Here is a 49,383-nt window from a genome sequence, read left to right on the forward strand (position 1 = left end):
GCAGCAGCCAGCCAAAAATGTTTCAATCAACAAAAACTTCAACCACTGACAAAGACCCAAAAACTGGATCAATCAATCAATCATCAAAGGAATCCCAAACCAACCCCCAAAAGAGGGCCAGCCACGGGAAAAAACACAGACACAGCCACAAACAACCATGCCTGCAAAAATTGGCATTGACTTTTAAAGTACGCTGTTGAGTTCTCAAGTTTCGGTTGCTCACGCGCTTCCGACCTAGTGGTCATCCGCTCGAGGCGACTCGTCCAACCTTACTCTGTCGCGATCGGCCGGTCAAATCCGTGAGGATCAGTTCCGGGCTTCCCGAAGAGCTGCAATTACCACCTGACTAGGGGCTTTGCTGGTCGACACCGCCGTAGCGGCCTGACCTACTCTACCGGGCGACTGCCTCCCCGTCAAATTCGGGGGACATCATCCGATCGCTGTTGAGTTGTTGGGACCGCCGAAGCGGCCTGGTTCACATTACCCGTCCCGGAGCCTCCGATCAACTCGGGCCGCGGCTCTCAGCCATCGGGGCCTTGAGCGGGTTCTTCTGAACGCACACTCGCCCCAACAAGAGGAGAAAAGGGATGTGGCTTCGGGTCCGTCCTTGCGTCCGGTGCACCGGCGAAGCGAGGTGAACACTACCCACACCGGCCCGCGGGGCGCAAATCGTCGCCGGGTCGCCGTCGTAGGCTGTGCCCATGAAAGCGTCCCCGGTGCTCCTGGCCCTACTGGCCGTCGTGTCGTGCGCCCCGGCACCGGGCCAACCCGCGGCGCCACCCGAGGACTCCGCCCCAACCGGGGACGTCCAGTCGCCCACCCGTGCGGAGCAGTCGCCGACCGCGGACTCGCCGTCGCCGTCCCCCTCGCCGTCGCCGACCCCCTCACCGTCGCCGTCCCCCTCACCGTCGCGTGTCGCCACCATCAACGTGAGCGGGGATCTCCTGTGGCACAACAGCCTGTGGGACAGCGCCGCGCTGGACGCCAAGGCCACCGGCGCGGCGAAGTTCGACTTCGCCCCCCAGTTGGCAGCGCTGGAACCGTACGTGTCCGAGGCGGATCTCGGCATCTGCCACTCGGAGGTGCCGTTCGCACCCCCCGACGGGCCGTACAAGAACTACCCGATGTTCGCGGCACCACAGGAGATCGCCCCCGCGCTGGCCGCCACGGGGTGGGACCTGTGCACCACAGCGTCGAACCACACGATGGACGCCGGCTGGGACGGCCTGGTGCGGACCATCGAGGTCCACCGGGCGGCGGGGATCCTGACGGCGGGCACCTACGCCACCGAGGAGGCGGCCCGGACACCGGTGATCCACACCACTGACGAGGGGGTCCGGATCGCCGTCATCAGCCAGACGTACGGTCTCAACGGGCTCCCGAAGTCGAAGGGGCGGGACTGGAGCGTCGAGCTGCTCGACGCGGACCTCGCGATCGCCCAGGCCCGCGCGGCCAAGGCCGCCGGGGCGGACATCGTCGCGGTGCACATGCACGCCGGCGATGAGTACTCCTCGGATGTCAACGCCCAGCAGCGCTCCTTCGCCGAGGCCGTCACCGCGTCCCCCGACGTCGACCTGGTCTTCGGACAACACGCCCACGTCGTGCAGCCCGTCGACAAGGTCAACGGCACCTGGGTGATCTACGGCCTCGGGAACCTCATCGCCGCCAGCGGCCCGGCGAAGCCGCGCACCTACGACGGCGTCATGGTCGAAATCACGTTCACCGAGCAGTCCGACGGCGGGTTCAAAGCCACCGCCGCCGAGTTCGCCCCCACCTTCATCAGCAGCATGGCGGGGGGCCGCCCGGCACGCGTCCACCTCATCAGCGACGCGCTGGCCGCCGGGACGCCGCTGGAGGCGGAGATGAGGGCGTCGGCCGAGCGCACGCGCCGCACGGTCCTCTCGCTCGGCGTCGAAGGGCTGACTGAGCGCGCTTAGCCCGCGACGATCCCGCCGACGGTGCGGCGACCTCGCCGCAGCACCGCGAACCGCCCGTGGATCAGCCGATCGGGCGTGAGCACGAGGTCCGGGTCCGTGACCTTCTCGTTGTTCAGGTAGGCGCCACCCTCCGTGATCGCCCGCCGCGCGGCCCCCTTGGAGTCCACGACACCCGACAAGGCCATCGCATCGACGACCGTGAGCTGGTCCGTGACGGTCGGGGCCCCCACCTCCCGCAGCACACCGTCGAGGACCTCGGGGGCGAGCTCGTCGAGACGACCCCTGCCGAACAGCGCCGCCGCGGCCGCGACCGCGGCCTCGCGCTCCGCCGCGCCGTGCACGAGGTCCGTCACGTCGTCGGCCAGCGCGCGTTGCGCCAGGCGCAGATGCGGCGTCTCGGCGGTGGCCCGCTCGAGGTCCTCGATCTCCTCCCTGGACCTGAACGAGAAGACCTTGAGGTAGTCGATGACCTTCGCGTCCTCGGCGTTGAGGAAGAACTGGTGGAAGGCGTACGGGGACGTGAGCGAACCGTCGAGCCACACCGTCCCCGCCTCCGTCTTGCCGAACTTGGTGCCGTCGGCCTTCGTCAGCAGCGGAGTCGCCATCGCGTGCACGCGGCCCTGATCACTGCGCCGGATCAGCTCGACGCCGGCCGTCAGGTTCCCCCACTGATCCGACCCACCGGTCTGGAGCGTCACGCCGTGCCGGCGGAACAGCTCACGGAAGTCCATCGACTGGAGGAGGACGTAGGAGAACTCGGTGTAGGAGATGCCGCTCTCGAGGCGCCTGGCCACGACGTCACGGGCCAGCATCCGGTTCACCGGGAAGTGCTTGCCGACGTCGCGGAGGAAGTCGAGGACCGACATCTCGGCGGTCCAGTCGTAGTTGTTGACCATCGTCGCCGCGTTGGGCCCGTCGAACGACACGAACCGCTCGACCTGGCCGCGGATCCGCTCGACCCAGCCCGCCACGGTCTCGACGGAGTTCATGATCCGCTCGCCCGACTCCTTCGGGTCGCCGATGAGCCCGGTGGCGCCTCCGACCAGCATGTAGGGCTGGTGGCCGGCGTCCTGCAGACGCTTGGCGAGCAGCAGCTGGACCAGGTTGCCGGTGTGCACGCTCTGCGCGGTCGGGTCGAACCCCACATAGAACTTCACCGGGCCCGCGTCCAGGTGCGCGGCCAGCGCGTCCGGATCGGTCGAGTGGGCGATCAGCCCACGCCAACGGAGGTCGTCCAGGAGTGCGTTCACGCGGGTCAGCATAGCCGCCGAGTCGCGACGCCCCCGCTCGCGTCAGCCGCGGGCGAAGGCACCCAGCTGCCGCTGGGCCGCGCGCAGTTCGGCGGCCTGCTCCCGCACGCGGACCGGGGCGGTCCCCCCTCGCCCATCGCGGGCCGCCACGGACCCCTCGACGGTGAGGACCTCCAGCACGCCGGCGTCCAGGTGGGGCGAGATGCGCGGGAGGTCGTCGGCCGTCAGATCCTGCAACGTGATGCCCCGCTCCTCGCAGTAGCGCACCGTCTCCCCCGCCACCTCGTGGGCGACGGCGAAGGGCACCCGGGTTCGGACCAGGTGGTCGGCCACGTCGGTCGCCAGCGAGAACCCACGCGGTGCCACCTGCGCCATGCGCTCCGGGTGGAAGGTCAGAGTGCCGACCATCCCCGCCACTGCGGGCAGCAGGACGTGCAACTGGTCGATGCCGTCGAAGATCGGCTCCTTGTCCTCCTGCAGGTCACGGTTGTAGGCGAGCGGGAGCCCCTTGAGGGTGGCCAGCAGGCCCGCCAGGTTGCCGATGAGCCGCCCTGCCTTGCCGCGGGCCAGCTCGGCCACGTCGGGGTTCTTCTTCTGCGGCATGATCGAGCTGCCGGTCGACCAGGCGTCATCGAGCGTCGCGAACCCGAACTCCGCCGTGCACCAGAGGATGACATCCTCGGCGAGGCGCGACAGGTCGACGCCGATCTGGGCCAGCACGTAGGCCGCCTCGGCGATGAGATCCCGGGCGGCGGTGCCGTCGATCGAGTTGGGCACCGACATGTCGAACCCGAGCTCCCGCGCCACGAGCTGCGGATCGAGGCCCAGAGAGGTCCCGGCGAGGGCGGCGGAACCGTAGGGGCTGAGCGCCAGGCGCCGGTCGAGGTCGCGGAGGCGCTCGATGTCGCGCACCAACGGCCAGGCGTGGGCCAACAGGTGGTGGCTGAGCAGGATGGGCTGAGCGGACTGCAGATGGGTGCGCCCCGGCATCACGACACCCACATGTCGCTCGGCCTGACCGGCGAGCGCGTCGATCACGCCGTCGACGTCCTGGGCGATCAGCCGGATCTCCTCACGCAGGTAGCTGCGGATGAGGGTCGCGATCTGGTCGTTGCGGGACCGGCCCGCCCGGAGCCGTCCGCCGAGTTCGGGGCCGACGACCTCCTTGAGCCCGCGCTCCAGCGCTCCGTGGACGTCCTCGTCCGAGTCGGCGGCGACGAACTCCCCCGCGCTGACGCGACGCGCGAGCTCCGCGAGGCCCTCGTCCATGGCTGCGGCCTGCTCGTCGTCCAGCAGGCCCGCCGCCCGCAGCGCCTTGGCGTGCGCCCGCGAGCCGGCGATGTCGTGCAACGCCAGGCGCCAGTCGAACTGCGTGGACTTGCTGAGCGCGAACATCGCCTCGCTCGGGCCGCCGGCGAACCGGCCGCCCCACAGTCGTCCCTGGTCAGTGCTCATCGCGCCGTCCTCCACCTGGTCGTCCACTCTTGGTCATCTCCGAGATCCGCGCCACCACCGCCTCGGCCGAGGCCTCGTCGACGGCGATCACCAGGATCGTGTCGTCGCCCGCGATCGTACCCATCACGCCGGCGAGCGCGGCGGCGTCCAGGCTCGCCGCGAGGTACTGCGCCGCGCCCGGCGGGACCCGGATGACGATCTGGTTGCCCGCCGAGCGCAGCGACTGCAGCATCTCCGCGCAGAGCCGCGCCAGTTTGTCCATGACGGCCCCGCGATCCTCGTCCGAACCCGCCGCGTACACCAGGGACCCGTCGCCCGTGCGCTGGCGGATGGCCCCCAGCGCAAGCAGGTCCTTCGACAGCGTTGGCTGCGACACGGTGATGCCCTCCGCGGCGAGCGCCTCGATGAGGTCCGCCTGCGACGCGAACCGCGCCGTCGACAGCAGCTGGCGCAGCGTGGCGAGCCGCCCGGCGCGCGTGACGTCAGACATGAGCCGAGAGCAGGCCCGGCAGCGCCTCGACGAAGGGCGCCAGGTCGGCCGGGACGGCGATCAGCGGTGGCGCCAGCCGCAGCACGGCCGGGCGCGGGGCGTTGACCACGAAGCCGGCGTCCAGCGCCGCGTCGGCGACGGCCGGCGCGACCTCGCGGTCCAGGGTCACCCCGAGCAGCATGCCGCGCCCCCGCACGCCCGTGATCACAGGGTGCCCGAGGTCGCGGACCGCGGCGGCCAGCCAGGCGCCGGTGGCCCGTGCGTTGTCCAAGACCCCGTCCTCCAGTGCGTCGAGCACCGCGTTGCCGGCGGCCGCCGCCACCGGGTTACCGCCGAAGGTCGTGCCGTGCTGGCCCGGCTGCAGCAGGTCGAGCGCGGGTCCGGAGGCCAGGCACGCGCCGATGGGGAATCCGTTCCCCAGGCCCTTGGCCAGCGTGACGAGGTCCGCGACCACGCCGTCGGCCCGGTGCGCCAGGTATTCGCCGCAGCGGCCGAGGCCCGTCTGCACCTCGTCGATCCACAGCAGGGCGCCGGCGGAGCGGGTGATGTCGCGGGCGGCCGCCAGGAAGCCGTCGGGCGCGGGCACGACACCGTTCTCCCCCTGGATCGTCTCGATGACGACCGCGGCGGTCCGGTCGTCGACGGCACCGCGAAGGGCGTCGACGTCTCCGAAGGGCACGAACTCGACGTCGCCGGGCAGCGGTTCGAACGGCTCGCGGTACTTGGGATTGTGCGTGATGGCCAGGGCGCCCATGGTCCGCCCGTGGAACGACCCCTCCATCGCCACGATGCGGGTGCGCCCCGTGAGGCGGGTCAGCTTGAACGCGGCCTCGTTGGCCTCGGTACCCGAGTTGGTGAAGAACACCCGGCTCCGCTCGGCGCCCGTGACCGCGGCCAACCGCTCGGCGAGCCGGATCTGGCCCTCGGACGCGAAGAAGTTCGACACATGGCCGAGCCGGCCGAGCTGGGCCGCGACCGCGGCGGTCACCCCGGCGTGGTTGTGGCCTAGGGCGTTGACCGCCAGACCGGACAAGAGGTCGAGGTAGCGGTTGCCGTCGGCGTCGTAGAGGTGGACGCCCTCGCCGCGCTCGAAGACCCGCTTCGGGGCGCCGAAGGCGTTCATCATGACGGCGGAGTACCGCGCCGTCAGGTCCGTCTGGTTCATCCGTGCATTCCTCTCGCGGGCAGGGCCGGGGAGTCGGTGACCATGGTCCCCACGCCCTCGTCGGTGAATATCTCCAGCAGCAGGCAGTGCGGGACCCGCCCGTCGATGACGGTCGCCGACGTCACGCCGCCCTCCACCGCGCGGACGCACGCCTCCATCTTCGGGATCATGCCGGCGTCCAGGCTCGGCAGCATCGCCCGCACCTCCGCGGTGCTGATCTGGGTGATGACCGACTCCTCGTCGGGATAGTTCGCGTACACGCCGGCCACGTTGGTGAGCATGACCAGCCGCTTGGCGCCCAGCGCGACCGCCAGGGCCGCGGCGGCGGTGTCGCCGTTGACGTTGTGCACCTGGCCGTCGCGGTCAGGTGCCACGGTGGCGACGACCGGGATGCGGCCGGCGTCGATGAGGTCGAGGATCGCCGCAGGGTCGACGGAGCGCACGTCGCCCACCAGGCCCAGATCGATCTCCTCGTCGTCGATGATGAGCCCGCGCCGCTTGGCGGTGAACAGCCCGCCGTCCTCGCCCGACATACCGACGGCGAACGGCCCGTGCTGGTTGATCAGGTTCACCAGCTCCCGACCGACCTGCCCCACCAGCACCATGCGGACGACGTCCATGGCCTCCGGCGTGGTGACGCGGAGCCCGCCGCGGAACTCGGACGCGATGTCGAGGCGGCCCAGCATCGCGGAGATCTGCGGGCCCCCACCGTGCACCACCACCGGCTTCACGCCGACGCGCCGCAGGAACACGATGTCCTCGGCGAAGGCGCGCTTGAGCGCATCGTCGGTCATGGCGTTGCCGCCGTACTTGATCACGACGGTCTGGCCGGCGTACTCGGCGAGCCACGGCAACGCCTCGATGAGGGTGGCGGCCTTGGCGATGAGCTCCGGCTGCTGCTGGGTGCGGGTCCTGGTCATCTCGGTTCCTGAGGTCTGCGGGGCGCGGGTCACGTCGAGTACTCGGCGTTCTCCTTGACGTAGTCATACGTGAGGTCGTTGGTGAGGATGGTCGCGGAAGAGTCGCCGGCATGCAGGTCGACGCGGACGTGGACGTCGCGGTGGCGGAGATCCACCAGTGCTCGGTCGTCGCCGATCTGGCCGCCGCGGCAGACCATGACGCCGTTGAAGGACACGTCGAGGTCGTCCGGGTCGAACGCGGCATCCGTGACGCCGATCGCCGCAAGCACGCGGCCCCAGTTCGGGTCGCCGCCGAAGATGGCGCACTTGAAGAGGTTGGAGCGCGCGATCTCGCGGCCAACGGTCTCCGCGTCGCGCTCGTCGGCCGCCCCGACCACCTCGATGGCGATCTCGTGCGCGGCGCCCTCGGCGTCGGCGATCAGCTGCCGCGCCAGGTCGGCGCAGACCTCGGTGAGGGCCGCTGCGAAATCCTGCTCGTCCGGGGCGACGCCCGAGGCCCCGCTCGCCATGAGCAGGACGGTGTCGTTGGTCGACATGCAGCCGTCCGAGTCCGCCCGGTCGAAGGTGATGCGGGTGGCCTCGCGCAGGCACCGGTCCAGCGCGGCCGCGTCGAGGTCGGCGTCGGTGGTGACGACGACCAGCATGGTGGCGAGCCCGGGCGCGAGCATGCCCGCCCCCTTCGCCATCCCCCCGACGGACCACCCGCCGCGAGTGACGCCGGCCTGCTTCGGGACCGTGTCGGTGGTCATGATCGCCTGGGCCGCGGCCGATCCGCCGTCCGGGGACAGCCGCGCACACGCCTCCGCGACACCGGGCAGCAGCCGGTCCATGGGCAGCCGCAGCCCGATCAGGCCGGTCGAGCACACCGCGACGTTGTCGGTGATGAGCCCCAGCTCGGCCGCGACGCGCGACGCGGTGGCCGCAGAGTCCGCGAACCCCGCCGCGCCCGTGCACGCGTTGGCTCCCCCGGAGTTCAGCACGACGGCCTGCACCTGGCCGTCGGCGACGGCCTGGCGCGACCACTTCACCGGCGCGGCGAACACCCGGTTGGTGGTGAAGACGGCGGCCGCCGCCATGCGGGGGCCCAGGTTCTGGACGACGGCGACGTCGGGCCGCCCGCTCGGCTTCAGGCCGGCGGTGACGCCCGACGCGGCGAAGCCGCGGGCGAGGGTGACTCCTGTGGTTTCGGTCATGGGCGCAAGCTTTCCAGTCGAGGGCTCGGTCGTGGGAGTCACGGCGCGACTCCCACCGCGGACAGGCCGGTGGTTTCCGGTAGTCCCAGTGCCAGGTTCATCGACTGCACCGCGCCGCCCGCGGTGCCCTTGGCGAGGTTGTCGATCGCCGAGATCGCGATGAGGCGACCGGCGGTCTCGTCGACAGTCACCTGGATCGAGACCCGGTTGGAGCCCACGACCGCCGCGGTCTGGGGCCATACCCCGTCAGGGAGGACCTCCACGAACGGCTCGCCGGCATAGGCCTCGCGGTAGGCGGCGGCGGCCGACGCCGCCGTCACGCCCGGGGCGATCGGGGCCGAGCAGGTGGCGAGGATCCCCCGCGACATGGGCGCCAGCAGCGGCGTGAAGGACACGCCGACGGGGGCGTCGGTGACGGTCGAGAGGTTCTGCACGATCTCGGGCGTGTGCCGGTGCCCGCCCCCGACGCCGTAGGGCGACATGTTGCCCATGACCTCGGAGCCGAGGAGGTGGGGCTTGAGCGACTTCCCCGCGCCGGAGGTGCCGCTGGCGGCGACGACGACGAGCTGCGAAGGGTCCACCAGGCCCGCGGCCACCGCCGGCAGCAGCGCCAGCGTGACCGCCGTCGGGTAGCAGCCCGGCACCGCGATCCGGCGCGCGCCGCGCAGGGCGTCGCGCTGACCGGGCAGCTCGGGCAGGCCGTAGGGCCACGTCCCCGCGTGCGGGGAGCCGTAGAAGCGTTCCCAGGCCTCCGGGTCGGTGAGCCGGAAGTCCGCCCCGGCATCGATGATGACGGCGGCGTCGCCCAACTGCTCCGCGATCGCCGCCGAGGAGCCGTGCGGCAGTGCGAGGAATACGACGTCGTGACCGGCCAGGACCTCCGCGGTCGTGGGTTGCACGATGCGGTCCGCCAGCGGGGCCAGGTGCGGCTGATGCGCGCCGAGGCGGTCGCCGACACTCGAGTTCCCGGTCACGGCGCCGATGCGGACCTCGGGATGCTGCAGCAGAATGCGGAGGAGCTCGCCACCGGCGTACCCGGTGCAGCCCGCCACCGCGACAGATATCGTCATGCCGGGAGTATTCCACATCTCCGATACTTATGCCATTCGAGGAATCATGATCGGCCGAGAAGTCGACGCCAGCCATTCGATGGGGTCGCGAGCCTGCCTCGTTGGCTGAGGTGGCGCCCGGCGGCGGAGCCGTCCGGGCGAGTCTCGAAGCCGACGCCATCCCCGTTCGCTGAGGTGGCGCCCGACGGCGGAGCCGTCCGGGCGAGTCTCGAAGCCGACGCCGCAGGCGTCGATCCACCCGACCCCAGCACGAATAGCAGCCCCACTCGGGCCCGGCGCCGGTCCAGGGGGTTGAGGGTGGAGTTCGGCGGCGTGTCGTGCTGGGGGTTGGCTCGTTCGCTGAGGTCGCGCCAGTCTCGTTCGCTGAGGTCGCGCCACACCCCGTTCGCTGAGGTCGCGCCCGCCGGCGGAGCCGTCCGGGCGAGTCTTGAAGCCGACGCCGCAGGCGTCGATCCCCCGAGCGCAGCACGGATGGCAGCCTTACTCGGGCTTCGGGGCGGTTGAGGGCGTTGATGGCGGAGTTCGACGGCGTGTCGTGCCGGTGGGGGCGCGGCGGTTCGCCGGCTGAGGTCGCGCCCACCCGTTCGCTGAGGTCGCGCCTGGTGCGGAGCACCCGGGCGAGTCTCGAAGCCGACGCCGCAGGCGTCGATCCCTGGACCACAGCCCCGATCAGAAATTGTCAGTGGCCCCCGCCATAATAGGTCACATGAGCGACTTACGGGATCTCGGGCAGCGATACTTCGCCGCGCTCTGGGACGCCGTCGGCACGCTCGACGGCGACGCCACCGCCGCGGTCGACCGGCTGAGTGGGCTGGTCGCCGCGGTCACCGAGGCCGAGGCGCAGCTCGCCGGACTCCGCCTCCACCTGCTCCATGAGGCAAAGCTCGCCGCGGCGGAGGCCGTGATCGACCAGGTCCGGCAGTCGGTGCGCACCACCCCCGCCCAAGCCACCGCCAGTCTCCGGCTCGCGCAGGACCTGTATGACAGGTTCCCGCTGATCGGCGCCGCCTTGAACGACGGCGCGATTTCGTTGGCGCAGGCCGACGCCATCGTCTCCGGCCTGCGCAAACTCCCCGGCCGGCTCACCCGGGCGGAGCTCACCCGCTGTGAGCAGGAGATCCTGCACCACGTCGACACCTTGGGCCCGTCCGAGTTGCGGGTGTTGGCGTCTCGTCTGGTGGAGATCATCGACCCGGATCAGGCCGATGCCGATGACGCGAAGCGTCTCGCTCGGGAGGAAACGGCGGCGCATCGGGGTCGGTTCCTGCGCCTGGCGCCGGACTATCACGGCTCGATGCGCATCACCGGACAGTTGCCCGTCTCCGACGCTGCACTGCTGACCGCGCAGTTGGATGCGTTGATGCCGGACGCGTCCACCTACACTGCCGTCGGTGAGGCCGCGTCACGGGACGCGCGTCGCGCGGATGCGCTGGTCCTGCTGACCCAGAAGGCTGCCTCGAGTGGCGCTCTGCCGGCGCATGGTGGGGACAGGCCGCAGGTACACGTCACCCTCGACCTCGACACCCTCACCACCGGCCTCGGTCGGGTTGGCCTGATCGGTCTCGACGACGTCGACGGCCTGTCTGCCGGGGAGGTGCGCCGGTTGGCGTGTGACGCCGGCATCATTCCCGTCGTGCTGGGCGGACCATCCCGGCTGCTGGATGTCGGCCGCACCTACCGCACCTTCACACCCGGCCTGCGTGCAGCGCTGGTGCAGCGCGACGGTGGCTGCGCGTTCCCCGGCTGCACCGCCACCCCGGCTTGCTGCGAAGGACACCACATCGTCCCCTGGTGGCAAGGCGGGGACACCCGGCTAGGAAACGGGGTACTCCTCTGCCCGCACCATCACCGCCTGGTGGAGCCCGATCCTCTGCAGTCGGAGCAGTCGCAGTGGCGGGTGGATCTGGATCCGGTGACCGGGCTGCCGTGGTTCACCCCGCCCCGGCATATCGATCCCGCCAGACGCCCGCGGCAACACTCCCGCTTCCGACTCCAACAGATCCGCGCCGGGGCACCACCCTGCCCAGAAGACGACCCGCCAGACACCGACCCAGCGGAAGTCGACCCGCCCGAGACGGAGTCGTCCGATGCCGACCGGTCGGACCTGGGCGATCTCATTCGCCGCTCCGCCGCCATCTGGGGCGACGGCACCTGACGACCCTTGGGGCTCGACGCCTGCGGCGTCGGCTTCGAGACTCGCCCGGACGGCTGCGCCGTCGGGCGCGACCTCAGCGAACGGGGTTGGGGGATCGACGCCTGCGGCGTCGGCTTCGAGACTCGCCCGGACGGCTGCGCCGTCGGGGCGCGACCTCAGCGAGCGGACAGGCACGACCTCAGCGAGCGGGGGTCGGGGGATCGACGCCTGCGGCGTCGGCTTCGAGACTCGCCCGGACGGCTGCGCCGTCGGGCGCGACCTCAGCGAACGGGTGGCGCGACCTCAGCGTCACTGGGGATTCCCGCGAGGGGGTGGGACGGTGGGGCGGCTGCGCGCAGTGATGCCCAACCCGAGGATCACCAAACTGGCGTCCCGCCTAGACAGAACTTGTGCCAGGGCCGCCCCGCCGGCACGCACCCGGACCCGGCCACGCCAGAGCAGGACCAGTGTGGGGAGACGGGAACCGACGCTCGGGCGGCCTCAACTACCCGCCCCCAGCGACGCACTCAGCCGAACACAACACCGGACAACAAGGGCCGCCCGGGCGACGGGTCACGGCTCCCCGCACCTTCAGTGGATGGGCCTTGGGAGATCGACGCCTACGGCGTCGGCTTCGAGACTCGCCCGGGTGCTGCGCACCGGGCGCGACCTCAGCGAGCGGGAAGGCGTCGGCTTCGAGACTCGCCCGGGTGCTGCGCACCGGGGCGCGACCTCAGCGATCGGGTTGGCGTCGGCTTCGAGACTCGCCCGGACGGCTCCGCCGTCGGGCGCGACCTCAGCGAACGGGAGGGCGTCGGCTTCGGCGTCGGCTTCGAGACTCGCCCGGGTGCTGCGCACCGGGCGCGACCTCAGCGAACGGGGTGGCGTCGGCTTCGAGACTCGCCCGGACGGCTCCGCCGTCGGGCACGACCTCAGCGAACGAGGCAGGCGCGACCTCAGCGAACGATGCCGGCGCGACCGGCGAGCCCGGCGCCACCGCAGCGACTGTGAACGCCATCTCACTCCGCGATGAGCTGTCCACAGACGCGGCTAGCCTGGATTTCCGCACAGACCCGTCTGGAGGCCCAGTGACCAACGCCGCCCGCACACTGCTCTCGACCCTCCTGCTCACGGCCGCGGTGGCCGTCGCGCTGGTCGGCTCGGGGGCTCAGTGGCTGGACCGGCTCGCGCACACGTCCGGCCCGCTGACCGAGATCATGGCCCCGCTCGCGGGCGACGGTCAGGTCCGCGACGCCGTCGCCGCGACGTTGACGGAGGGTGTCGCGGCGGACCTCCCCGACGTCGTCGGCGCCCTGCCCGGTGGCCAGGCCCGGATCGAGCAGCTGATCGCGTCCGCCGTCGAGGACGCCATGGATGACCCCGCCCTGGCCGAGGCCTGGGCGGAGTCCGTCGATCTCTCCCGCATCGACCTGGTCACCGACCTCGCGGCCTTCCGTGCCTCGGGCGGCGACGCCCCGACGCTGTGGCTGCACGTGGGGCCCTTCGTGGACCTCGGGCGGACCCGCCTGATGGAGTCGACGCCCGCGGCGCTGAGCGGCATCGTCGCGGGGCTCGAGTGGCAGACCGACCCACGCATCGCGCTGGGGCGGCCGGATCCCCAGCAGGCCGCGTGGGCCGCCGACGCGCTGGACGTCGTCAGCGGGTGGGTGTGGTTCTACGTCGCCGCGATCGCGCTCGCGCTGCTCGGCCTGGCAGTGGGGCCACGCCGAGGGCGGTGGGTCGCCTTGACCGTCGCGGCCGCGCTCGGCATCGTGGCCCTCTCCCTGGCCCGCCGGGTCGCCGTCGACGTGGCGGCACCCCAGGGAACCTGCCTCGTGACGGCCGTTCAGGGGCAGCTCACCGCCGGGGCCGTCGACTCGCTCCTGCGCTGGTCGGATCCCGTCCAGGTCGTCGGATGGGTCCTCGTCACGGTGGGGCTCGTCGGCATCGCACTAGCGCCCGGCCGGCGTCCGCCGTCCGTTAACTCGTAGCCCCTCGGCGGACGGCCGGGCGAGGCGGTAGGTTGACCGCCGTTCCCGCCACTCGAGGAGAATCATGTCCGACGTCACCTACCAAGGCATCGCGATGGTCGTGTACTTCGTCGCGATGATCGCCATCGGCATCTGGGCCTACTACCGCACCAGCGACCTGAGCGACTACATGCTGGCCGGCCGCAAGCTCGGCCCGGTCGCGGCCGCGCTGTCCGCGGGTGCCTCCGACATGTCCGGCTGGCTCCTCATGGGCCTGCCCGGCGCTCTCTACGCGGCAGGGATGGTCGAGTTCTGGATCGCGATCGGCCTCACCGTCGGCGCCTGGCTGAACTGGAAGTACGTCGCACCGCGCCTGAGGACCTACACGCAGGTGGCCGGGGACGCCATCACGATCCCCAGCTTCTTCGGCAACCGGCTCCGCGACACCACGCAGACGCTGCGCGTGACCGCGGGGATCATCATCCTGGTGTTCTTCACCTTCTACGTCTCGAGCGGCATGGTGGCCGGCGGCAAGTTCTTCAACGCGTCGTTCGGCATGGACTACCGCCTGGGCATGGTGCTCGTGGCCGGCATCGTCGTCGTCTACACGCTCGTGGGCGGCTTCCTCGCGGTCTCCTACACCGACATGGTGCAGGGCATCATGATGGTCTCCGCGCTGATCGCCGTGCCTGTGGTGGGCATGCTGCACGTCGGCGGCCCGGTGGCGCTGTACGAGACCGTCGTCGGCCTGGACCCCCACGCCTTCGCGCTGTGGGGCGCCACCACGACGATCATGGGCGTCGTGTCGTCGGTGGCCTGGGGGCTCGGCTACTTCGGGCAGCCGCACATCATCGTCCGGTTCATGGCGCTGCGGACGCCGGGCGAGGCCGTGGCCGGCCGCCGCATCGGCATCGGGTGGATGATCCTCAGCTGCCTGGGGGCCGCGGGCACGGCGCTGGTCGGCATCGCCGTCTACCAGCGCGACGGCGGCCGGCTCGCCGACCCGGAGACCGTGTTCATCGCCCTCGGCCAACTGCTGTTCCATCCCCTCATCGCGGGGTTCATGCTCGCGGCCATCCTGGCCGCCATCATGTCGACGATCTCGTCGCAGCTGCTCGTCACCGCGTCCGCGCTGGTGGAGGATCTGTACCACGGGCTCGTCCGGCGTCCGCTCAGCGAGCGCAGCGGCGTGCTGCTGGGCAGGGCCGCGGTGCTGCTGGTCTCGGTCGTCGCGGCCGCGATGGCGTGGAACCAGAACGACACCATCCTGGCGCTGGTCGCGTTCGCGTGGGCCGGGTTCGGCGCGGCGTTCGGACCGACGGTGCTGCTCAGCCTCTACTGGCGCCGGCTGACGGCCTGGGGCGCGCTGGCGGGCATGGTCGTGGGCGCGGTCACGGTCGCGGTGTGGGGCACGCTCGAGGGCGGCCTGTTCGACGTCTACGAGATCCTGCCCGGCTTCGTGCTCAACCTCATCGTCGCCGTGGCGGTGTCGCGGGTCACCACCCGCCCCGACGCCGAGATCGACGCCGAGTTCGACGAGCAGGTCCGGCTGCTCACTGCCTGACGGCGAAGGGGCCGCGCGGCGGCCGGGGCGTCAGCCGGGGCATGACCCGGACCGCCCACCCGGCCGCTGCCCAGCACAGCCCGCCCACGAGCGCCCCGGCGACCGTCAAGGGCCACGCGAGCGTGACGAGCGCGACCAGGCCCGGCGCCATGAGGAGCCCGGCCCCGTTGATCGTGGTCCACCGGGCGAGGTGTCGCGTGCGGTCCCGCTCCGGAGACAGGTCGATGCCGAGCGTCATGACGATCCCGGCCCCGAAGCCGTTGCCCAACGCGACGAGGGCCGCCGACGCCACGAGCACCAGCAACGCCGTCGACCGCGCACTCCCCACGGTTGCGGTGAGGACCGCCAGCAGCACGTATCCGGCGCCCGAGAGCAGAAGACACGGCACCAGCACGGCGGTGCGGCCGTAGCGGTCCATGAGGCTGCCGGCGGGCACGAACATCGCGATCTCCACCACGGCGGCGACGGCGAACACCATCGAGATCTGCGCGGCGTTCAGCCCGAGCGAGGCGCCCAGCAACGGCAGGATGAGCGGCCGGGCCACCCGCGACATCGCCAGCGGCACCGTGACCATCCCCGCGAGCAGCATCCCGCGTCCGGCCGTGAGCTCCGGCGCTTGCGGCGACGGCACCGGAGCCAGCCGCCCCGTCGCCTGCCGCACGGTCGGGCGCACCGCGCCCCGGTCCTGCGGGAGCATGGAAGTCGCCACCAGGACGGTCGCGACCGCCATCGCGGCCGCGTCGAGTCCGAGCACCCATCCCTCGTGCCCCAGGGCGATGACCCCTGCGCCCGCCAGGGGACCCAGGACCTGTCCGATGCGCATCATGCCCCCGAAGGTGCTCATCCCCCGGGCACGCAGCCGGGGCGGGAGGACACCGCCGAGATAGGCCTGGCGGCCGATGACCCACACCTCCCGGGCCAGCGAGGACACCACCAGCGACGCCACGAAGGCCGCCCGGTGCCAGTGGCCCGGCCCGTCGTCGTAGGCCGCGCCCACCACCGCGAGCGCCCCCAGCTGGGTGAGCGTCACGAGGACGCCGGTGGCGATCATGGCGCGCCGCTCCCCCACCACCGTCATCATGGCGCCCAACGGGATGGGGCCGAGGACTCCCGCGATGCCCGCCACCATCGTGATGGCCGCGGCGGCCGGGACCGTGAACCCGAGTTCGAGCGCGATGAGCGGGATCACCGGCAGGGATGCCGTCATGCCGATCGCCTGTGCCAGGGTCGGCGCGTAGACGGGCGCGACGAGCGACCCCAGGACGCGGCGGAGGTCGGCGTCGGGGACGCGGTCAGGCGTCACGCGGACCCATCATGTGAGGATCACCGGTGCACTGGCCCAGCCGCCCAGTGGACGGACGGCCCGCTCCCCCCGGCTCTCCGGGTCGAGGACGAGGTCGGTGGTGCGGTCCAGGACCTCCTCGAGCAGGATCCGCAACTCGAGGGTCGCGAGCGGCCGGCCCGGACACACGTGCGGGCCGGCGCCGTAGACGAGGTTGGCGTGCGCGTGCGCCTCGGGCGCGTACCGGTCGGGGTCCGGGAACACCGCGGGGTCGCGGTTGGCGTCGGTCCACTCGACGGTGAGCCGGCTGCCGGCGGTGACGGGGCAGCCGCCCACGACGGTGTCCGCCGTCGCCACGCGCCGGTTGCTGAGGAACGGGTCGTCGCGCCGCAGCAGCTCGTCGATCGCGGCGTCGAGACGGGCCGGGTCACCGCGGCGGGCCCGCACGTCCGCCTCGATCGCCGGGTCAGCGGCGAGCTGATGCAGGATCACCCCCACGCACAGCGCGAGCGACCCCAGATCGCCCCCGGTCCAGTTCCGCAGCACCGAGACGATCTCCTCGCGGCTGAGATGACGCCCGTCGACGGTGTCGCGCAGGAGTTCGTCGGTGACGTCGCGGGGCTGTGTCGCGGGGTCCGCCAGTCGGGGCTCCACGACGCGCCCGATGATCTCGTCGAACCTCTGGGCCACCTCGGTGGTGCGGGCGAGCTCTCCGGACCTCGTCGCCTCGGCGTTGTCGGCCACCCACCGCACCAGGTCCTCCTCCAGTTCCGCCGGCCAGCCGAGCCAGGCCAGCATCGCCTCGACGGCGTAGCGAACTCCGAGACCCGAGACGGCATCGACGGCGCTCCCCCGCGGCAGCTCCGCGACGAGGCGGGCCGCGATCCGCCGGCAGGGGCCCGCGAGCGTCGCCATCCGGTCGGGGGCGAAGTACGGGTCGAGGACGGCACGGAACGCGGCGTGCTCCTCGCCGTCGAGATTGTTGGGCACCTGGAGGAACCGCGACACGTCGCTGGAGAAGGTCTGCGGATCGCGCACGACCCGGAGCACCTCCGCGTGCCCTGTCACCCGGACGGTGCCGTCCTCGTCGATCATGGCTGCCATGCGGCCCACGGTACCGGGCGGCGGGCCGACCCCGGTGGCCGTCCGGCTCAAGCGGCGGCGGTCGTCATCCCGCGCACGACCAGTCCCACGCCCCACGCGAAGTCCCGGTCGGCGGCCGTCGGCTCAGGTGCCGGCGTCAGCCCCAGCGCCGCCATCTGGGCGGCGGTCTGCTCCTGCGTCACGTGCCCCAGCACGAAGTGGAGCAGGGCCGCCATCGTCGCCGACGGCTCGGCGATGCCCCCCGCCGCCAGGCGCTCGCGGCCGTCCGCGCACGGGTCGACCGCACCCAGGCCGAGGGCGCGGGTGGAGGCGACGAGTTCGGCGGCGTCGCGGTGGGCCAGGAGGGCGCGCCGCAGCGTATGCGCCCAGGCTGTGACCCAGTCGTCGAGCGAGGGATGGTCGCCGGGGGCCAGGGCGTCGGCCAGGATCTCGTCGGCGACGGCGGCCAGCAGCGACTGCTTGTTGGGCACGTGGTAGTAGAGGGCGCCCGCCTGCACCCCCAGCGCGTCCGCGACGCGCCGCATGGACACGTCCGCCAGCCCGTAGCGGTCGAGGATGTCCAGGCCTGCCCCGACGATCGCCGCCCGCGTCAGCGCCATGCGTGCCCCACGCACAGCCTGGTCATGGCGTCTCCAGGCGACGCTCGAACCAGCCACATGCCGCGACGGGGCGGTAGCCCAGGCGCCGGTTGATGGTCAGCATCCACCGGTTCTCCGAGGCGTTGCCGGTGATGAGCCGGCGCACGTCAGGCCACGCCTGCGGCACCGCGGCATGGTTCGCAGTCTTGGTGAGCAGTCCCAGCCCGTGGCCCCGGTGGGCCTGGACGACGAGCGTCTCCCACTGGTCCGCGACGGGGCGGCCCTGCTCGTGCACGAGTCTGGTGAAGGCGACCAGGCGTCCGGTGGGGTCGTGGCGGGCCGCGGTGAACAACAGGTCACGCCCGCCGGCCAGGAAGCTCTCGTCGGCGCTGCGTACGCGCTCCGGGTCGACGACCGACGGCTCTGCGTCCGCGTCACCCATGGGCACGTCGGTGCTCATCGCCACCTGCAGCTCGGCCATGTCGGATCGCCACTCGGCCGGGGTGACGCCCCGCCACTGCACGAGCGAGTACTCCTCCGGGACCACCGCACGGGCCTCCGCCACGTCGCGGTCGAGGTCCGCCTGGGCCGGCAGATCCAGGCCCGAGAGGGTTTCGACCTGCACCAGGCGATAGCCCAGGCCCAGGAGGAACGCCGCGGGCTCGCCGTCGGGGTCGATCACGCCGTCGCCCTCCACCCCGCTGAGCCGCCGAGGGCCGGTGGGCTCCAGCGGCTCCCACGTGAACGCCTCGAACGTCCGCCGGCCCCCGCGGCGCGCCTCGTCGAGCATGGCGGCGTGCAGGGACGTCCCGACGCCGGCGTGGCGGAACGCGGGGTCCACGACGATGCTCATGCCGGCCCGGTGCAGGTTGTCGCGCTGCGGCAGTTCGAGCCTCCCGACGCCGACCACGCGTCCGTCGTCGGTGCGCGCGGCGTAGCGGACGTGCTGGAAGTAGGAGGGGCGGCTCCCTTCGGACCAGCGTGCGAGCGGGCCGTCGGCGAGGTCCTCGTCTCCGAACATGTCGACGACGACGCCGCGCCACAGCGCCGCCTCGGCCTCGACGAGCGCGAACCCGGGATCCGAGGGTGATGCCGGGTGCTCGTGGCGCGTGATGTTCACGGACCCGAGCCTACCCAGCCTCGAGGCACCCTGACGGACGTGCCGGAGCGGTGCTCAGGCGCGCTGCTCGGCCCCGAACCTGTCGACGGCGACGGCCACCGCCGCCTGACGCGCCTGAGCCGCCTCAGCGTCGGTGAGGGTGCGGTCCCCGCGGAACCGCAACGCGAACGCCAGCGACTTGCGGCCATCCCCGATCTGGTCGCCGGTGTAGACGTCGAACAGGGCGATGCTCTCCAGCAGCTCCCCGGCTCCCTCGACGAGCGCGGCCTCGACCTCGGCCGCGGGCACGTCGCGGTCCACGATCAGCGCCACGTCCTCCTTGGCCAGCGGGAACGGCGACAGCGTCCCGATCGTGCCGCCCCGGTTCGCCATCGACAGCAGCGCGCCGAGGTCGAACTCGACCGCCGCCGTCCGCTCGGGCAGGCGCAGCGTGCGCACAACCTCGGGGTGCAGTTCGCCGGCGTGCCCGATCACGACGCCGTCGACGGCCAGTTCGGCGCAGCGCCCCGGGTGCCACGGCGCCCGGCTGACGGCGCGCCGGGTCACGCGGCGGCCCACGGCCGCGGCGGCCGTCTCCGCGAACGCGACGACGTGCGTCCAGTCCGCCTTGACCGCCGGCCCAGACCATCCCGCGGCGGTCCAGTTCCCGGTCACCACGGCCGCGATGAGGTGCGGCTGATCCGGGATGGCCGCCTCGATCTCGGCCAGCAGCGCGTCGTCCGGGCGCGCATGCACCGCGGGGCGCGGGGCGACCCGCTGCTCCCCGTCGGCGAGGAAGGTGCGGCCCTGTTCGAAGATCGCCAGGTCCGTCAGGCTGCGCGACGTGTTCCGGGCCACGGCGGCCAGGAGCCCGGGCAGCAGCGTGGTGCGCAGGTAGGGGTGGGTCTCCGCGAGAGGGTTGGCGAGCCGGATGAGCCGGCGGCGCGGGTCGTCAGCCGGGATGCCGAGCTGATCGAGTTCCTCCTGCCCAGCGAACGGCAGGGTGAGGATCTCGGTGAAGCCCAAGGCGGCGACGGCGCGCAGGACCGCGCGGCGGTCCCGGATCACGGGGTCGAGTCCGCCGCCCCCGGGCGGCACCGGCAGCCGGAGCCCGATCCGGTCGTAGCCGATGTGGCTGCCGACCTCCTCGACGATGTCGTACGGGTCGACGAGATCCACCCGCCAGCTCGGGATGTCCAGCGTCAGCGAGTCGCCGAGCGCCGTGACGCCCACGCCGGCCGCGGTGAGCAGACGCACGGCCTCCTCCTGGTCGACCCGGGTGCCGAGGACAGCGCCGATCAGCCCCGCGCGCAGCGAGATCCGGTGCGCCGCCGGGGCGCCGCCGACGACGGTCTCCGCAGTGACGGCTCCCCCACCGTGCTCGGCCAGCAGCGCCGCGGCGCGGTGCGCCGCCGCATAGGGCAGTTGCGGGTCGACGCCACGCTCGAACCGCTTGGACGCCTCGGACGGCAGGCCGTGCCGCCGGAACGTCCGCGACACGGTCGCGGGGTCGAAATGCGCCGCCTCCAGGACGATGGTGGTGGTCGTGTCCGACACCTCTGTCGTCTCGCCACCCATGACGCCCGCCAGGCCGATCGGGCCGGAGTCGTCGGTGATGAGGAGGTCGTCGGCGTCCAACCGGCGGTCCTGGCCGTCGAGGGTCCGCAGCTGCTCCCCCTCCTGGGCCAGGCGCACCCGGATCGGGCCGCGGAGCCGGGCGCCGTCGTAGGCGTGCAGCGGCTGCCCCGACTCGAGCATCACGTAGTTGGTCACATCGACGGCGAGCGAGATGGAGCGCACGCCGGACGCGCGGAGGCGGTCCGCCATCCACCGCGGGGTGGGCGCGGAGGGGTCGATGCCGTCGATGGTCAGGGCCACGAACGAGCGGCAGCGGTCCCCGTCGATCTCGACCGGGTAGCCGCCGGTGTGCGGCTCCGGCAGCGGCTGGCGGTAGGGATCCGAGTAGGACACGCCCGCCGCGATCGCCGCCTCGCGGGCGAGTCCGCGCAGCGAGAGGCAGTAGCTGAGGTCCGGCGTCACGTCGATGTCGAGCACCTCGTCGGAGCTCCACAACACCTCGACGGCGTCGGCGCCGGGCTGGGCGGTGCCGGCGGGCAGCACGATGATGCCGTCGTGGTCGTCACCGAGGCCGAGTTCGCGCTCCGAGCAGATCATGCCGTCGGAGACGTGGCCATAGGTCTTGCGGGCGGCGATCTCGAAGTCGCCTGGGAGGACCACCCCGGGCAGCGCCACGACGACGAGGTCACCCTCGGCGAAGTTGTGCGCGCCGCAGACGATGCCCCGGCTGGCCGGGTACTCATCGGTCGCGTCGTCATTGTGGTCGCCGACGTCCACCCGGCAGTACCGGATGGTCTTGCCGTTCTTCTGCGGCTCCTCGGCGAAGGTCAGGACCCGGCCGACAGTGAGGGGGCCGGTCACGGGCGACCCGGTGGACTCGACGTGCTCGACCGTCAGGCCGACGCGCGTGAAGCGGTCGGCCAGGACGCCGGTGGTGACGTCGGGCGGCAGCGTGACGAGGTCGCGCAGCCAGGACACGGGTGCCTTCATCGGGCTCCTCCCAGGATCGAGCGGCTGAAGCGGATGTCGCCTTCGACGAAATCACGCAGGTCGGGGGCGCCGGTACGGAACATGACCGTGCGGTCCACGCCCATGCCGAACGCGAATCCGGAGTAGACGTCCGGGTCGATGCCGCAGGCCTGGAGCACCCGCGGGTTGACGACGCCGCAGCCGCCCCATTCGATCCAGCCCTCGGACCGGCAGGTGCGGCACGGGCGGTCCGGGTTGCCGACAGACTCCCCGTGGCACACGAAGCACTGCAGGTCGACCTCCGCGCTCGGCTCCGTGAACGGGAAGTAGTGCGGCCGCATGCGGGTCTCGACGTCGCCGAACATGGCCCGCGCGAGGTGATCGAGCGTGCCGCGCAGGTCCGCCATCGAGATGCCCTTGTCGACGACCAGGCCCTCGAGCTGGTGGAACACCGGCAGGTGGGTGGCGTCGTACTCGTCCGCGCGGAACACCTTGCCGGGGCTGATGACGTACAGCGGCACCCCCCGCTCGAGGAGGGCCCGCACCTGGACGGGCGAAGTCTGGGTGCGCAGCAGCGTGCCGGCCGACGGCGGGTCCACCCACAGCGTGTCCTGCAGGGCCCGGGCTGGATGGTCCGGGGCCAGGTTGAGCGCGTCGAAGTTGTACCACTCGGCCTCGAGCTCGGGGCCGTCGGCCACCTGCCATCCCATGGCGACGAAGACGTCGATCATCTCGTCGATGAGCGTGGTCACGGGGTGCAGGGCCCCCTGCGGGGCGAGGTGCACCGGAAGGGTGACGTCGACCCGGTCGGCCACCAGGGCCTCCTCGAGTTCGGCCGCGGCCAGCTCCTCCTGGCGCTGCGCGATGGCGCGCGCCACGGTCCCGCGCGCCTGGCCGATCCGCTGGCCGGCCTCCTTCCGCGCCTGCGGCGGCAGCGCCCCGATCTCGCGGTTGGCGAGGGCCAGCGGCGAGGTGTCGCCGGCGTGGTCGTGCCGGGCCGCCTTCAGCTCTGCCGTCGTCGTCGCCTGGGCGATCGCGGCCAGCGCGGCCTCGACGGCCGCGTCGACGGCGGTGGGATCGAGTGCGGCGACCTGCTTGGGGTCGAAATTGTCATTGGGCCCGGACACTGTCGGGACCTCCTTCACAGGTTTCGGCGTTGGGCGGAGGCGGTGGCGTAGAGGCACACGGCTGCCGCGCTCGACAGGTTGAGGCTCTCCGCCTGGCCCCACATTGGCACGGCGACGACCTCGTCGGCCAACCGTGCGTCCTCCGCGGGCAGACCCCACGCCTCATTGCCCATGATCCACGCGACGGGGCCGTTGAGCTCGCCCGCAGCGGCCTTGAGGTCGAGGGGGGCACCTTCGCCGTCGGCGGCCAGCACACGCATGCCCATCGCCTTGACGCGCGCCACGGCCTCGGCGAGCGGCACACCGGCGAGGATCGGCATGTGGAAGAGGCTGCCCACAGTGGAGCGGACGGTCTTCGGGTTGTAGATCTCGACGCTGCCCGCGGTGAGGATGACCGCGTCGGCGCCGAAGGCGTCGGCGCAGCGGATGACGGTGCCCGCGTTCCCCGGGTCGCGGACCTGCGCGCAGATCACGACGAGGCGGGCGCCGTCGAGGGCCTCCCACCCGAACGCGAGCTGCCGGCAGACCGCGAGGATCCCCTGCGGCGTGACGGTGTCGCTGAGCTGGCGCATCTGGTGCTCGTCGGCCTGCCACACGGGCACCGAGACACCGGCCAGCAGGTCGGCGTGCTTGGCGGGGTCGTCGACGATGACCTGCTCGACGATGTCGGCGGCGGCGAGCGCCTCCCGCACCGCCTGGCGGCCCTCGACGAGGAACTGGCCGGTCACGTCGCGCCCGCGGCGTTGGGTGAGACGACGAACCGAACGCAGCACCGAGGCGGGCAGGCCGGGTGCGGCGTCCGGTTCAGTCGTCACGGGGACGAACCTCAGGCTGCGGCGGGCTGGTTGTCCTTGGCGACAGCGACCAGGGCGTTGAACGCGGCGGTGTCGTTGACGGCCAGCTCGGCCAGGATCTTGCGGTCCACCTCAACACCAGCGGTCTTGAGGCCGTTGATGAAGCGGTTGTACGTCATGCCCTCGGCGCGGACAGCGGCGTTGATGCGCTGGATCCACAGGCTGCGGAAGTCGCCCTTCTTGGCGCGACGGTCGCGGTACGCGTAGGTGGCGGAGTGGAGCATCTGCTCCTTCGCCTTGCGGTACAGCCGCGAGCGCTGGCCGCGGTAGCCGGAGGCGAGTTCGAGGACTTCACGGCGCTTCTTCAGCGCGTTCACAGAACGCTTCACGCGTGCCATGGGGTTCTCCTTGGATGTGGGGGTGGTTCAGGGGATGGATCGCCGCGGCGCACCGGGCGGGGTGGCTCGGCTCAGCGGCCCTTGTGCTTGCCCAGCAGCTTGCGCACCTTCTTGGCGTCCGGAGCGCTGACCGACTCCGGGGCCGACAGGCGGCGCAGCCGCGTCGAGGGCTTGTGGGCGTTGAGGTGGCCGAGGTTGGCCTGGCGACGCAGGAGCTTCCCGGTCCCCGTCGTCTTGAACCGCTTCTTCGCGCCGGAGTGCGACTTCATCTTCGGCATATCGGGCTCGCTTTCTCTCTTGTTCGACCTCAGAGGTCGATGTCTGGATCCATGTTGTCGGCGGGACCGCGCTTCTTCTTCGCGGCCGCAGCCTGGGCGGCGGCCTGGGCGCGGAGCTCTGCCTCGAGGCGGCGCTCCTCCTCCAGGGCGTGCTGGCGCTCCGCCATCCGGCGGTCGCGATCGGCCGCGTGCTCGGCCCGGGCCTCGGTCTTCTTCTTGGTGGGCCCGAGCACCATGAGCATGTTGCGGCCGTCCTGCTTGGGGGCCGACTCGACGTAGCCGAACTCGGCCACGTCCTCCGCGAGACGCTTGAGCAGTTCCATGCCCAGCTCGGGGCGGGACTGCTCGCGGCCACGGAACATGATGGTGATCTTGACCTTGTCGCCGGCCTTGAGGAACCGGACGACGTGGCCCTTCTTCGTCTCGTAGTCGTGGTTGTCGATCTTGAGCCGGAGCTTCATCTCCTTGGTGCTCACGTTCGACTGGTTGCGCCGCGCGTCGCGTTCCTTCTGCGCGGCCTCGAACTTGAACTTCCCGTAGTCCATCAGCTTGGCGACCGGCGGCCGAGCCATCGGCGCCACTTCGACAAGATCCAGATCGTTCTCCGCCGCCAGACGCAAGGCGTCCTCGACGCGCACGATGCCTACCTGCTCGCCGTTGGGGCCGACGAGCCGGACTTCGGGTACTCGGATGCGATCGTTGATCCGCGGTTCAGTGCTGATGGGTCCTCCAGGGTGAGATGGTGTGCGCACCGACGCGCAAAAGGCCTCCGCGCAGGCGGAGGCCACGACACCCTGAAGGGCACGGTAGACCCGGCCCGGGCGACCCGGCCACCGATGGCGGCTCAGGTGGGAGGTGACTCCACTTGTGCGGACGGCAGAAGCCGTCGGATAACTCGCAGGAGTCTACGCCCCGGCCGCCTCAAACTCCAATCGCCGGGTCGTCGGCCCGCGCCCAGCCGAAGCGGCCGTCGTCGAACTCGACGAGGGAGTGCCCGTCGGCGAGCATCGCGACGACGTCCTCCCCGACCACGAAGGGGATGGGTCCCGCGGGGTCGATCAGCAGCCGGTGCGCACCCGCGGGCTCGACGGTGGCGCTCAGTTCGTCCAGCAGGCACGGCACCGGCCTCGCGTCCGCGCGCCACGCGCGCAGGGAGTCGTAGCCGGTGAAGGCCACCAGATACGTCTGATCACCGTCGTTGAGGGTCACGGCCGCCAGCTCGGCGTGACGGTCGGGGTCAGGATGGTCAGTCTCGTCCCCGCTGGCCACCACCGGGAGCAGCAGCCGCGAACTGCACAGCGCGACGACGGCGCGCAGGTAGGCGAGCGTGTCCCCGTCGGAGCGCGCGATGGCGGCGCGCACGATCGGGTCCGGGGCGCCGTCGTCCCCGGCGAATCGCGAGTTCGGCTGGGCGAGCGAGCGCAGTTCCTGAGCCATGACGGTGAGCCTATCGCCCGGGCCCGCGTCGGGGCCGTGTGCCAGACTGGGCCCATGCCCACGACGCTGCTGCTCACCATCGGCCTGACCATCGTCATCCTGGCGGTCGCGGCCGGCCTGACCACCAGGGCCCATCGCGCCCGGCCGGCCCTCATCGGGCTCGGGCTCGCGGCGGTGGTGGTCGGCCTGTACCTCACGGGCCTCACGCAGCTGGCCGCGGACCAGACCCTCGCGGTCGTCGACTGGTTCCAGCGCACGCCGTGGACGATCCTCACCTCGTGGGGGGTCGGACTGCTCGGCGGCGGCGCGCTGCTGGTGCTGATCGGCGCCTTCCTCCCTAAGGGGCAGCGGCGTCCCGCAGCGAAGGCCGCGCAGCCGGCCGCGCCGGCGTCGTCACCGCGGCCTCAGGTCCAGGGCGGCCAGCCCTCGCAGCAGCCAAAGCCGCAGAAGGCGCCCAAGGGACTGGACCCCGAGGACGCCGAGATCGAGGAGCTGCTGCGCAAGCGCGGCATCATGTGACCGTTCAGTCGTCCTCGGGCCGCGGCGCGGGTGGCGGATCCAGCAGCGCCGGATCGACGTCGCTCGAGGTCGCGCCGCGCTCCACCAGCCAGCGGCGCAGGTCGACCAGCTTGGCCTGACCGCCGGCACCCTCGAGCGACTGGATGGCGAGCACAGGGCGGCGCTTCAGTTCGCCGTCGCCCTTGATCAGCAGGGACGCCCACGCGTCCCCGGGGCGCATGCGGACCCCGGCGATGCTGGCCACCGGATGCCGGTGCAGGAACGGCCCGTTCCGGACGACGACCTGGTCGCCGTCCGCCCAGAGCCGCGAATAGCCGATCGACAGCATGATCGCCACCATGAGCAGCACGAAGAACAGCAGCGTCCCGGCCTGGGCCCAGGTGACGCGGTCGCGGACCTCTTTACCGAGCGCCCACCAGCCGAACAGCGCCGACGACATCAGGACGATCGAGAGCACCACGCCCGTCATGAGCGCGGGCCCGCTGGCATACGACAGCCGCTCCGGGAGCGGCCGCTCGCTCACAGGCGGCACGCCGCGAGCTCGGTCAGCAGGATGCCGCGAGCCCCGGCGTCGTAGAGCCGGTCCATGAGGAGGTGGGCGCCCTCGCGCGGCACCAAGACCCGGACCGCACTCCAGCCGTCCTTGGCGAGGGTGGAGACCGTCGGCCCCTCGACGCCCGGCGCGAGCGCGATGGTCTCGGCCAGGTTCTCCTGCTCCACGTTGTAGTCCATCATCAGGTAGTTCTGGGCCACCAGCACCGAGGTGAGGCGGGTCTCCAGCCCCGCGACGCCGGGCGGCAGCTCCGCGTCGGCGCGGCGGATCAGGACGGCCTCGGACGTGCAGATGGCGTCGCCGAACAGTTCGAGGCCGGCGCGCTTGAGGGTCGTGCCGGTGTCGACGACGTCGGCGACGACGTCCGCGACTCCGAGCCGGATCGCCGACTCCACGGCGCCGTCGAGCTTGACCATCTCGGCGGAGATGCCACGCTCGTCGAGGTAGGCCTCGAGCAGGCCGGGGTAGGACGTGGCGACGCGCTTGCCCGCGACATCAGCAACGGTGAGCTGCGACCCGCCGGGGGCGGCGAACCGGAACCGGGAGCCCCCGAAGCCCAGCGCCATCATCTCGATCGCCTCGGCGCCGGAGTCCAGCAGCATGTCCCGGCCGGTGATCCCGACGTCGAGGTGGCCACGGCCGATGTAGACGGCAATGTCGCGGGGGCGCAGGTAGTAGAACTCGACGCCGTGGTCGGCGTCGATCAGCGTCAGGTCCTTGGCGTCGGTGCGCTGGCGGTAGCCGGCGGCGCGCAGCATGGCCGCGGCGGGCTCGGCGAGGGCGCCCTTATTGGGGACGGCGATGCGCAGGAGGCGTTCAGTGCTCACGGGTGGCCTTCGTCAGAGGTAGCGGTAGATGTCGTCGAGGTCCAGGTCGAGGGCCAGCATCAACACCTGCAGGTGGTAGAGCAGCTGGCTGATCTCCTCGGCGGCCTGCTCCTTCGACTCGTATTCGGCGGCCATCCACACCTCGGCGGCCTCCTCCACGATCTTCTTGCCGATGGCGTGCACGCCGGCGTCGAGGCGCTGGACGGTCCCGGAGCCCTCGGGGCGGGAGCGTGCGGTCTCGGTCAGTTGCTCGAAGAGCTGGTCGAAGGACTTCACGGCCCGCAGCCTACCGTCTACAGCCGGATGCCCAGGAGGGCGTCGACGGCGGCGGTCATCTGCGGGACCGCGTCGGTGTCGTCGCTGTCGACGCTGCCGCTGGCCGCCACCCACGCGTCGACGGCGCGCAGCGCGGCGGGGGCGTCGAGGTCGTCGCGCAGCGCGCGGCGCATCTCGGCGATCGTCTCGCCGGCCGGCAGCGCCGTCGGGTTATTGAGGATGCTGCGCCAGTGCTGGAGCCGGTCCGTGGCCGTGTCGAGCTGGTCCGCGGTCCACTCCCAGTCCGTGCGGTAGTGGTGGTTGAGGAGCGCCAGCCGGATGGCCATGGGATCCGCTCCGCCGTGGCGCAGGCGGCTCACGAGTTCGAGGTTGCCCTTGGACTTGCTCATCTTCTCGCCGTGCAGGCCCACCATGCCCGAGTGCACGAAGGCTTCCGCCATGGGTTCCCGGGACGCGGCGACCGCCTCGGCGGCGCACATCTCGTGGTGCGGGAAGATGAGGTCCGACCCGCCCCCCTGCACGTCGAAGGCGGGGCCGAGGAAGCGCAGGGAGATCGCGGTGCACTCGATGTGCCAGCCCGGGCGGCCGGCGCCGAGCGACGACGTCCAGCTCGGTTCGTCGGGGCGGGCGAATCGCCACACGAGCGCGTCCAAGGGGTGGCGCTTGCCCGGGCGGTCCGGGTCGCCCCCGTTGTCGCGGAACACGTCGATCATGCGCGCCTCGTCGAGGTGGCTCACACCGCCGAAGCCCGGGGCCGCGACCGTGTTGAAGTACCAGTCGGGGTGGTCGCCGTCGTCCACCTGGTAGACGAGGCCGCTGGGCAGGAGCTGCTCGATGAGTTCGATGACGCAGGAGATGGACTCCACGGCGCCGATGTAGTGGTCCGGGGGGATCACCCGCAGGTCCTGCATGTCGCTGCGGAACAGCTCGATCTGGTCCTCGGCGAGCTCCTCCCACTCCTGGCCCGTGGCGGCCGCCCGCTCCAGCAGCGGGTCATCGACGTCGGTGACGTTCTGCGTGTACGAGACGGTGAGCCCGAGGTCGCGCCACACGCGGTTGACCAGGTCAAAGGTCACGTAGGTGTTGGCGTGCCCGAGGTGGGTGGCGTCGTAGGGCGTGATGCCGCAGACGTACATCCTGGCCGTGCCCTCGGCCGGTCCGACGGGGACCACCGCCTGGGCGGCCGTGTCGAACAGGCTCAGCCGCCCGGGCACCTCCGGGGTCGGCGGCAGGGTCGGGACGGTGACGGGGGCCCAGGCATACATGTCCCCCAACTTAGCGTGTTGGTTGACGGTTAAAGCGGCGGCCACGGGATGGCGGGACGCCCCCCTCCCGGGAGCGGGAACACCCCGGAGGCGAGCACCGCGCGGGCGCGGGATCCCAGGGCCTGCCACTCCCCGTCGGTGAGGCCAGGGGCCAACGGGTCCGCCAGATCCGCCACCAGGCCCACCAGGGAGAGTTCGCCGTCGGTCAGCGGGTCGCCCGCCCATCCCCACAGGATCGTCCGCAACTTGGGCTCGGCGTGCAGGGTCAGCCCGTGGTCGACGCCGAGAATCCGGTCCCCCGCCGCCAGGAGGTGGGACGCCTTGCGGTCCGCGTTGTTGGCCAGGACGTCGAAGAGGGCGACGCGTCGCAGGCGGGCGTCGTCGCGGTGGGCGAGGATGACGGGGCGGTCGTCGTCGGTGACGGCGCTGAGGATGGGCAGCCACTCGTGGGTGATGTCCTCCGGCGGGACGAGGTCGATCGCGTCGGTGGGGCCGGCGTCGATGAACAGCTGCGCGGACCCCTCGCCGAGCGGGCCCTCGCACCACACCGTCGGCGGCACCACGCCGAGTCCGAGCGCCTCGGACAGCGCATAGGCCGCGACCTCACGCCTGCCCAGCGTCTCCTCCGGGAAGTCCCACAGCGGGGTCTCCCCCGCCACCGGCTTGTAGATCCAGCGGGTGCCGGCCGAATCCTCGGCGAGGAAGGTGCCGTTCGAGGCGTCGAGCAGCCTCCCGACGAGCCGGAGGTCACCCGCGGGCGCCGTCATGTGAACAGCGGCCCACGGTAGCCGTTGGCCCGGGGGCAGATGTGCCCGGACGGGTCGAGCGGCTGCCCGCAGGCCGGGCAGGCCGGCCGCCCGGATGCGACCACCAGCTCGGCGCGGGCGGAGAAGTCCCGCGCCATCGTCGGGGTGAGGAGCACCTGGACCAGCGAGTTCTCGTCCGTCTCGTTGTCGACGTCGACCGAGAACAACTCCACGACGATGCGCCCGCGTTCCTGGTCCCAGGCGAGGCCGATCGCGGCCGCCCGGAAGGCCACCTCGACGGGCGCGTCCAGGGGTCCCATGTCGGCCGGCTCGCGCCGCTCGGGCACGTCGTGACCCAGCTCGGACAGCTGGTCCAACACCTCGCCGACCCGCAGCCCGAGCAGCTGCGCCTGCTGCTTCTCCAGCGCCACGGCGGCCAGGCGGTTGCCCTGGGCGACCTGCAGCAGGAACAGCCGCTCCCCAGGCTTGCCGACGGTGCCGATGATGCAGCGGTCCGGGCGGTCGAACTCCAGCAGCATGATCCCAGCCTAACCGCGCGCCCGGGACCCCGGGGCGACGTCGCCACCGCCGACGCTCGGCGCGGTGCGGGCCGCCAGCAGGGCGGCGAGGTCGCCGCCGGCGTTGATGCAAAGCACCATCGGCCGCTCGGCCCCGTATTCGACGACGCTCACCCCGGCCGGAGCGACGTTCAGGCGTTGGAAGTCGTCGAAGGGCATGCCGCACGCGTGGGCCAGGACGGCCTTGATCGGGTCGCCGTGCGAGAACACGACGACGACGTCGTCGGCGCCGTGCCGGGTCGCCACACCGGCGACGCCGGAGGTGCACCGTTCGAACATTTCCAGCATGCTCTCGCCGCCCGGGAAGCGCACCGACGACGGGGAGGCCTGGATGGCGGACCACAGTCCGTCACCGGCCAGGGTCGCCAGCGACGACCCGGTCCAGTCGCCGTAGTCGCACTCGGTCAGGTCCTCGAGCAGGCCGGCGTCCGGGAAACCGGCGAGTGCCGCCGTCTCCCGGCAGCGCTGGACGGGCGACGTGTACGCGGCCGCGACGCGGATCCCGCGCAGCAGGTCCCGCAGGGCGGCGGCCTGGGCGCGACCGACGTCGTCGAGGCCCACACCGGCCATCCGGCCGGCGAGCACGCCATCGGCGTTCGCCGTCGAGCGACCGTGCCGGATCAGCACCACCTTCGTCATGGCCGCCAGCGTAGTCGTCGCGGCGCAACGCCCCGGCGGTACAGTTGGCGGTCGGCTGAACGAAGGGACTGTGACGTGGGCTGGTTCGAGGCGATCGTGTTGGGCGTGGTCCAGGGGTTGACGGAGTTCCTGCCGATCTCATCGAGCGCCCACGTGTCGATCGTCGGGCAGCTGCTGTTCGAGGGCCGCGACCCCGGCGCCGCCTTCACCGCCGTGACTCAGCTGGGGACCGAGACCGCCGTGCTGGTGTACTTCCGCCGCGACATCGCCCGCATCATCACGCAGTGGTTCGGCAGCCTCCGCGGCACGGTCGACCGCTCGGACCCCGACGCCCGCATGGGCTGGCTCGTCATCCTCGGCTCCGTGCCCATCGTGGTGCTGGGGCTGCTGTTCCAGGACGCGATCGACACGTCGCTGCGCAACCTGTGGATCACCGTCGCGATGCTGGCCGGGGTCGCGATCTTCCTGGCCGTGGCGGACCGCATGGCGAGCGACAACACGCGCGACCTCACACGGCTGACCTGGCGCGACGGCGTCCTGTTCGGCCTGTTCCAGGCCGCGGCCCTCATCCCCGGGGTGTCGCGCTCGGGCGCCACCATCTCGGGCGGCCTCTTCCTCGGATACACCCGGGAGGCGGCCACGCGCTACGCCTTCCTGCTCGCCATCCCGGCGGTCTTCGGGTCAGGGATCTACAAGCTCAAGGACATCGGCGCCGACGAGAGCGCCGCCTGGGGCCCGACGATCGTCGCCACGATCCTCGCCTTCTTCATCGGCTACGCCGTCATCGCCTGGCTGCTGCGCTACATCTCCACGCACAACTTCCGCATCTTCGTCCTCTACCGCCTGATCCTGGCGGCCGTCGTCGCCGTGCTGATCCTCACCGGCGTCCTGCAGGCCTGAGATGCAGCACCGTCCGCTGGGCTCGTCGGGGCTGCAGGTGTCGCGGCTGGGCCTCGGCACCATGGCCTGGGGCCGCGACGTCGAATGGCCGCAGGCCAGGGACCTGCTGCGCGACTTCGTCGACGCCGGCGGCACCCTCGTGGACACCGCGCCCGCGTACGGCGCGGGCGTCGCGGAGAAGATGGTCGGCAAGGCCCTCGCGGGCGGGCTCCCCCGCGAGGCGCTCGTCATCGCCACCAAGGCTGGCTTCGTGATCCGCGACGGGCGGCGCGTCATCGACACCTCGCGGGGGGCGCTGCTGTCCGACCTCGAGCAGTCGCTCCGGCGGCTGGGGACGGATCACGTGGATCTCTGGCAGGTGCATGCATGGGGCGACGCCCCCCTCGAGGAGACGCTGTCGGCCCTCGACTCCGCCGTCGCCCGGGGAATGGCGCGGTATGTGGGCGTGTCCAATTTCGTGGGCTGGCAGACGGCCACCGCCGCGACGTGGCAGGACGCGGACCGGGCGAGGACGCCGATCAGCAGCGTCCAGGTCGAGTACTCGCTGCTGGCGCGTCGCGCGGAGGTGGAGGTGGTGCCCGCGGCGAGGCACCACCGCCTCGGGCTGCTGGCGTGGTCCGCGCTGGGTCGCGGCACGCTCACGGGCAAGTACCGCGGCGGCCGGCTCCCGCGCGACTCCCGCGCCGCCTCGGATCACTTCGGCTGGTTCCTGGAGCCGTATCTCCAGCCCAGGTCCGCCGCCATCGTCGACGCGGTCGCGCACGCGGCGCAGGGCCTGGGGCTGACCCCGGGTCAGGTCGCCTTGATGTGGGTGAGGGACGCGCCGCAGGTGGCATCCGCCCTCGTGGGGCCGCGCACCACCGACCAGCTGGCCGAGCTGCTCGACGCGGAGGACAAGACCCTCGTGCCGCCCATCGTCTCAGCGCTCGACGACATCTCTGGCGGCACCAACGCCTACCGGTGACCCGTCACACGACGTCGAAGACGACATGGTGGATGCCCGCGTCATCGATGGTGAGGCTGAGGGTGCCGGTGGCGCCGGCGAGGTCACCGGTGCCGCTGCCCGGCACCAGTTCGTAGCGGAGTTCCTGGACGCCCTCGCGCATGCTGCCGAACTGCTGGAACGCGACCGATCCCTGGCGGCCGCCGATCTGCCCCTCGAACATCTCGAGGGCGACGTAGCCGGCCTCGCCCTCCGTCGGTTCTCCCGCCGACAGCATGAAACCGCGGCTCGCCCCCGCGGCGTCGCCCGACCAGACCTTGACGAACTCGAAGCGGCGCGTGCCCGGCAGGAGCCCGTCCTCGGGCGTGATCTCGATCTCGAACGTGGCGTTGACGACCATGGGACCTCCTCGACGGGTCACAGCCTACGGCGATTTGCGAACCCCCACCCGCGACCTGCTAGAGTTCCTTGTCGCTCCCCCATCGGGGGTGTCACTCGTCCGGGTGGCGGAATAGGTAGACGCGCTAGCTTGAGGTGCTAGTGCCCGTTAAGGGCGTGGAGGTTCAAGTCCTCTCTCGGACACTTGTCTTGACCCCTTGTCAGAACGGCGAAACGCCGGATTGACTAGGGGTTTTGCTTTTGAAGGGCTCCTTCAGTCTCCGTCAGACTGGGTCAATCTGTAGCATCTTGCTCGCACGTTCATCGCACGTTCGTCGCACGAATTTCACGGCTGGGGGTGGGGCAGATGAGGTTCGGGTACGTTCGCAAGCTCCCGAGCGGCCGGTACCAGGGGAGCTATTTGGGGCCCGATGGGAAGCGGCACAACGGCCCCAGCACCTTCACCCACAAGGCAGACGCCCAGGCCTGGATCACGGGTGAGCGACGACTCGTGGAGTACGGCGCCTGGACCAGCCCCGCGGCACGCGCTGAGGCTCTGAGGTAGGCCGAGCAGGCCGAGGCTGAGCGGGCGGCGGCCGAGGCCCGAGCCGTCGAGGTGCTCCAGAACACTCCAACGGTCAGTGAGTGGATCGAGAGGTGCATCAGTGAGCGTCAGTCCCGGTCCCGACGCCCGATCAAGCAGACCACGGCAGACAACTATCGCAAGCTCGCGCGGCTGAATGTGACCGGGACTCCTCTGGGCGGCATGCGGGTGACCGAGGTGCGGCGCGCTGACGTCCATGAGTGGAGATGGGACGGGCCGCCCAGCCGCACCCGAACCCAGGGAGCGAAGGCGTACGAGCTGCTCGTGTCGGTCTTCGACGACGCCGTTGTGGCCGAGCTGATCGAGACCACGCCGTGCACCTTGAGGGGGGCTGGGTCACCCGAGCGGTCTCGTGAGCCGGAGTCGTTGTCGATGGAGGAGGTCGACCGCTTCCTCGCGGCGATCGACCTGCCGTGGGCGCGCGCGGCGCTGACCATCCAGGTCACGTGTGGCCTGAGGATCGGGGAAGTGCTGGCGTTGCGGGCGAAGGACCTCGACTTGGAGGCCGGCACAGTCACCGTCGCCGGGACTGTGGCCAAGATCGGCGAGTCGGGGCAACGCTCGCTGGTGGTGCAGGCGCCCAAGACCCGGGCATCGCTTCGGACGCTGTCGCTCCTGCCCGACACGACGCCCGAACTGCGCCGGTGGCGACGTTCACTGGGCGAGCTCAAGCCCACTGCGTTGCTGTTCGCCGACCACGTCGGCAGGCCACTCAACGACGATGTGCTGCGACGCGTGCAGAAGAAGGCCGCAGCCAGCATCGGCCGCGCCGAGTTGAAGGATCACGATCTGCGCGCCACAGCAGCCACCCTGGCAGCGGCCGCCGGGGCGTCGGTGCGGGAGATCCAGTCGATGCTGGGCCACACCACGCCCTCCATGGCCCTCAAGTACCAGACGGCGACCAGGGAACGTGACGCTGAACGAGCCCGGAACATGTCGCTGCGATGGCAGGACGCCCGAGCCGCATCGCCGTCGCCGGAGTGACAGTTCAGCGCTGAGCGAGTGCGGGCGACGCCGACAAGACAGGCCCCCCGCGATGGCGGCGGGAGCGGCTAAGGCGCCATGAAGGGGCGTTCGCCTCGAAGCAGAGCGTCGATCTCACTGAGGTCCACCAGCACGCGGTAGCCGTTCTCGTAGCGGGTGAGTCTGCCCTCGGCAAGCCGGCGCTCAAGCGAGCTGCGAGAGGACCTGCAGGAATGGCACGAACTCCGGCCACGCGTTCTCCCACAAACGCACGATCGCCGGATACTTAGCGCCCCATACTTCGGTGAACTCCAGGAACCGGTCCTCGGCCGCGGACACGGTGTCGGCGGTGTAGATCGGCCGCAGCGCACGGGCCAGCTTGTCCCAGTCCTGCCTTGCCGCGTACCGGAACGACCCGCGGATCAGGTGCACCACGCAGGTCTGCACGATCGTTTGCGGCCACACGTTGCCCACCGACTCGGGCAACCCCTTCAGGCCGTCGCACACCAGCATCAACACGTCGGCGACGCCGCGGTTCTTGATCTCGGTCAACACCTGCTGCCAGTACTTCGCGCCCTCGCCGCCGTCCCCGGCCCACAGCCCGAGGATGTCGCGGTTCCCGTCGACAGTGACCGCCAACGCGACGTAGATCGGCCGGTTCGCGACCTGCCCGTCGCGGACCTTCACATGAATCGCGTCGATGAACACCACCGGATACACCGGGTCCAGTGGTCGGTTCTGCCACTCGCCCATCGAGTCCCGGACCTTGTCGGTGATCGTCGAGATCGTGGTCTTCGACACCTCAGAGCCATACACATCGGCCAGATGCGCCGCGATGTCGCCATGGGTCAGCCCGCGAGCCGACAGCGACAACACCACGTCCTCGATCGCCCCCAAACGCCGTTGCCGCTTCGCCACCACGACCGGCTCAAACGACCCGGCCCGATCCCGAGGCACAGCGATCTCGACCGGACCGGCCTTCGTCAGCACCGTCTTCGACCGCGTCCCGTTACGAGCGTTCTCGCTGCCCTCGACCCGCTCGTGCTTGTCATAGCCCAGATGCGCGGTCATCTCGCCCTCCAGCGCCGACTCCAGGACCAGCTTGGTCAGCTGAGCCAGCAGCCCGCCCTCGCCCTCCACGGACAGCCCCAGCCGCTGCGCGTCGCCCACCAGCTGCGCCACCAAATCCTTGTCCACCAGCGGGGGCGTTCCCGTCGACGTCACCTGGTCCTCGACCTCCATCACGACCGCCCCAGCGACCGGCTCAACCTGCATCCCCATCGGGTACCTCCTACATCGGAGTTACACCGGAAAACGTACAGTCCCGATCCACGCGGCCGTTGCCCGTGCATTCGGAGCACTACCGGTCCGCCGGCGTCCGGATCGACGCCTCACTCGTTGACAGCACCCCTCGCGTGCTGGTCGACCCCGAACGAATCCAGGAAGTCCTCGGCAGCCTGCTCGACAACGCGCTCCGCTGCACCCCGGCCGGCGGCACCGTCACCATCGCCGGTCGGCCCAGCCCGTCCGGGGACTCGGCAGTCATCACGGTGACCGACACCGGCCTCGGCCTCACCCCCGCCGAAACAGGGCAGATCTTCCGCCGCTTCGCGAAAGCTGCCGACAGCCCCGGCAGCGGCCTCGGGCTGACCATCGCCCGCGCCATCGTCGAGGCCCACCACGGGACCCTCACCGCCGACAGCGCCGGCCCCGGCACCGGCGCACGATTCACAATCACCCTCCCTGCCAGCCGTTCCTACTCGCGCCCCCCACTGAAGGCAGGCGGAACTGGCAACACCCAGTCCCTCTGATCCACTCGTTGAGGCGGATCAGGCCGTGGCGGGACAGGAATGCCGTTTGGCTTGGGATAAAGGTAGCTACCACCAGAAACTTCAAGCCGAGCCAGCCTGCATCAGCCCTCAATGCCCGAATCGCGCACGCCGACGAACACCTTGAACACGTGAGCACCACCCATCGCGGCAGATCCGGACGTTCGACTCCAGCGCGACCAGGGTTTTCCAGACCCGGGTGCCGGGTGATTGTGGTGCTGATCTAGCGTCCGGTTATGAACCGGGGACAACTGATCCGCATTTTCAAGTGCTTCACCGCAGCACTGGTCCTCGCAGGCTGCACCGGAGGCGGAGCTGTCCTGAAAGTTCCTGACGACACCATCGCGGTATGCGCAGGTGTCCTGCCCGGCAAGGTCGAGCCGTACTGGTTCGGTGTCTCGGTATCGAATGCGGGTCAGAGCCCGATCACGCTGAAGGCCGTCCACCTTGGGGAGCAGGATCACATCCTGATGAACGACGCCTTCGCCGTACCTGCGGTGAGACTCGCTGACGGAACCATGCTGGGAGTGGGAGTCATGCACAATCCGGCGGAGGAAAGTTCAGACTTGTGGGCCGGTCGCCAATCGGTAGCCGGGTACGTCATCGCTCCCGGCGCCCATGTGGATCTGGCACTCGGTTTGTCTCGTGACGGGGCCGAGACCGGACGGGTCCACAGCCAGATCGTTACATATCGGGTCGACGGCGAACGCTACGATCGCAACGCGACCTCCGAGCTGAATCTTGCCCTCACGAACGACTGCGAGACCCTCGACGACGTCCAGTAGCACCTCCTTCATCTGCGCGGCAATACAGGATGTTCAGATGCGGGATGAGCCAGGGCTAGCCTGAAGACGTGCTTCGGCTTCAGGTTCCCTCGCGAGACGAGTTCGCGCTCCGGCAGGCATGGCTGCTCGACCCAGAGATGATGGCCTACAACGCCGGCTGGCAGATCTCCCACGCTGGGTACGACCCCGGCACAGGCTGTATCGACTGGCCAGAAGATGACTGGCCGGCCTTCGAGGCGCGGCTCGCGCAACCGGCGTCACAGCAGGGTTACTACTTCGTTCAAGAGGACGAGACCAGCGAGTTCCTTGGCCATGTCCACTACGAACTCCACACCGACGGCGCGGCTCACATCGGGCTCAACGTGATACCTGCTCGACGTGGAAGTGGGCTTGGCATGAGGTTCATGAATCTCCTCCTCGAACGTGTCTGGCAAGACACTGAAGCAGCAGTGGCCATCAACGAATTCGAGGATGGTCGACTCGATGCCGTGCGGCTGCACCGACGCTGTGGCTTCGTCCCTGATCCGACCACGTCGAACTTGTACGGCCGCCCAACCCGCACCTGGCGCCTTCTCCGCTCCAACTCCCAGTAGTGCGCGCGGTCGGCGGCGAAGTTGGATGCAAATCGGTCATGCTCGTGGGCTTGCCAACGATCAAGTAGGCGCGATGCCTCAGCGCAGGTCGATCCTCATGAGCACGCGCGGGAAGCCGTTGATCACGGAGTCGGTGTCTGCAGCCTTGCAGAACCCGGCCTTCTCGAACAGGGCGCGCGTGCCGACGTAGGCCATGGTCAGGTCGACCTTCTGCCCTTGATTGTCGACCGGGTAGCCCTCGATCGCCGGCGCACCCGAATGTCGGGCGAACTCCACTGCACCTGCCAGAAGCACGTGGGAAAGGCCCTTGCCGCGGTGCCCGGGCCGCACCCGGATGCACCACACCGACCACACGTCCAGGTCGTCGACGTGAGGGATCTTGCGGCTGTTCGCAAAAGAGGTGTCGTCACGGGGGTGGACCGCTGCCCAGCCGACGACGTCGTTGCCGTCGTAGGCGAGCACGCCGGGCGGGCCCTGTTGCATCAGCTCAGCCACCTTCTCGCCACGCTGGGTGCCGAGCAGGGTGTGGTTCTCCCTCGCGGGGATTCGATAGCTCAGGCACCAGCACACGTTGGCGTCAGGACGCTTGGGTCCGAGCATCGTTGCCACGTCGGCGAAGTCCGTCGCCGGTCGTACCCGGATCCCCATGGCCTCCACCCTGACACGGCCTCCCGACAGCGGCAACACCCCCGCCGCGGCATTGAGGGCGGGCGGTCGTGCTCGGGTGACCACCAAAGCCGACAGGCTACCCTCGCACACCGCGGCAGATCCGGATGTTCGACACCCTCTGCCGGCCTGCTCGGATCGGAGCCGCAAGCGTGTCACTGCGTCAGTCTGTGCCAAAGGCGGATGCGCCGTCATGTGGGAGCGCGCAGCGCCGGTCTCTCGGAGCACGTCTTGCCACTACTCGTGTCACGCGCCCCAAGGCCAGTTCAGCGAGGGGGCAACTTCGGACGGGATGGGAATATGATCCACATCCCTTGCCCCGACGAGGCGCTTAAGCAAGCGCATTCGGCTCTTCTCAGTTGACGACACTGCGCCCTTGCGAACCTCGGCCAGGGGCCACCATTTCAACGCACCGGAATCCCCCGCAACAACGAGGACAGGCACGTAACCCTCAGCCAGCGGAATCATGCGCTCTCCCGACGACGCCCAGCCAGCCGCCACAATTCGATCGAAACGAACGAAACCCCGTCGTGTGAGAACGCCCCGGGACGTGACCACGACCGCGAAGGGCCACCCGGAAAGCCAAGCGAAGACACCCGCGGCCACGCTGAGGGCCACAGTCACCCAATCGAGTCCTTCGACGATAAGGAGGCCCACCACGCAGGCAACCGCCAGCCAGCCCACAAAGGCGGCAGACCCCCAGCCCAGCACGACACCGGGTTGCGTCACGCCACGCCACGGTCCCGCTGCAGCGCGTCGCGCCGTGGATACCTCATGCAGCCATTCGTCTGGAGAGATCAACGCCACTTGGACACCCTATCCATCGGTCAGATCGGATCAGAAGCACACGAGATGAGAGACGAACGGGTCCTACTGAATCCAGGCGTGCCGGGTACCCCCGAGGTCCACAACGACGTGCTGGCCTCTACCAGCAGTGGCTCTGAGTCACTACTCGGGGAACCGAAGCCGAAGGCTACCCTCGCACACCGCGGCATGAGCGAGCATGGCTGCTGTCTGCAGCAGAATGGGGTCATGACCATGACCTTGCTCGAGGGTGAACCCGCTGCGGGGCCTTGGCGGGCCCTCGACACTGCCGAGCTGGTCAATCACGTTTTACAGGTGGCCGGGCAGCCGCTGGGTCGGCCGCAGATCGTTGCCGTGGACGGCAGGGGAGCCTCAGGTAAGTCGACGCTGGCTGCTGAGCTGAAGCGGGCCGTCGCCCGTTCTGCGGTCGTGCACACGGATGACCTGGCCTGGCATGAGCCGTTCTTCGCCTGGGGGCATCTGCTGCGCGACGAGATCCTGGTGACACTGCACCGTGGGGAGGGTGTGCGGTTTCAGCCGCCGGCGTGGGGGCTGCATGGACGCGAAGGCGTGATCGAGGTTGCCGCGGAGGCGGACTTGGTCGTCATCGAGGGCGTCGGCGCAAGCCAACGCGAGTTCGAGCACTTCGTTGATGCCTCGATCTGGGTGCAGTCGGACTTTCAGGAGGCCGAGCGGCGGGGGATCGCTCGCGACATGGCCGAGGGTGTGAACGGTGATCGCGAGCAGACGATCGCGTTCTGGCACGAGTGGATGGCACATGAAGTGCGGTTTCTTGCCGAGCAACGTCCGTGGGAGCGGGCCTGCCTGGTGGTTGCCGGTTCCCCAACCATCGACCTCGATGAGGGGCAGTTCGCCGTAGCGCCTGCACCTTCGAACAACCCGTGGCTCTGATGGTAGGTGCCCCCGCATCTGCCAACGCGACAGTAGCGTGCGGCCACGCTCAGTGCGGCAGATGAGGATGCTGCACGGTGGCGGCTCCCGGTGTCCATAGGATGTCTGCGTGGACGACGAGGACGAGGATTTCACCCCATGGACGCCGGAAGGCGCGGCATTGCTGCTTGAGTCCGCAGACGCCTTGGTTGAGGCGATTCGGACCCATGCGTCCGCCATCACCAGTCTTCGAGGAGACGAGCAGAGCGGGGAGGTTTTCGCGGCCGGCGATCGGCTTCGCCGTGCCGTCCGGGCTTACGCCGACGCCCAGTTCGAGTACACCGGCACCGGCTTCCCCCTCGGCATTGTCCACGAGTTCGATGAGGATGAGGGTGAGGACGTCATCGATATTGGCCCGGTCGCCGGAGTGTCGGTGCTGCGCCGAAATGACTATGTCGTCACCAACGAGGCGGCAGTCATGAAGGCCGGGCGAAAGGCGTACCGGCGGCTGTGGCCAGCAGAGGATGCCGCGGCCGCGGCCGCGGACGTGACTCACCTGGGCCGTGCCCTCTACCAGATCGCACACGCTGAGGGCTGGGACAGCCTTGAGCAGGTGAAGGGACTGCAGCCGGTCGGTGGAGTCGTCGTCGTGCAGTCCTCTGACGAGCTCCTCAGCGCCGATCCGGACGAGTGGCCTGAGGACAACCTGTTCAGACACGACGACGACCGCCTCCTGTATCGGCAAGACGACGTCTACAGCGGTTAGCTCAATCGCCCTCGCCCAGCGGGGGCGATACCGGCCTTGTCGCTGCGCGGCCTGGCAATCCTCCGGTCGCGCCTCCCGGCTGGCGGCAGATCCGGTAAAGCTACCGTGGTAGGAAGTCTGGTAGTAGGCTGGTCGCATGAGTCAGGTGAAGTTGAGTGTGAGTCTCTCCGAGAGCGAGGTCGCAGCCCTGGACAAGTACGCCCACGCTGCCGGCCTGAAGTCGCGCTCCGCGGCCATCCAGCAGGCGATCAGGCTACTCGGCGACCCAGAACTCCAGTCCGCCTACGAATCAGCCTGGCGGGAGTGGGAAGACTCCGGGAACGCCGACGCGTGGGAGCCCGCCGCGGCCGACGGGATGGCTGATGCTCCGCGGTGAGATCCGGTTGGTCGATCTGGAACCCGCCCGCGCGGGAGAGGCGGACAAGCGTCGCCCTGCGGTGATCGTCAGCAACGACAACGCCAACGCCACCGCGGCGAGGCTGGGGCGTGGCGTCGTCACCGTGGTCCCCGTCACCAGCAACATCGCCAGGGTCTACCCCTTCCAGGTCCTCCTCCCCGCTGACGAAACAGGCCTGCACGTGGATTCGAAAGCCCAAGCTGAACAAGTTCGTTCGGTCTCGGTGGAACGCATCGGCCCCGTCACTGGCCGGATTCCCACCCACCTGCTGACCCAACTCGACGACGCCCTGCGCCTGCACCTCCACCTCTGACCACACGCTCGCAGCGGCAATACAGGATGTTCAACGGGAGGATCGAGACGCCGGCCGTGTGTCGCTTCCGACCCAACCGGTTCTCTCCTGTGGTTGGGCTGCCTGGGTCCGAACTTCTCCGCGACCACCAAGCCTCCTCTAGGTCAGAGGATCGAGCCGACATCTGATCCTACGGTGGGGTAGGCGGCGGTCATCGATTTCAGTTGATGGGTTGTCAGTTCGAGCTTCATGGCGAGGCCGAAGAAGTTGACCAGTTCGCCGTACTCCGGGCCGAGCAGGTGTGCGCCGACGATCCGATCCGTGGATCGGTCGATAAGGATCTTGGTGGCCGCGGTGGTCTCACCGATGCGGTAGTTGGAGTACCAGCCGCGGGTGTCGCGGTAGCGGACGTCGACGTCGATGCCCTGGTCTCGGGCTTGTTGTTCGAGCATTCCAACTCGAGTGAGTTCGGGGATCGTGAACACCGCTGTTGGGATACCCGTGTAGTCGGGGACGGTCTTGGTGGCCTTGAGCATGTTGGAGGCCGCGACCTTGGCTTCGATCACTGCGACTGGGGTCAGTGGCATGCCGGGGGTGTTGGCGGCGTCGCCGGCGGCGTAGACCGCGGGGTTGCTGGTGCTTTGCAGGTGAGCGGCTACCCGCACTCCTCGTTCGTCCCACTCGACTCCGGCGGCGTCGAGGTCGAGGCCGGACAGTTCGGGGATCCGGCCCGCACCGTGCACGATGAGGTCGAACTCCACGTCCTCGGGTCGGCCGGATCGTGCCAAGCTGACCTGGTAACCGCCACCGGACTTCTCGATTGAGGTGATCGTGGTGGAGCGCCACAGCTCGATCCCGGCCTCGGCGCCGCGGTTGCTGAGGAGCTCGACGAGGTCGGGGTCGAACGCCTTGAGCGGCCGCGGCCCGCGGTCGAGGATGACCGGGGTGCTGCCCGCCCGCGCCGCGATGTGAGCGAACTCGAACGAGATGAAGCCACCACCGACGAACAAGATCCTCCGTGGCAGCGCTGGAAGGTCCATGAAGGCGGTGCTGTCGACCAGATGCTCGTGACCGGGAAAGTCCAGCGGCCGTGGACGGGCGCCCGCGGCGATCAGGAAGTGAGCTGCGTCGTAGGACCTGCCGTCAATCGCGATGGTGTGCGCGTTCGTGAACCGCGCCTGCCCGTGGAGCGTGTCCACACCGTTGCCCGAAAGGCTGTCCTCCATGTTTCGCGGGACCGGGTCGGTGAAGCCGTGCTTGTGCTTGATCAGATCGGCCCAGTTCATCGACAAGCCGGCGTCGTCGATTCCCTTGCCCCGCATCAGTCGGGCGCTGTCGATGATCTCGGCCCCGCGACGCAGGATCTTCTTCGGGTCGCACCCTCGAAGCGCACAGGTGCCGCCGTAGGGAAGCGCGTCGACGATCGCGACCCTCCAGCCCGCGGAAGCGCACTTGTTCGCCGCCGCGACGCCGGCCATGCCGGCACCGATCACGATCAAGTCATAGCTGCGCGTCATCAGGACAGCACCTCGGCCACGCCGAGCGCAGCCCGGAGTTCCTGCATCGTGGGCGCCCCCGCCAGCCCATCGGGCGTGCGGTAGAGCCGACAGGACAACCCGACCCCGTCGCCGGGTTTGGCGAAGATGTCGACGCCCTCGACCAGGATGCTCGGCGAGCCGTGGAACCCCAGCCGCTCCGCCTCCTCGAGCGTTTCGACGCGGAGTCGCGTCACCACGACATCGGGGCGTTCGTTGGCGATCGCTGCAAGTCGCTGGTCGGCGACCTTCCAGTTGGGGCAGTCATCGAAGTACAACAGAGAGACGTTCATGGTGCGACGCTAGACCTTGTACCGTGGTAGAAGGTCAAGGGTTAAGGGGGGCGAGATGTTGATCGGTGAGCTTGCCGACATTGCCGGGGTGACGAGCCAGACCGTGCGGTTCTATGAGCGCAGGGGCCTGTTGCCGGACGCCGAACGAGGCGCCAACGGGTACCGCGTCTACGACGAGGCCATGCTCGCCCGGTTGCGCTTCATCAACGTGGCCCAGGCCGCCGGGCTGACACTGTCCGAGATTCGCAGCATCATCGCCCTTCGCGACGACGGGCACATGCCCTGCGCGCACGTGGTTACGCTCATCGACACCAAGGTCGCTGACGTCCGTGCACGGATCAAACAACTTGCCGCGCTGCAAACCGAGCTCGAAGCACTCCGCGACCACAGTGAGCTGCTCGATCCCGCCGACTGCGAAGACGACGACATCTGCCACATACTCTCCTCAGCGAAGTAAGCCCTCGACGGGGACAAAGCACAGACGAGGCTCTCCAGCGAAGCCCAACGCTCGCTACGGCCGGTCCAGACATCCGCCATTCGGCATCAAGCACGTGCGTGCGGTCACGACCGTTGACCTCGACGTCCCCACATGGGCATGTCCGTGATGCCACGCACGCCATTCGGCATGAGAGTGAAGCGGGGGAGTGTCCAGGGAGGCCTCCGGCCGGACCCGGGGATGATTCGAGGCCAAGCCCGCCGACCTCTTCAGAGAGGGAGTTGGGTGGCGGCGTTCTCTTCCCAGGCGTCTTCGATGCGGGTGTAGATGCCGATGGAGGCCAGGTCCTTGTGCCGGGTCTGTCTGGCGATCTGCAGGGAGGTGGCGCCGCGTTTCGCGGCGTAGGTGACGAACCCCGCCCGCAGGGAATGCGCCGAGAAGCCGGTGGCGTCGAGACCGGCCCGGGTGACTGCCTGGGTGATCAGCCGGGACAGGCCGTCGGGGGTGAGGCCACGGCTACTGACGCGGTTGCCTTTGGAGACGGACCGGAACACCAGGCCTTCGGTGATGCCGGCGACGGTGAGCCAGTTGCGTAGCGCGGTGACGGGGCAGTAGTCCTGGCGGGCACCCCAGGGGAGGACCACGAGCTCAAGGTCGCCGGTCTGGTTGGTTTTGGAGCGGGTGAGCTCGATCACCAGGCCCCGTTCGTGGGGTTTGATCTGATCAACCTCGAGGGCGGCGAGTTCGGAGGCGCGCAGCGCGGACACGAACCCGACCAGCAGGAGTACCCGGTCCCGGATTCCGCTGAGCGAGGGCTCATGGTCGCGGGTCTTCCATTTCGTCATCGCCGGGCAAGCATCAACGACGTCGAGGAGGAGTGGGGGCATGAGGGGGCGGGCCTGGTCCGGGGGAGCCCCGAGCTGGCGGCGGATCCCTTCCCAGACGGCGATCACGCGCGCGGTCTGGGTGGGGTCGGGATGGTTACGGACCTTGTGGGCGAACCGGATCGTCGACAGACGCCGGCTGATCGTGCCGACCTTCGCCCCGGCGGTGGCCAGCGCCGAGATGTAGCGGGAGATCGCGATGTCGGTGGCGGGCAGCGCGATGTGGTGGTTGTCGCGGCACCAGGTGACGAACTCGGTCCAGTCGGAGCGGTACCCGCGCAGCGTCGACGAGGCCCGCGACGCCGAGGCGAACGCGGCCTCGGCCGCATCCAACGACAGGTCCTCCGGCAGCAGCACCCCCGCCTGATGATCAACGGCGACCAGACCAGCCGCACTGTCCAGGGACCCTGGGTGCCCCTCAGGCATTCGACTCGTCAGGTAGCTCGAGTTGCTCGGCGAGCCAGGCGCGGGCGGCGGCCTCGGCGGCCGGTTTGGCGGCTGTCAGGGTGGGCTGGACGCCGCGGGCAATGCGGGTCACCAGATCGGTGCTGCCGGTGCGGTAGATGGTGAGCGTCCAGGTCCAGCGGCCGGCGGTGCCGCGCTGGGCCATCAGCTGCAGATCGTGACGCTCAGAGATCGGCAGGTTCACACCCCACGCCGACTTCGCCCCGGAGCGGTCGTGGCCCCACTCGTACGGGGGCAGCGGCACGTCATCGCGGGTGACGAGTTGGTGTCGGCGTCGGGTGGCCATGCCTGGATCCTACCGGTTATTACATCGGATTCTCTGGATAATCCGATGTAATAGCCGGTCGCTAGCCTCGTGCTTTCACGCCGGTGGGTGGACAGTAGCGGGTTGAGATAGCGAAAGTGCCCCTGACTTGGGATGATGTGACTTGACTAGAGAACACATCGACCAAGATGGGGGCACCTTCGAGGTGAACAGTACCGGTTTGTATCCCAGGGTTCATGTTGATACCGCGAAGGTGGCCGCGGTGGCCCAGGCCGGCGGGGTCCTGCTCACGGAAACAATCCGCGCCGCGGGGCTGGATCGGGCCCTGTCGGAGGCGTTGGTGGGGTGGCGGAAGCCGTTGGCGGTCCATGACCCGGGCAAGATCCTGCTCGACCTGGCGGTGTCGCTGGTGCTGGGCGGGGATGCGTTGAGTGACGTCGCCGTGCTGCGCGGCGAGCCGGGGGTGTACGGCCGTGTGGCGTCGGATCCGACGGTGTCGCGGCTGATCAAGGCCCTGGCCGAGGATGCGGACAAGGCGATCAAGGCGATATCGGTGGCGCGGCAGCAGGCCCGAGCCACCGTCTGGGGTCTGGCCGGTGTCCATGCGCCCGACCACGGCGCTACCGCTGAGCAGCCGCTGATTATCGACTTGGATGCGTCGCTGGTCACCGCGCATTCGGAGAAGCAGCAGGCTGCTCCGACGTTCAAACGCGGGTTCGGGTTCCACCCCCTGTTGGCGTTCGCCGACCACGGCACGGACGGAACCGGCGAAGCACTCGCGGTCCATCTGAGGCCGGGGAACGCGGGCTCCAACAAGGCTTCGGATCACATCGCCGTGACCAGGGCCGCGTTGGCGCAGCTCCCCGACCAGAACCCGCGGCCAGGACGCCGGGTGCTGGTCCGCGCGGACGGCGCCGGCGGCACGAGAGACTTCACCAAGTGGCTGACCGGGCGAAGGGTCGTGTACTCGGTCGGGTTCACCCTCCCCATGGACACCCCCGACCTCTACCACGAGATTCCCGAATGGGTGTGGCTCCCGGCGCTCAACGCGGATGGTGAAGCCCGCGACGGGGCCGATCTGGCCGAGTTCACCGGACTACTCGACCTGTCCGGCTGGCCCAAGGGGATGCGGGTGATCGTCCGCCGGGAACGACCTCACCCCGGCGCTCAGCTGCGGTTCGATGATGTCGACGGCTACCGGCTCACCGCCTTCGCGACCAACACCACCCTCGGCACCCTCCAACAGCTCGAGCTCCGGCATCGCCGGCGGGCCCGCTGCGAAGACCGGATCAGGCAGGCGAAGACCACCGGGCTGGCGAACCTCCCCCTGCATGGGTTCGACCAGAACCGCATCTGGTGCCAGATCGTCGCCCTGGCCTCCGAGTTACAGGCCTGGACCGGGATGCTGGCGCTGACCGGTCATGAAGCCCGGCGTTGGGAACCGAAACGCCTCCGCTACCGGCTGTTCAGCATCCCCGCCACCATCGCCCGAAGAGCCAGACGCATCCACCTCCACCTCAGCGACCGATCCCCATGGGCCGAGCTCATCCTCACAGGCATCACCAGACTCCAAGGACTCCCAGCACCAGCGACCTGACCCCGCGGCCCCGACCATCCGCCTCGATCCTGGAACACCCCCTCGGCCTGGAAACCCCGCCCACCGTGAGCGACACGCGGCGCCTTGTCACACCCAGCTGCAAGAATCAGATACAACCTCGACGCCACCGGCGCCGACCAGCCCTACACAGGCCCGTCATGAAAGATCGAGGCTAGTGGGCCAGACCTCTCCCAGAACTCGAATCCTACTCGACTTCCTGAATAACTACCCCCACGTCGGTATCTGGTTCCGACAAGAGAATCACAGTGAATTCGCTGTCACCCAAGCGACATGTGGCGCTATCAGCCGCCGCTCGACATCTATCGGAAAGCCTTGACATGAGCTCTGACCATGAAATCTGCAGCGTGAGAGTGCCGCTGAGCGGTGACCCGGACTCGCAATCCGGCGTACTGACGTAATCGACCTGGCCCGGGGATGTCATTAACAATTCCACGATCGCGGCGTTCATCCGCGAATGTCCGGCGGAAGAACAAGTTGCGTCCTGAATGCAGCCCGTCAGGGAACCTGCCACGATAACCACAGCCAGCCCGACTAATACAACTTGCCGCAGGATTTTACACACGTGAACCTTCCTTCCGTGAAGAGCCGTTCCGCGGTCTTCCTTAAGCTCAACAAGTACGAATATACTCCGGATACCGCAACTCTTTGATTCCTGTAGTTGTTCTTCATCCAACTGAGCGTGAAGGCATTATTCGCCCTATCCCTGCGACTGTCCACTCGATCGCCAGCGAAATTCAACAAACCCGCTTCGTGAGCCCCCGCGATACTCCTTGCATGATCGCGACCCACCACCAAGGACATCCCTGCTACCCACAAGAAATGCCTAATGGCATTCTTCGCGTTCGAATTCCCGTACTTCTTGGTGAGGTTGTTGGCATGGGCGGTAATGAGCGCAACCATGGAACATCCCAATCTTCCGGCTGCTCGACAAGCCAGGATCGACAGCGCATGTCTGGCGACCTTATTCTTCTGCGATTCTCGCCCACTGATATCGGAGTAGCTGATCGGGTCCGATGGATAACCATAGGTAGTGTCGTTGCCGCCGTAGACGGGGTCGATGGATGTGAAGAGTCCTGTGGCTGTGTTGTAGAGGCGGGCTCCCATGAGGAGGATGCCGACAAGGGTGGTGGTGCGTTGTTTGGCGCCGAGCCATCCGTAGCCGTTGGCGGCGGCGCCGGTGGTGGCTGTGGGTTGTGGGGTGTCGGGTTGGCCGTATTCGGTGTAGCGGGTGTAGGAGTCGATCCCTGACGCCGCCGTTCCTGAGGTGGTGAGGGTGGTGGTGGCGGCGATGTCCCCGCGTGGGGTGGTCAGCGCCAACTCACCGCGTTGGCCGGTGGTGTCGGTGATCAGCGACAGGCTGAGATCGGAGCCGACGAGGTCGGCGAACACGGTGGTGGCGGTGGCTCCGGCGGTGAGGGTGGTGATCCAGCCCGGGCTGTCGGAGGTGTCGGTGTAGTGATTCGTGACCACCGACGTGGTGGCGGCGTTGACGGTGGTGGTTTGGGTGGCGCGACGGCCAGCGACATCCAGCGTGTAGGCCAGCGTGGTGTCGGCCTGGGTGATGGTTTTGGCTGTGTCGTCGTCGTGGTACCCGAGGGTGATGTTCCCGCCTGTCGGTGTGGGTGTGTCAACCGCGGGGATCAGGGTTTGCCGGCCGAGTGCGTCGTAGAGGTAGGTGCTTTGCCCGTCGGCGGCGGTGACGGGCCGGTCGGCTGGGTCGTAGGCACGGGTGACGCTGCTCGACACGGCGGTGGGTGAATCGGCCTGGGTTTCGTTCCTATCGGTTTCCCTGTCCGGCGGTCGCCGGGAGGCCTGATTCGAGGTCAGCGTAGTACGCGTCCTCGATCTCGATCGGGGTGCGCATGCCGAGTTCGCCGTGCA

52 protein-coding genes, 1 tRNA gene and 1 pseudogene are annotated in these 49,383 nt (G+C 69.8%); 19 read left to right on the top strand and 35 right to left on the bottom strand.

The window, feature by feature from the left end; all coding sequences use genetic code 11:
• Positions 1 to 180 (top strand): hypothetical protein (locus tag ACFQPD_RS07145; protein ID WP_385899729.1); only part of this gene is annotated, 180 nt, incomplete at its 5' end.
• Between the two features lie 521 nt (positions 181 to 701).
• Positions 702 to 1,937, top strand: coding sequence for a CapA family protein (locus ACFQPD_RS07150; protein ID WP_385899731.1), 1,236 nt, complete (start codon positions 702 to 704; stop codon positions 1,935 to 1,937).
• Here ACFQPD_RS07150 and tyrS read toward each other — a convergent pair.
• From tyrS to argC, 7 genes are read right to left on the bottom strand one after another with little or no spacing between them, the layout of a single operon-like run.
• Positions 1,934 to 3,187: a tyrosine--tRNA ligase gene (gene tyrS, locus ACFQPD_RS07155; RefSeq protein ID WP_353082962.1), complete on the bottom strand. Its 1,254-nt coding sequence runs from the start codon at positions 3,185 to 3,187 to the stop codon at positions 1,934 to 1,936. The genes ACFQPD_RS07150 and tyrS overlap by 4 nt on opposite strands.
• A 42-nt stretch (positions 3,188 to 3,229) precedes the next feature.
• Positions 3,230 to 4,642, bottom strand: a complete 1,413-nt coding sequence (gene argH / locus ACFQPD_RS07160) for an argininosuccinate lyase (RefSeq protein WP_385899733.1) — start codon at positions 4,640 to 4,642, stop codon at positions 3,230 to 3,232.
• Positions 4,632 to 5,132, bottom strand: coding sequence for an arginine repressor (locus ACFQPD_RS07165; protein WP_068752750.1), 501 nt, complete (start codon positions 5,130 to 5,132; stop codon positions 4,632 to 4,634). The genes argH and ACFQPD_RS07165 overlap by 11 nt, the downstream gene beginning before the upstream one ends.
• Entirely contained in the window at positions 5,125 to 6,297 is a 1,173-nt protein-coding gene (locus tag ACFQPD_RS07170; protein ID WP_385899735.1) for an acetylornithine transaminase, read from the bottom strand. The genes ACFQPD_RS07165 and ACFQPD_RS07170 overlap by 8 nt, the downstream gene beginning before the upstream one ends.
• On the bottom strand, positions 6,294 to 7,217 hold the full coding sequence (gene argB, locus ACFQPD_RS07175; RefSeq protein WP_068752752.1) for an acetylglutamate kinase: 924 nt from the start codon (positions 7,215 to 7,217) through the stop codon (positions 6,294 to 6,296). Before argB ends, ACFQPD_RS07170 begins: the two co-directional genes overlap by 4 nt.
• A gap of 29 nt (positions 7,218 to 7,246) precedes the next feature.
• Positions 7,247 to 8,410 carry a bifunctional glutamate N-acetyltransferase/amino-acid acetyltransferase ArgJ gene (argJ, locus tag ACFQPD_RS07180; RefSeq protein WP_385899737.1) on the bottom strand — a complete coding sequence of 388 codons (1,164 nt, stop codon included), beginning with the start codon at positions 8,408 to 8,410 and terminating at the stop codon, positions 7,247 to 7,249.
• Positions 8,411 to 8,448: 38 nt separating this feature from the next.
• Positions 8,449 to 9,480 (bottom strand): N-acetyl-gamma-glutamyl-phosphate reductase, encoded by a 1,032-nt coding sequence (argC, locus tag ACFQPD_RS07185; protein ID WP_385899739.1) that lies wholly within the window; start codon positions 9,478 to 9,480, stop codon positions 8,449 to 8,451.
• Between the two features lie 706 nt (positions 9,481 to 10,186).
• Between argC and ACFQPD_RS07190 the strand changes: the two genes are divergently transcribed.
• Positions 10,187 to 11,635: a DUF222 domain-containing protein gene (locus tag ACFQPD_RS07190; protein ID WP_385899741.1), complete on the top strand. Its 1,449-nt coding sequence runs from the start codon at positions 10,187 to 10,189 to the stop codon at positions 11,633 to 11,635.
• 570 nt (positions 11,636 to 12,205) lie between these two features.
• Here ACFQPD_RS07190 and ACFQPD_RS07195 read toward each other — a convergent pair.
• A complete protein-coding gene (locus tag ACFQPD_RS07195) occupies positions 12,206 to 12,472 on the bottom strand; it encodes a hypothetical protein (RefSeq protein ID WP_385899743.1) in 267 nt (88 codons plus the stop codon).
• 230 nt (positions 12,473 to 12,702) lie between these two features.
• Between ACFQPD_RS07195 and ACFQPD_RS07200 the strand changes: the two genes are divergently transcribed.
• The gene (locus ACFQPD_RS07200) at positions 12,703 to 13,605 is read left to right on the top strand and encodes a hypothetical protein (RefSeq protein ID WP_385899745.1); all 903 of its coding nucleotides are present in this window, start codon (positions 12,703 to 12,705) and stop codon (positions 13,603 to 13,605) included.
• A 64-nt stretch (positions 13,606 to 13,669) separates the two neighbouring features.
• Positions 13,670 to 15,148, top strand: a complete 1,479-nt coding sequence (gene putP / locus ACFQPD_RS07205; RefSeq protein ID WP_385899747.1) for a sodium/proline symporter PutP — start codon at positions 13,670 to 13,672, stop codon at positions 15,146 to 15,148.
• Here putP and ACFQPD_RS07210 read toward each other — a convergent pair.
• The 11 genes from ACFQPD_RS07210 to ACFQPD_RS07260 form a co-directional block, all read right to left on the bottom strand.
• Positions 15,138 to 16,451: an MFS transporter gene (locus tag ACFQPD_RS07210; RefSeq protein WP_385899749.1), complete on the bottom strand. Its 1,314-nt coding sequence runs from the start codon at positions 16,449 to 16,451 to the stop codon at positions 15,138 to 15,140. The genes putP and ACFQPD_RS07210 overlap by 11 nt on opposite strands.
• A 9-nt stretch (positions 16,452 to 16,460) precedes the next feature.
• Positions 16,461 to 17,534, bottom strand: a complete 1,074-nt coding sequence (locus tag ACFQPD_RS07215; RefSeq protein ID WP_385899751.1) for a cytochrome P450 — start codon at positions 17,532 to 17,534, stop codon at positions 16,461 to 16,463.
• A 47-nt stretch (positions 17,535 to 17,581) separates the two neighbouring features.
• Positions 17,582 to 18,133 carry a TetR family transcriptional regulator gene (locus tag ACFQPD_RS07220; RefSeq protein WP_385899753.1) on the bottom strand — a complete coding sequence of 184 codons (552 nt, stop codon included), beginning with the start codon at positions 18,131 to 18,133 and terminating at the stop codon, positions 17,582 to 17,584.
• A 22-nt stretch (positions 18,134 to 18,155) separates the two neighbouring features.
• Complete coding sequence (locus ACFQPD_RS07225) at positions 18,156 to 19,232, bottom strand: GNAT family N-acetyltransferase (protein WP_385899755.1); 1,077 nt, start codon at positions 19,230 to 19,232, stop codon at positions 18,156 to 18,158.
• Positions 19,233 to 19,286: 54 nt separating this feature from the next.
• The gene (gene pheT / locus ACFQPD_RS07230; protein ID WP_385899757.1) at positions 19,287 to 21,779 is read right to left on the bottom strand and encodes a phenylalanine--tRNA ligase subunit beta; all 2,493 of its coding nucleotides are present in this window, start codon (positions 21,777 to 21,779) and stop codon (positions 19,287 to 19,289) included.
• A complete protein-coding gene (pheS, locus tag ACFQPD_RS07235) occupies positions 21,776 to 22,885 on the bottom strand; it encodes a phenylalanine--tRNA ligase subunit alpha (RefSeq protein ID WP_353081579.1) in 1,110 nt (369 codons plus the stop codon). The genes pheT and pheS overlap by 4 nt, the downstream gene beginning before the upstream one ends.
• A 14-nt stretch (positions 22,886 to 22,899) precedes the next feature.
• A complete protein-coding gene (locus tag ACFQPD_RS07240) occupies positions 22,900 to 23,700 on the bottom strand; it encodes a TrmH family RNA methyltransferase (RefSeq protein ID WP_385899760.1) in 801 nt (266 codons plus the stop codon).
• Between the two features lie 11 nt (positions 23,701 to 23,711).
• Positions 23,712 to 24,077, bottom strand: a complete 366-nt coding sequence (gene rplT / locus ACFQPD_RS07245; RefSeq protein ID WP_068752765.1) for a 50S ribosomal protein L20 — start codon at positions 24,075 to 24,077, stop codon at positions 23,712 to 23,714.
• Between the two features lie 71 nt (positions 24,078 to 24,148).
• The gene (gene rpmI, locus ACFQPD_RS07250) at positions 24,149 to 24,355 is read right to left on the bottom strand and encodes a 50S ribosomal protein L35 (protein ID WP_353081581.1); all 207 of its coding nucleotides are present in this window, start codon (positions 24,353 to 24,355) and stop codon (positions 24,149 to 24,151) included.
• A 29-nt stretch (positions 24,356 to 24,384) separates the two neighbouring features.
• Positions 24,385 to 25,107 carry a translation initiation factor IF-3 gene (gene infC, locus ACFQPD_RS07255; protein ID WP_385899762.1) on the bottom strand — a complete coding sequence of 241 codons (723 nt, stop codon included), beginning with the start codon at positions 25,105 to 25,107 and terminating at the stop codon, positions 24,385 to 24,387.
• 169 nt (positions 25,108 to 25,276) lie between these two features.
• Positions 25,277 to 25,792 (bottom strand): SseB family protein, encoded by a 516-nt coding sequence (locus tag ACFQPD_RS07260; RefSeq protein WP_385899764.1) that lies wholly within the window; start codon positions 25,790 to 25,792, stop codon positions 25,277 to 25,279.
• 54 nt (positions 25,793 to 25,846) lie between these two features.
• Between ACFQPD_RS07260 and ACFQPD_RS07265 the strand changes: the two genes are divergently transcribed.
• Positions 25,847 to 26,311 (top strand): hypothetical protein, encoded by a 465-nt coding sequence (locus tag ACFQPD_RS07265; RefSeq protein WP_385899766.1) that lies wholly within the window; start codon positions 25,847 to 25,849, stop codon positions 26,309 to 26,311.
• A 4-nt stretch (positions 26,312 to 26,315) separates the two neighbouring features.
• Here ACFQPD_RS07265 and ACFQPD_RS07270 read toward each other — a convergent pair whose 3' ends face one another.
• The 7 genes from ACFQPD_RS07270 to ACFQPD_RS07300 are packed head-to-tail and all read right to left on the bottom strand — an operon-like array spanning position 26,316 to position 31,195.
• Positions 26,316 to 26,834 (bottom strand): hypothetical protein, encoded by a 519-nt coding sequence (locus ACFQPD_RS07270; protein ID WP_068752768.1) that lies wholly within the window; start codon positions 26,832 to 26,834, stop codon positions 26,316 to 26,318.
• A complete protein-coding gene (gene hisG, locus ACFQPD_RS07275; RefSeq protein WP_068752769.1) occupies positions 26,831 to 27,691 on the bottom strand; it encodes an ATP phosphoribosyltransferase in 861 nt (286 codons plus the stop codon). Before hisG ends, ACFQPD_RS07270 begins: the two co-directional genes overlap by 4 nt.
• Before the next feature lie 12 nt (positions 27,692 to 27,703).
• The gene (locus ACFQPD_RS07280) at positions 27,704 to 27,967 is read right to left on the bottom strand and encodes a phosphoribosyl-ATP diphosphatase (RefSeq protein WP_353081585.1); all 264 of its coding nucleotides are present in this window, start codon (positions 27,965 to 27,967) and stop codon (positions 27,704 to 27,706) included.
• Positions 27,968 to 27,984: 17 nt separating this feature from the next.
• The gene (gene mshC / locus ACFQPD_RS07285) at positions 27,985 to 29,232 is read right to left on the bottom strand and encodes a cysteine--1-D-myo-inosityl 2-amino-2-deoxy-alpha-D-glucopyranoside ligase (RefSeq protein WP_353081586.1); all 1,248 of its coding nucleotides are present in this window, start codon (positions 29,230 to 29,232) and stop codon (positions 27,985 to 27,987) included.
• A gap of 29 nt (positions 29,233 to 29,261) precedes the next feature.
• Positions 29,262 to 29,999, bottom strand: a complete 738-nt coding sequence (locus ACFQPD_RS07290) for an SCO1664 family protein (protein ID WP_385899769.1) — start codon at positions 29,997 to 29,999, stop codon at positions 29,262 to 29,264.
• Complete coding sequence (locus ACFQPD_RS07295; RefSeq protein ID WP_385899771.1) at positions 29,996 to 30,517, bottom strand: DUF3090 domain-containing protein; 522 nt, start codon at positions 30,515 to 30,517, stop codon at positions 29,996 to 29,998. The genes ACFQPD_RS07290 and ACFQPD_RS07295 overlap by 4 nt, the downstream gene beginning before the upstream one ends.
• Before the next feature lie 9 nt (positions 30,518 to 30,526).
• Complete coding sequence (locus ACFQPD_RS07300; protein WP_385899773.1) at positions 30,527 to 31,195, bottom strand: MSMEG_4193 family putative phosphomutase; 669 nt, start codon at positions 31,193 to 31,195, stop codon at positions 30,527 to 30,529.
• A gap of 75 nt (positions 31,196 to 31,270) precedes the next feature.
• Between ACFQPD_RS07300 and ACFQPD_RS07305 the strand changes: the two genes are divergently transcribed.
• Positions 31,271 to 32,095, top strand: coding sequence for an undecaprenyl-diphosphate phosphatase (locus tag ACFQPD_RS07305; protein ID WP_068752775.1), 825 nt, complete (start codon positions 31,271 to 31,273; stop codon positions 32,093 to 32,095).
• Between the two features lies 1 nt (position 32,096).
• Entirely contained in the window at positions 32,097 to 33,059 is a 963-nt protein-coding gene (locus ACFQPD_RS07310; protein ID WP_385899775.1) for an aldo/keto reductase, read from the top strand.
• A gap of 4 nt (positions 33,060 to 33,063) precedes the next feature.
• Here ACFQPD_RS07310 and ACFQPD_RS07315 read toward each other — a convergent pair whose 3' ends face one another.
• Positions 33,064 to 33,438: a DUF3224 domain-containing protein gene (locus ACFQPD_RS07315; RefSeq protein WP_068752777.1), complete on the bottom strand. Its 375-nt coding sequence runs from the start codon at positions 33,436 to 33,438 to the stop codon at positions 33,064 to 33,066.
• A gap of 97 nt (positions 33,439 to 33,535) precedes the next feature.
• Here ACFQPD_RS07315 and ACFQPD_RS07320 point away from each other — a divergent pair.
• Both ACFQPD_RS07320 and ACFQPD_RS07325 read left to right on the top strand, forming a co-directional pair.
• Positions 33,536 to 33,620: transfer RNA gene (locus tag ACFQPD_RS07320), tRNA-Leu, on the top strand.
• A gap of 538 nt (positions 33,621 to 34,158) precedes the next feature.
• Positions 34,159 to 35,004, top strand: coding sequence for a tyrosine-type recombinase/integrase (locus ACFQPD_RS07325; protein WP_385899777.1), 846 nt, complete (start codon positions 34,159 to 34,161; stop codon positions 35,002 to 35,004).
• A gap of 207 nt (positions 35,005 to 35,211) precedes the next feature.
• Here the strand turns inward: ACFQPD_RS07325 and ACFQPD_RS07330 are convergent.
• Positions 35,212 to 36,258 (bottom strand): annotated as a pseudogene (locus tag ACFQPD_RS07330) (IS256 family transposase); the annotation flags it as partial.
• A gap of 71 nt (positions 36,259 to 36,329) precedes the next feature.
• On the opposite strand from ACFQPD_RS07330, the gene ACFQPD_RS07335 reads away from it, so the two are divergent.
• From ACFQPD_RS07335 to ACFQPD_RS07345, 3 genes are all read left to right on the top strand, one after another.
• A complete protein-coding gene (locus tag ACFQPD_RS07335; protein WP_385899799.1) occupies positions 36,330 to 36,794 on the top strand; it encodes a sensor histidine kinase in 465 nt (154 codons plus the stop codon).
• 254 nt (positions 36,795 to 37,048) lie between these two features.
• Positions 37,049 to 37,597 (top strand): hypothetical protein, encoded by a 549-nt coding sequence (locus ACFQPD_RS07340; RefSeq protein WP_385899779.1) that lies wholly within the window; start codon positions 37,049 to 37,051, stop codon positions 37,595 to 37,597.
• Between the two features lie 68 nt (positions 37,598 to 37,665).
• Positions 37,666 to 38,190 carry a GNAT family N-acetyltransferase gene (locus ACFQPD_RS07345; RefSeq protein ID WP_385899781.1) on the top strand — a complete coding sequence of 175 codons (525 nt, stop codon included), beginning with the start codon at positions 37,666 to 37,668 and terminating at the stop codon, positions 38,188 to 38,190.
• A gap of 78 nt (positions 38,191 to 38,268) precedes the next feature.
• Here the strand turns inward: ACFQPD_RS07345 and ACFQPD_RS07350 are convergent, their stop codons facing one another.
• Positions 38,269 to 38,838, bottom strand: a complete 570-nt coding sequence (locus ACFQPD_RS07350) for a GNAT family N-acetyltransferase (RefSeq protein ID WP_385899783.1) — start codon at positions 38,836 to 38,838, stop codon at positions 38,269 to 38,271.
• A gap of 264 nt (positions 38,839 to 39,102) precedes the next feature.
• On the bottom strand, positions 39,103 to 39,663 hold the full coding sequence (locus tag ACFQPD_RS07355) for a hypothetical protein (RefSeq protein ID WP_385899784.1): 561 nt from the start codon (positions 39,661 to 39,663) through the stop codon (positions 39,103 to 39,105).
• 225 nt (positions 39,664 to 39,888) lie between these two features.
• On the opposite strand from ACFQPD_RS07355, the gene ACFQPD_RS07360 reads away from it, so the two are divergent.
• The 4 genes from ACFQPD_RS07360 to ACFQPD_RS07375 all read left to right on the top strand — a co-directional run bounded on the left by ACFQPD_RS07360 (position 39,889) and on the right by ACFQPD_RS07375 (position 42,027).
• Complete coding sequence (locus tag ACFQPD_RS07360) at positions 39,889 to 40,572, top strand: uridine kinase (RefSeq protein WP_197971685.1); 684 nt, start codon at positions 39,889 to 39,891, stop codon at positions 40,570 to 40,572.
• Positions 40,573 to 40,681: 109 nt separating this feature from the next.
• The gene (locus ACFQPD_RS07365) at positions 40,682 to 41,317 is read left to right on the top strand and encodes a hypothetical protein (RefSeq protein ID WP_385899786.1); all 636 of its coding nucleotides are present in this window, start codon (positions 40,682 to 40,684) and stop codon (positions 41,315 to 41,317) included.
• A gap of 136 nt (positions 41,318 to 41,453) precedes the next feature.
• Positions 41,454 to 41,693: a ribbon-helix-helix domain-containing protein gene (locus tag ACFQPD_RS07370; protein WP_385899787.1), complete on the top strand. Its 240-nt coding sequence runs from the start codon at positions 41,454 to 41,456 to the stop codon at positions 41,691 to 41,693.
• A gap of 7 nt (positions 41,694 to 41,700) precedes the next feature.
• Positions 41,701 to 42,027 carry a type II toxin-antitoxin system PemK/MazF family toxin gene (locus tag ACFQPD_RS07375; RefSeq protein ID WP_385899788.1) on the top strand — a complete coding sequence of 109 codons (327 nt, stop codon included), beginning with the start codon at positions 41,701 to 41,703 and terminating at the stop codon, positions 42,025 to 42,027.
• 143 nt (positions 42,028 to 42,170) lie between these two features.
• Here ACFQPD_RS07375 and ACFQPD_RS07380 read toward each other — a convergent pair whose 3' ends face one another.
• Positions 42,171 to 43,523 carry a dihydrolipoyl dehydrogenase family protein gene (locus ACFQPD_RS07380; protein WP_385899790.1) on the bottom strand — a complete coding sequence of 451 codons (1,353 nt, stop codon included), beginning with the start codon at positions 43,521 to 43,523 and terminating at the stop codon, positions 42,171 to 42,173.
• Positions 43,523 to 43,834 (bottom strand): thioredoxin family protein, encoded by a 312-nt coding sequence (locus tag ACFQPD_RS07385; protein WP_385899792.1) that lies wholly within the window; start codon positions 43,832 to 43,834, stop codon positions 43,523 to 43,525. Before ACFQPD_RS07385 ends, ACFQPD_RS07380 begins: the two co-directional genes overlap by 1 nt.
• 55 nt (positions 43,835 to 43,889) lie before the next feature.
• Here ACFQPD_RS07385 and ACFQPD_RS07390 point away from each other — a divergent pair, with 55 nt between their 5' ends.
• Positions 43,890 to 44,291, top strand: a complete 402-nt coding sequence (locus tag ACFQPD_RS07390) for a heavy metal-responsive transcriptional regulator (protein ID WP_385899794.1) — start codon at positions 43,890 to 43,892, stop codon at positions 44,289 to 44,291.
• Positions 44,292 to 44,539: 248 nt separating this feature from the next.
• Here the strand turns inward: ACFQPD_RS07390 and ACFQPD_RS07395 are convergent, their stop codons facing one another.
• The gene (locus tag ACFQPD_RS07395; RefSeq protein WP_385899796.1) at positions 44,540 to 45,580 is read right to left on the bottom strand and encodes a site-specific integrase; all 1,041 of its coding nucleotides are present in this window, start codon (positions 45,578 to 45,580) and stop codon (positions 44,540 to 44,542) included.
• A complete protein-coding gene (locus tag ACFQPD_RS07400) occupies positions 45,573 to 45,905 on the bottom strand; it encodes a hypothetical protein (RefSeq protein WP_073186925.1) in 333 nt (110 codons plus the stop codon). The genes ACFQPD_RS07395 and ACFQPD_RS07400 overlap by 8 nt, the downstream gene beginning before the upstream one ends.
• Positions 45,906 to 46,089: 184 nt before the next feature.
• Between ACFQPD_RS07400 and ACFQPD_RS07405 the strand changes: the two genes are divergently transcribed.
• Entirely contained in the window at positions 46,090 to 47,481 is a 1,392-nt protein-coding gene (locus ACFQPD_RS07405) for an IS1380 family transposase (RefSeq protein ID WP_385899801.1), read from the top strand.
• A gap of 552 nt (positions 47,482 to 48,033) precedes the next feature.
• Here the strand turns inward: ACFQPD_RS07405 and ACFQPD_RS07410 are convergent.
• Positions 48,034 to 49,248 carry a DUF6973 domain-containing protein gene (locus tag ACFQPD_RS07410; RefSeq protein WP_385899798.1) on the bottom strand — a complete coding sequence of 405 codons (1,215 nt, stop codon included), beginning with the start codon at positions 49,246 to 49,248 and terminating at the stop codon, positions 48,034 to 48,036.
• Positions 49,249 to 49,383 lie beyond the last annotated feature (135 nt).

The organism is Tessaracoccus sp. O5.2, from assembly GCF_964266725.1.
GTDB lineage: Bacteria > Actinomycetota > Actinomycetes > Propionibacteriales > Propionibacteriaceae > Arachnia > Arachnia lapidicapta.

Excerpts from the sequence above, each read along its gene's own strand:
- ACFQPD_RS07150 (WP_385899731.1), top strand. The coding sequence starts at position 702 with ATGAAAGCGTCCCCGGTGCTCCTGGCCCTACTGGCCGTCGTGTCGTGC.
- argH (WP_385899733.1), bottom strand. The coding sequence starts at position 4,642 with ATGAGCACTGACCAGGGACGACTGTGGGGCGGCCGGTTCGCCGGCGGC.
- ACFQPD_RS07165 (WP_068752750.1), bottom strand. The coding sequence starts at position 5,132 with ATGTCTGACGTCACGCGCGCCGGGCGGCTCGCCACGCTGCGCCAGCTG.
- ACFQPD_RS07170 (WP_385899735.1), bottom strand. The coding sequence starts at position 6,297 with ATGAACCAGACGGACCTGACGGCGCGGTACTCCGCCGTCATGATGAAC.
- argB (WP_068752752.1), bottom strand. The coding sequence starts at position 7,217 with ATGACCAGGACCCGCACCCAGCAGCAGCCGGAGCTCATCGCCAAGGCC.
- argJ (WP_385899737.1), bottom strand. The coding sequence starts at position 8,410 with ATGACCGAAACCACAGGAGTCACCCTCGCCCGCGGCTTCGCCGCGTCG.
- argC (WP_385899739.1), bottom strand. The coding sequence starts at position 9,480 with ATGACGATATCTGTCGCGGTGGCGGGCTGCACCGGGTACGCCGGTGGC.
- ACFQPD_RS07190 (WP_385899741.1), top strand. The coding sequence starts at position 10,187 with ATGAGCGACTTACGGGATCTCGGGCAGCGATACTTCGCCGCGCTCTGG.
- putP (WP_385899747.1), top strand. The coding sequence starts at position 13,670 with ATGTCCGACGTCACCTACCAAGGCATCGCGATGGTCGTGTACTTCGTC.
- ACFQPD_RS07215 (WP_385899751.1), bottom strand. The coding sequence starts at position 17,534 with ATGGCAGCCATGATCGACGAGGACGGCACCGTCCGGGTGACAGGGCAC.
- ACFQPD_RS07220 (WP_385899753.1), bottom strand. The coding sequence starts at position 18,133 with ATGGCGCTGACGCGGGCGGCGATCGTCGGGGCAGGCCTGGACATCCTC.
- pheT (WP_385899757.1), bottom strand. The coding sequence starts at position 21,779 with ATGAAGGCACCCGTGTCCTGGCTGCGCGACCTCGTCACGCTGCCGCCC.
- rplT (WP_068752765.1), bottom strand. The coding sequence starts at position 24,077 with ATGGCACGCGTGAAGCGTTCTGTGAACGCGCTGAAGAAGCGCCGTGAA.
- rpmI (WP_353081581.1), bottom strand. The coding sequence starts at position 24,355 with ATGCCGAAGATGAAGTCGCACTCCGGCGCGAAGAAGCGGTTCAAGACG.
- ACFQPD_RS07260 (WP_385899764.1), bottom strand. The coding sequence starts at position 25,792 with ATGGCTCAGGAACTGCGCTCGCTCGCCCAGCCGAACTCGCGATTCGCC.
- ACFQPD_RS07265 (WP_385899766.1), top strand. The coding sequence starts at position 25,847 with ATGCCCACGACGCTGCTGCTCACCATCGGCCTGACCATCGTCATCCTG.
- mshC (WP_353081586.1), bottom strand. The coding sequence starts at position 29,232 with ATGTATGCCTGGGCCCCCGTCACCGTCCCGACCCTGCCGCCGACCCCG.
- ACFQPD_RS07290 (WP_385899769.1), bottom strand. The coding sequence starts at position 29,999 with ATGACGGCGCCCGCGGGTGACCTCCGGCTCGTCGGGAGGCTGCTCGAC.
- ACFQPD_RS07295 (WP_385899771.1), bottom strand. The coding sequence starts at position 30,517 with ATGCTGCTGGAGTTCGACCGCCCGGACCGCTGCATCATCGGCACCGTC.
- ACFQPD_RS07300 (WP_385899773.1), bottom strand. The coding sequence starts at position 31,195 with ATGACGAAGGTGGTGCTGATCCGGCACGGTCGCTCGACGGCGAACGCC.
- ACFQPD_RS07310 (WP_385899775.1), top strand. The coding sequence starts at position 32,097 with ATGCAGCACCGTCCGCTGGGCTCGTCGGGGCTGCAGGTGTCGCGGCTG.
- ACFQPD_RS07315 (WP_068752777.1), bottom strand. The coding sequence starts at position 33,438 with ATGGTCGTCAACGCCACGTTCGAGATCGAGATCACGCCCGAGGACGGG.
- ACFQPD_RS07340 (WP_385899779.1), top strand. The coding sequence starts at position 37,049 with ATGAACCGGGGACAACTGATCCGCATTTTCAAGTGCTTCACCGCAGCA.
- ACFQPD_RS07350 (WP_385899783.1), bottom strand. The coding sequence starts at position 38,838 with ATGGGGATCCGGGTACGACCGGCGACGGACTTCGCCGACGTGGCAACG.
- ACFQPD_RS07360 (WP_197971685.1), top strand. The coding sequence starts at position 39,889 with ATGACCATGACCTTGCTCGAGGGTGAACCCGCTGCGGGGCCTTGGCGG.
- ACFQPD_RS07370 (WP_385899787.1), top strand. The coding sequence starts at position 41,454 with ATGAGTCAGGTGAAGTTGAGTGTGAGTCTCTCCGAGAGCGAGGTCGCA.
- ACFQPD_RS07380 (WP_385899790.1), bottom strand. The coding sequence starts at position 43,523 with ATGACGCGCAGCTATGACTTGATCGTGATCGGTGCCGGCATGGCCGGC.
- ACFQPD_RS07385 (WP_385899792.1), bottom strand. The coding sequence starts at position 43,834 with ATGAACGTCTCTCTGTTGTACTTCGATGACTGCCCCAACTGGAAGGTC.
- ACFQPD_RS07390 (WP_385899794.1), top strand. The coding sequence starts at position 43,890 with ATGTTGATCGGTGAGCTTGCCGACATTGCCGGGGTGACGAGCCAGACC.
- ACFQPD_RS07395 (WP_385899796.1), bottom strand. The coding sequence starts at position 45,580 with ATGCCTGAGGGGCACCCAGGGTCCCTGGACAGTGCGGCTGGTCTGGTC.
- ACFQPD_RS07400 (WP_073186925.1), bottom strand. The coding sequence starts at position 45,905 with ATGGCCACCCGACGCCGACACCAACTCGTCACCCGCGATGACGTGCCG.